General features: G+C 51.5%; 46 protein-coding genes (1 of these 46 running past the window's edge). 21 read left to right on the top strand and 25 right to left on the bottom strand.

Going from position 1 to position 49560, the window contains the following annotated elements; translation table 11 throughout:
• The first annotated feature begins 180 nt into the window (after window positions 1–180).
• The 3 genes from ON072_RS04715 to ON072_RS04705 all read left to right on the top strand — a co-directional run bounded on the left by ON072_RS04715 (window position 181) and on the right by ON072_RS04705 (window position 3399).
• On the top strand, window positions 181–669 hold the full coding sequence (locus ON072_RS04715; protein WP_144224284.1) for a VC2046/SO_2500 family protein: 489 nt from the start codon (window positions 181–183) through the stop codon (window positions 667–669).
• 70 nt (window positions 670–739) lie between these two features.
• Complete coding sequence (locus tag ON072_RS04710) at window positions 740–1030, top strand: DUF406 family protein (protein WP_144224282.1); 291 nt, start codon at window positions 740–742, stop codon at window positions 1028–1030.
• 194 nt (window positions 1031–1224) lie between these two features.
• Window positions 1225–3399 carry a putative bifunctional diguanylate cyclase/phosphodiesterase gene (locus ON072_RS04705; RefSeq protein WP_028781500.1) on the top strand — a complete coding sequence of 725 codons (2175 nt, stop codon included), beginning with the start codon at window positions 1225–1227 and terminating at the stop codon, window positions 3397–3399.
• Between the two features lie 56 nt (window positions 3400–3455).
• On the opposite strand, the gene ON072_RS04700 is transcribed toward ON072_RS04705, so the two are convergent.
• The 3 genes from ON072_RS04700 to ON072_RS04690 form a co-directional block, all read right to left on the bottom strand.
• Window positions 3456–3935 (bottom strand): YchJ family protein, encoded by a 480-nt coding sequence (locus tag ON072_RS04700; RefSeq protein WP_025010240.1) that lies wholly within the window; start codon window positions 3933–3935, stop codon window positions 3456–3458.
• 143 nt (window positions 3936–4078) lie between these two features.
• Window positions 4079–4771 carry a hypothetical protein gene (locus ON072_RS04695; protein ID WP_144224279.1) on the bottom strand — a complete coding sequence of 231 codons (693 nt, stop codon included), beginning with the start codon at window positions 4769–4771 and terminating at the stop codon, window positions 4079–4081.
• 120 nt (window positions 4772–4891) lie between these two features.
• Window positions 4892–5494, bottom strand: coding sequence for a YybH family protein (locus ON072_RS04690; protein WP_025010242.1), 603 nt, complete (start codon window positions 5492–5494; stop codon window positions 4892–4894).
• A gap of 115 nt (window positions 5495–5609) precedes the next feature.
• Between ON072_RS04690 and smrA the strand changes: the two genes are divergently transcribed.
• From smrA to ON072_RS04675, 3 genes are all read left to right on the top strand, one after another.
• Complete coding sequence (smrA, locus tag ON072_RS04685) at window positions 5610–6200, top strand: DNA endonuclease SmrA (protein WP_025010243.1); 591 nt, start codon at window positions 5610–5612, stop codon at window positions 6198–6200.
• A 111-nt stretch (window positions 6201–6311) separates the two neighbouring features.
• Window positions 6312–6959 (top strand): TetR/AcrR family transcriptional regulator, encoded by a 648-nt coding sequence (locus ON072_RS04680; RefSeq protein WP_025010244.1) that lies wholly within the window; start codon window positions 6312–6314, stop codon window positions 6957–6959.
• Between the two features lie 10 nt (window positions 6960–6969).
• On the top strand, window positions 6970–9246 hold the full coding sequence (locus ON072_RS04675; RefSeq protein ID WP_274625980.1) for an acyl-CoA dehydrogenase: 2277 nt from the start codon (window positions 6970–6972) through the stop codon (window positions 9244–9246).
• Between the two features lie 191 nt (window positions 9247–9437).
• On the opposite strand, the gene pyk is transcribed toward ON072_RS04675, so the two are convergent.
• Together pyk and ON072_RS04665 are read right to left on the bottom strand one after the other, a co-directional pair.
• The gene (gene pyk / locus ON072_RS04670; protein ID WP_025889941.1) at window positions 9438–10877 is read right to left on the bottom strand and encodes a pyruvate kinase; all 1440 of its coding nucleotides are present in this window, start codon (window positions 10875–10877) and stop codon (window positions 9438–9440) included.
• Window positions 10878–11064: 187 nt separating this feature from the next.
• On the bottom strand, window positions 11065–11919 hold the full coding sequence (locus ON072_RS04665; protein WP_028781506.1) for a MurR/RpiR family transcriptional regulator: 855 nt from the start codon (window positions 11917–11919) through the stop codon (window positions 11065–11067).
• A 315-nt stretch (window positions 11920–12234) separates the two neighbouring features.
• Between ON072_RS04665 and zwf the strand changes: the two genes are divergently transcribed.
• From zwf to ON072_RS04635, 6 genes are all read left to right on the top strand, one after another.
• Window positions 12235–13707 (top strand): glucose-6-phosphate dehydrogenase, encoded by a 1473-nt coding sequence (gene zwf / locus ON072_RS04660; RefSeq protein WP_025010246.1) that lies wholly within the window; start codon window positions 12235–12237, stop codon window positions 13705–13707.
• A 9-nt stretch (window positions 13708–13716) separates the two neighbouring features.
• Window positions 13717–14421: a 6-phosphogluconolactonase gene (gene pgl, locus ON072_RS04655; protein WP_044734564.1), complete on the top strand. Its 705-nt coding sequence runs from the start codon at window positions 13717–13719 to the stop codon at window positions 14419–14421.
• A 9-nt stretch (window positions 14422–14430) separates the two neighbouring features.
• Window positions 14431–16257 carry a phosphogluconate dehydratase gene (gene edd, locus ON072_RS04650; RefSeq protein WP_144224277.1) on the top strand — a complete coding sequence of 609 codons (1827 nt, stop codon included), beginning with the start codon at window positions 14431–14433 and terminating at the stop codon, window positions 16255–16257.
• Window positions 16258–16276: 19 nt separating this feature from the next.
• Window positions 16277–16918, top strand: coding sequence for a bifunctional 4-hydroxy-2-oxoglutarate aldolase/2-dehydro-3-deoxy-phosphogluconate aldolase (locus tag ON072_RS04645; RefSeq protein WP_096141904.1), 642 nt, complete (start codon window positions 16277–16279; stop codon window positions 16916–16918).
• Window positions 16919–17146: 228 nt separating this feature from the next.
• Complete coding sequence (locus ON072_RS04640) at window positions 17147–17383, top strand: hypothetical protein (protein WP_141250904.1); 237 nt, start codon at window positions 17147–17149, stop codon at window positions 17381–17383.
• Between the two features lie 33 nt (window positions 17384–17416).
• Window positions 17417–17833: a hypothetical protein gene (locus ON072_RS04635; protein WP_223828830.1), complete on the top strand. Its 417-nt coding sequence runs from the start codon at window positions 17417–17419 to the stop codon at window positions 17831–17833.
• A 67-nt stretch (window positions 17834–17900) separates the two neighbouring features.
• Here ON072_RS04635 and ON072_RS04630 read toward each other — a convergent pair whose 3' ends face one another.
• The 16 genes from ON072_RS04630 to ON072_RS04555 all read right to left on the bottom strand — a co-directional run bounded on the left by ON072_RS04630 (window position 17901) and on the right by ON072_RS04555 (window position 32818).
• Window positions 17901–18119: a DUF2897 family protein gene (locus tag ON072_RS04630; protein ID WP_028779995.1), complete on the bottom strand. Its 219-nt coding sequence runs from the start codon at window positions 18117–18119 to the stop codon at window positions 17901–17903.
• Window positions 18120–18140: 21 nt separating this feature from the next.
• Window positions 18141–18878: an 8-amino-3,8-dideoxy-manno-octulosonate cytidylyltransferase KdsB gene (gene kdsB / locus ON072_RS04625; protein ID WP_025010251.1), complete on the bottom strand. Its 738-nt coding sequence runs from the start codon at window positions 18876–18878 to the stop codon at window positions 18141–18143.
• 68 nt (window positions 18879–18946) lie between these two features.
• On the bottom strand, window positions 18947–20017 hold the full coding sequence (kdnB, locus tag ON072_RS04620; protein ID WP_025890026.1) for a 3-deoxy-alpha-D-manno-octulosonate 8-oxidase KdnB: 1071 nt from the start codon (window positions 20015–20017) through the stop codon (window positions 18947–18949).
• Between the two features lie 20 nt (window positions 20018–20037).
• Complete coding sequence (gene kdnA / locus ON072_RS04615) at window positions 20038–21225, bottom strand: 8-amino-3,8-dideoxy-alpha-D-manno-octulosonate transaminase KdnA (protein ID WP_025890027.1); 1188 nt, start codon at window positions 21223–21225, stop codon at window positions 20038–20040.
• A gap of 237 nt (window positions 21226–21462) precedes the next feature.
• The gene (gene can / locus ON072_RS04610) at window positions 21463–22074 is read right to left on the bottom strand and encodes a carbonate dehydratase (RefSeq protein WP_044734561.1); all 612 of its coding nucleotides are present in this window, start codon (window positions 22072–22074) and stop codon (window positions 21463–21465) included.
• A 103-nt stretch (window positions 22075–22177) separates the two neighbouring features.
• On the bottom strand, window positions 22178–23011 hold the full coding sequence (locus ON072_RS04605; RefSeq protein WP_101058724.1) for an alpha/beta fold hydrolase: 834 nt from the start codon (window positions 23009–23011) through the stop codon (window positions 22178–22180).
• Between the two features lie 127 nt (window positions 23012–23138).
• The gene (locus tag ON072_RS04600) at window positions 23139–23864 is read right to left on the bottom strand and encodes a M15 family metallopeptidase (RefSeq protein WP_144131107.1); all 726 of its coding nucleotides are present in this window, start codon (window positions 23862–23864) and stop codon (window positions 23139–23141) included.
• 3 nt (window positions 23865–23867) lie between these two features.
• Window positions 23868–25001 (bottom strand): succinyl-diaminopimelate desuccinylase, encoded by a 1134-nt coding sequence (gene dapE / locus ON072_RS04595; protein ID WP_045282876.1) that lies wholly within the window; start codon window positions 24999–25001, stop codon window positions 23868–23870.
• Window positions 24998–25348, bottom strand: a complete 351-nt coding sequence (locus tag ON072_RS04590; RefSeq protein ID WP_025010255.1) for an ArsC family reductase — start codon at window positions 25346–25348, stop codon at window positions 24998–25000. The genes dapE and ON072_RS04590 overlap by 4 nt, the downstream gene beginning before the upstream one ends.
• Before the next feature lie 445 nt (window positions 25349–25793).
• The gene (locus tag ON072_RS04585; RefSeq protein WP_107004880.1) at window positions 25794–26324 is read right to left on the bottom strand and encodes a hypothetical protein; all 531 of its coding nucleotides are present in this window, start codon (window positions 26322–26324) and stop codon (window positions 25794–25796) included.
• A gap of 151 nt (window positions 26325–26475) precedes the next feature.
• The gene (locus ON072_RS04580) at window positions 26476–27252 is read right to left on the bottom strand and encodes a nucleotidyltransferase domain-containing protein (protein ID WP_045282874.1); all 777 of its coding nucleotides are present in this window, start codon (window positions 27250–27252) and stop codon (window positions 26476–26478) included.
• 467 nt (window positions 27253–27719) lie between these two features.
• Entirely contained in the window at window positions 27720–28229 is a 510-nt protein-coding gene (gene crr, locus ON072_RS04575) for a PTS glucose transporter subunit IIA (protein WP_025010257.1), read from the bottom strand.
• 121 nt (window positions 28230–28350) lie between these two features.
• Complete coding sequence (gene ptsP / locus ON072_RS04570; RefSeq protein ID WP_274625979.1) at window positions 28351–30054, bottom strand: phosphoenolpyruvate--protein phosphotransferase; 1704 nt, start codon at window positions 30052–30054, stop codon at window positions 28351–28353.
• Between the two features lie 11 nt (window positions 30055–30065).
• Complete coding sequence (locus tag ON072_RS04565) at window positions 30066–30323, bottom strand: HPr family phosphocarrier protein (protein WP_028779985.1); 258 nt, start codon at window positions 30321–30323, stop codon at window positions 30066–30068.
• 79 nt (window positions 30324–30402) lie between these two features.
• Window positions 30403–30792, bottom strand: a complete 390-nt coding sequence (locus ON072_RS04560; protein WP_025010258.1) for an ACT domain-containing protein — start codon at window positions 30790–30792, stop codon at window positions 30403–30405.
• 391 nt (window positions 30793–31183) lie between these two features.
• Window positions 31184–32818, bottom strand: a complete 1635-nt coding sequence (locus ON072_RS04555; protein WP_037474479.1) for a methyl-accepting chemotaxis protein — start codon at window positions 32816–32818, stop codon at window positions 31184–31186.
• 316 nt (window positions 32819–33134) lie between these two features.
• On the opposite strand from ON072_RS04555, the gene ON072_RS04550 reads away from it, so the two are divergent.
• The 6 genes from ON072_RS04550 to ON072_RS04525 all read left to right on the top strand — a co-directional run bounded on the left by ON072_RS04550 (window position 33135) and on the right by ON072_RS04525 (window position 44375).
• Complete coding sequence (locus ON072_RS04550) at window positions 33135–33833, top strand: DUF3334 family protein (RefSeq protein WP_101058726.1); 699 nt, start codon at window positions 33135–33137, stop codon at window positions 33831–33833.
• A gap of 589 nt (window positions 33834–34422) precedes the next feature.
• Window positions 34423–35514 carry a PfkB family carbohydrate kinase gene (locus tag ON072_RS04545; protein WP_101058727.1) on the top strand — a complete coding sequence of 364 codons (1092 nt, stop codon included), beginning with the start codon at window positions 34423–34425 and terminating at the stop codon, window positions 35512–35514.
• Entirely contained in the window at window positions 35508–36425 is a 918-nt protein-coding gene (locus ON072_RS04540; RefSeq protein WP_093982889.1) for a pseudouridine-5'-phosphate glycosidase, read from the top strand. The genes ON072_RS04545 and ON072_RS04540 overlap by 7 nt, the downstream gene beginning before the upstream one ends.
• A gap of 728 nt (window positions 36426–37153) precedes the next feature.
• Complete coding sequence (locus ON072_RS04535) at window positions 37154–41815, top strand: ATP-binding protein (protein ID WP_274625978.1); 4662 nt, start codon at window positions 37154–37156, stop codon at window positions 41813–41815.
• A 25-nt stretch (window positions 41816–41840) separates the two neighbouring features.
• Complete coding sequence (locus ON072_RS04530; protein ID WP_051472708.1) at window positions 41841–42998, top strand: response regulator; 1158 nt, start codon at window positions 41841–41843, stop codon at window positions 42996–42998.
• A 162-nt stretch (window positions 42999–43160) separates the two neighbouring features.
• On the top strand, window positions 43161–44375 hold the full coding sequence (locus ON072_RS04525; protein WP_261752550.1) for an RsmB/NOP family class I SAM-dependent RNA methyltransferase: 1215 nt from the start codon (window positions 43161–43163) through the stop codon (window positions 44373–44375).
• A gap of 130 nt (window positions 44376–44505) precedes the next feature.
• On the opposite strand, the gene ON072_RS04520 is transcribed toward ON072_RS04525, so the two are convergent.
• Complete coding sequence (locus ON072_RS04520) at window positions 44506–44925, bottom strand: secondary thiamine-phosphate synthase enzyme YjbQ (protein WP_028779979.1); 420 nt, start codon at window positions 44923–44925, stop codon at window positions 44506–44508.
• Between the two features lie 364 nt (window positions 44926–45289).
• On the opposite strand from ON072_RS04520, the gene ON072_RS04515 reads away from it, so the two are divergent.
• Window positions 45290–45568 (top strand): peptidylprolyl isomerase, encoded by a 279-nt coding sequence (locus ON072_RS04515; RefSeq protein ID WP_025010268.1) that lies wholly within the window; start codon window positions 45290–45292, stop codon window positions 45566–45568.
• On the opposite strand, the gene ON072_RS04510 is transcribed toward ON072_RS04515, so the two are convergent.
• The 3 genes from ON072_RS04510 to ON072_RS04500 are packed head-to-tail and all read right to left on the bottom strand — an operon-like array spanning window position 45556 to window position 46627.
• Window positions 45556–45750: a hypothetical protein gene (locus tag ON072_RS04510; RefSeq protein WP_261752547.1), complete on the bottom strand. Its 195-nt coding sequence runs from the start codon at window positions 45748–45750 to the stop codon at window positions 45556–45558. The two genes, ON072_RS04515 and ON072_RS04510, sit on opposite strands and share 13 nt — an antisense overlap.
• A 17-nt stretch (window positions 45751–45767) precedes the next feature.
• A complete protein-coding gene (locus ON072_RS04505) occupies window positions 45768–46157 on the bottom strand; it encodes a class I SAM-dependent methyltransferase (protein ID WP_261752546.1) in 390 nt (129 codons plus the stop codon).
• The gene (locus ON072_RS04500; protein ID WP_025887287.1) at window positions 46154–46627 is read right to left on the bottom strand and encodes a mechanosensitive ion channel family protein; all 474 of its coding nucleotides are present in this window, start codon (window positions 46625–46627) and stop codon (window positions 46154–46156) included. Before ON072_RS04500 ends, ON072_RS04505 begins: the two co-directional genes overlap by 4 nt.
• 276 nt (window positions 46628–46903) lie before the next feature.
• On the opposite strand from ON072_RS04500, the gene ON072_RS04495 reads away from it, so the two are divergent.
• Both ON072_RS04495 and ON072_RS04490 read left to right on the top strand, forming a co-directional pair.
• On the top strand, window positions 46904–48412 hold the full coding sequence (locus ON072_RS04495) for an EAL domain-containing protein (RefSeq protein ID WP_186295198.1): 1509 nt from the start codon (window positions 46904–46906) through the stop codon (window positions 48410–48412).
• Window positions 48412–49560: the 5' portion of a VRR-NUC domain-containing protein gene (locus ON072_RS04490; RefSeq protein ID WP_261752544.1), read on the top strand. 735 nt of this gene lie beyond the right edge of the window; only the first 1149 of its 1884 coding nucleotides appear in the window; its start codon is at window positions 48412–48414; its stop codon lies off the right edge, out of view. Before ON072_RS04495 ends, ON072_RS04490 begins: the two co-directional genes overlap by 1 nt.

Raw genomic sequence — 49560 nt, 5'->3', positions numbered from 1 at the left:
AGGCGGAGCCGTCAGATTTACAGTCTGATCCCTTTGGCCACTCGGGAACCCCTCCTCAATTGCGGCCGCCATAGTAGTCAGAAACCTTTTTCATGTAAAGCCCGATTTTAAAAAAAGGGCTAAAGTTCGTGGTCATTTGGTCGATTAACTAACAACGAGTTGTTTTGTTGATGTTTTTTTATGCGCACTGATGTTTCCTTAATCAATGAACTGCAATTGGGCGAACGGCTTAATCTGGCTGTTGAGTCCCATCGCCGGGGGGAGTTTGCCCTGCTTTTGGCGTTGCTGTCTCAGGATGTGCGCGATTGGCCCCAGTTTCACCTGCATGACGATGTTGAAAAGGACGCTGTCCTGCGGCAGCAATTTGATCTGCCTGCGCCTCAACCTTTGGTTGGGGACTTGAGTCAAGAACCTTCCCCGGTAGACAACAGTTATCATTTTATCAGTGAGGGTGAGCGCAGCTTTCAGCTGGCCCAGGCCTTGATGCCCGAACCTTTGGTTATCAGAGGAAAGAGAGATAGCGGAATGCAGGAGGCGCTGGATAACTGCGATTGGCACACAAGGCTGCGCATGGAAGGTGTCTTGAACCAACCCAAGGTGGCATTGATGGAGTTTGTTGACCAACTCTCCGAGCAGCGCAGGTTGGCCGGTCTTTATCAAACTGCGTGAGTCTTGCCTCAGTCTGGGTCTTGTCTATGTCGTAGAATGGTGAATGCCTATCAGCATCGGAGACATATAGATGAAGAGTATTGAACAGGCTCAGGCCGCCAATGTGCAGGACACTTGTGCCGAGTGTGGCAGCTATGTGGATATAGGGACAGTGGTCGAAGAAGGAGACACCTTGCTTTCGTTGACTTTTCAAGGTGAGTCGGCAGTGGCCGATGCCGAGGCGCTAAAGCAATTGGCCAAAGGCCGCTTCGCCGATGTCAAGGCTGAGCTCTGCAACGATGAGCAGGCTGTTACCCTGGCGCTGACTTTTTCCTGTAGTGCCGAGAAAATGATTTTTCAGTTGGAAAACGGCTTGGCATAAGTGACTTAAGTAAATGGTCAAAGGTGGCCTGATCCGAAAGCTTGTGAGGCCGGCCATGGCAGGGTAAATGTAAGAAAGTATGAGTTATCTTGCTGGATATTATGTAAAAGTGTAATCTCGCGCAGAGAAGTGATAACAGGCCCGCGCATTCGGCGCGGGTTTCTTTAAGCCCGAAAGGGAACCTGAGGACATGTGTGAAGCGACGTAGGTATCAGCGATTGCTGGAGTTGTTGACCAACTCGGTTGCCAAGCAGCAGGGCGATTTCGCCAAGACAGCTGAACTGGCTACTGAGCTCTTGTGTCAGTACCTTGATGTGCAACACGCCAGTGTCTGGTCCTGGTCCAGGGATCAACATGTGCAGTTTGAAGTTGCCCGCTTTGGCTCAGGGCGACCTATTCAGACGCCCAGACCGCAACACCTCAGTCAAATACCCGCCTATATAGATCAACTCAAACAAAGACGCCACATTGACGCCAATGACGCGCTAGCGGATTGGCGGATGAGCGAGCTTGCCGAGGTCTACTTTAACGCCAACGGTATTGCCAGTGCCCTGGATATCGCTATCAGGATCAATGGCCACATTGAAGGCGTATTGAGCCTGGAGCGAACCATTGCCGGCGAACTCTGGAGCGATTTGGAGATCCATCTGGCATCGCAAGTCGCTGATCAACTGGCGCTGACTCTGGCGACCTATGATGCCTACCGTAAAGATGAACTACTGACGCTGTTTCAGTCGGCCGCGGAGCAGTCGGCCCAGGTCACCATGCTAATCAATCTGCACACAGAAGCGATTGAATACATCAACAGCGCCCATGAACAGATCACCGGTATCCCGAAAGAAAAAATGCTTGGTGCCAGCCTGAAGCAATTGGCCTTTTTTCATCAGCAACCCAAACAGGCTGAAATGACCCTGGCCAAAGTGCTGCGCGGTGAAGTGGCGACCGGTGAAGTGATGCTCAATCGTGAGCAGGGCCAGGAATACTGGCTCAGATATCATGCCAGTCAATTTATCACTCAGCGCGGTAACCATTATGTCTTGGTCTCCAGCGAAGATTGTACCGAGCAGCATAATTATCAGGCCGAACTTGAGCGCTTGGCCTGGCGTTGCAGCCTGACCGGACTATACAACCGCACCCATTTCAATCGTTTACTCGATAGAACCTATAGCGGGCAGTTGCTGTTGATCGATTTGATTGGTTTTAAACGCTTCAATGATACCTATGGGCATGAACAGGGTGATGCCTTGCTGATTGAAGTGGCCCGCCGTTTGAAACATTTTGCCTCTCTTTATCCCGGCTGCAATATTGCCAGGGTAGGCAGTGATGAGTTTGCCCTCCTGCTCGATGATAACAACGAGCTTGATATCGATGTTTGCTGTCATCGCCTCTATCAACAATTGTGCAATCCCATCAATATCGGCCGTGAGCAAGTGGATCCCAAGCCGGCACTGGCGGCGGTGGACATTGCCGAAGTCGCCGAATTGGTAGCGCCGCTGACTTGTGCCGATATTGCGCTGCAATACGCCAAGAAGAAGCAGGGTACGGCAATCCAGTTTTTCAACAGCGCGTTGCTCAAGGCGTTCAAGGATGACGCCCAGATAGAAAGAGATCTGCACGCCGCCATTCGGGGCAGACAGTTTGAACTTTATTATCAGCCGCTTAAAGATTTGCAAAGCTGTAGTTACATAGGTGCCGAAGCACTGATCCGCTGGCACCATCCCAAGCGGGGAGTACTGTATCCCGGCGCCTTTATCGATATTGCCGAACAGTCTGGGCTTATCAATGCCATAGGTACCTGGGTGTTGGAGGCCGCCTGTCGCCAGCTTAATTTGTGGCAGCACCACAATATTAATATCGCCATGCATGTGAACGTGTCGGCGCGGCAGTTTTTCGGCAGCAATCTCTATGAGCAGGTGTGGCAACTGCTCAATCGTTACCGCTTGAAGCCAGGTACGCTTATTCTGGAGATCACCGAAACCGAGTTGATGGAAGATATACGCTATGCCACCAATCTATGCCAGGAGTTGGCAGATTTGGGGGTAGGGCTTGCCATTGATGATTTCGGTACGGGTTACAGTTCAATGCGCTATTTGAAACAGTTTCCCATCAGCAAGCTCAAGATAGACAGGTCTTTTATCTCAGATCTCAATATTAGCCGTGAGAGTCGCGAAATCGTCAGTGCGATTATCGCCATGGCCAAGGCGCTGAATATCTCTCTGACAGCAGAAGGAGTTGAAACCGCCGAGCAGGAACGTTTTCTCACATCCTGCATGTGTCATCAGGCCCAAGGGTTCCTGTACAGCCCGGCACTCAGAGAAGCTGAATTCAGCGCTTTCTTGCAGCAGAGTCAACCGCTGTTGTTGCACTGATTAGCTATCCCAAGCTCACTCTGGCCAACTTGGGGCCGAACTTAAATAACTCCTAGCTAAATCCGTTTCAGACAGCAGTGTTTGAACTTGTGACCGCTGTTGCAAATGCAGGGTTCATTGCGTTTGGGATAGCTGACGGCGAACTGCTTGCCCTCGGTGTAAAACCAGTTGCCGGCCTCAAGTATAAATTTCGATTCTTCAAAAATAGCGTCCAACTGGCCATCGGCCAAATACCAGGCCTTGAAAGTGACTCTGGCCTGGGTTTGCCCCGGAGTCAAAGGTTCCCGCTCGACAATCTGCAGTCCCAGCCACTGGGTCTTTGGCATTTGGGCTAGGATTTGCGTCGTGAGTCCCTGACGATAGTCCTGGTGATGGGTATCGATAAGATAGTCAAACTCCTGTTTGACAAAGGCGGCATAGCGGGAGCGCATCAACTGCTCTGGAGTAGCAGCTGTGTGCTGCTTAGTGTGCAGCGGCTGACAGCATTCGCAGTAGGGGAGCTTGGAGTGGCAAGGGCAAAGGGTATTGGTTGGCATCGGGATTTTCTGTTTCAATCTCTGTTTCAATCGTGAATGGTAAAAAGGCGCCGGCATCCCGGCTTGAGTTTCGCTCATAATAGCGCTTTGACGGCAGCCTTGCATTGAAAAGCGGCTATATTGCTAGGCCTTGGAAGCTTTGGTTAGTGGATGATGAAAATCATTACCAGATTGAGCATCAAAACACTGAACGCAAGCCCTATGGCAAATTGGATAAGGCGTCCTTTGGCAGGTAAAGCTTCTATCAGCTGCAGCGGGTAGTCAAAGAAAATGGCCAGATAAAGCAGGCTTCGTAAGGGATAGGCCGTACCAGAGAGCCGGTACTCCCGGCCGTTTTTCAGCTTAACTGTCACGGCGTGAGCTCGTTTGCGCTCAAGCTGATGATTGTCATGATAGCCCACCCAGTGGAACACCAGACTCGCAATATCCTCTTTGGCGACAGCGGTCGTTGCTCCCGTGAGATATTGAGGCAGGAGAATACGGGTTTGGTTTATCCTTATCTGCCGCTCGTCTTTGGCACTGCTTTTCACGCCTAACTGAGTCAGTATCCGGCCTTTGCGTACCTGGATATATATCAAAAACCAGATGACGCTACAGGCAGGGAGCAACAGCAACTGAACCTTTCCCATAAAAGGTGCCAGCAGAGTGGCCAGCACAATAACGGGAACTAGGCTCAAAAGCAGCGGCAGCTCTTTTCTCCAGGGCAAAGTAAAAAAGCTCAAAGAGATGGGCAAAGTGATTTCGCTCACCAAATCCAGGTTAGCGTATTTGCCGGTAAAGGTGCGATCGAACCATTTGCAATCGTTCAATAAGGCTTTGAGCGTCATCTGACTCATAATTCCTTTTATTTGTCGTGAACTTCAGCAAGAGAAGTGAACAAGGTAATCCGTCATTGTAATTGCAGCAAAAACGATAGCGCTCTTATATCCGTAGGGCACACTCTCAAGTACTGTCAACTACTTGGCATGAACGATTTCAATTTCAACACTGGGTGGGAGATCGCTGGCAGGGGGCACGGGGGCAAACTGCTCGCCATAATACAGGTTAGGTTGGGGTTTGGCGTTGAAATAATGCTCAGGCTCGGCGCGGTTGCTGGTATCAACATCCACTAACCAGTTACCTTTTTTATCTTTATGGCTGACGATAACGATTTTACCGGCAAACTCGCTCATGGGTTCTTCAGTATCTTTTGGCGGGTGAAAACGCACCAGATAATAGCCTATGTCAGTGGCGCTCTTTCCGTGTGCCTGACGCTGAACAACCCTAAAATCCACATCTATCCTGGCTTGTTTATGGCGAATTCGGTCAAAGAACTTTTGATACAGTTTGAGTACGTTTTCACGCCCCTGAACTATGGCAAGGCTTTGCTGTTCAGGAATATAAGTGGCATCCTCGGCGTATATATCCTCCAAGGGAGCTGAGTCGAGTTCATTAAATGCCCGGTTGAACATGACATAGACACGATTAAGGGCTGCTTGGTCTTTATCCTGCAATTCGGCGGCCTTGAGGGGCTGAAGCACAGAAATCAGGCAAAAGAACAATAGGGTCAGGAATTTCATTAAAATCATCTAAGCAGGCTCATCTGACCTCACTATAATAGAAGCCCCTTGGTAACAGAAGATTGATTTCTTTACAAAGTGTGTAAACCTCGTCATAAGTTGGAGGAGTCGCATCATGAAAGCAGATGATCTGACACTTTTTATGCAAGAAATGGCCGATGTGGTGCCGCTCAAGCAACAAACCCAGGCCCAGACCAGAGCGAAACCTCTTTCCAGCGAGTCAAAACAGGCACGCAAAGCCGCCGCCGAGGCCCATGAGTACCTGCAGCGCCTGACCTTGGATTTAGCGCTGATCCCCAGAGTGAAACCCGATGATATGCTCAGCTACAAGCAGCAGGGTATCCAGGAGGCGGTATTCAAGAATTTACGTCTCGGCAAATACAAGATAGCCGCCGAGCTGGATATTCATGCCATGTCGGTGCGCCAAGCCAGAGATTATCTGCTCGGTTTCATTCAAGCTCAGGTGGCTTTGGGCCACCGCTGCGTGCTGGTGATCCATGGCAAAGGGCAGAATCGTAAGCCGTTTCCTGGGCTTATCAAGTCCTGTGTCAACTTCTGGTTGTCGCAGATGGATGAAGTGCAAGCGTTTCACAGCGCTCAGCGCGAACATGGCGGCTATGGGGCCCTCTATGTGATGTTGCCTAAATCAGAAGCCAAACGGCTTGAATCCCGCGAGACCAACCACAAAGGAGCAGGCTTTCGCTGAGCTGTCTTTAACGGCGGTTTACAGGCCTTGCAAGAGGCCGAGATTTAGTTTGACATAAGTGTAACCAATGTTTAATTTAAACGAGTGTTTTAAATTAACTAAGGTCACGGAATGGCAAGTCGATCTGATACCAAGACAAGAATTCTCGATGCCGCGGAGAAGCTGTTTGCCGAGCGGGGGTTTTCAGAAACCTCCCTCAGGCTTATCACCAGCAAAGCAGAAGTGAATCTTGCATCTGTAAACTACCATTTTGGTTCCAAAAAAGAGCTCATCCGCGCGGTTTTGGCACGTTACCTGGACGTGTTTATGCCGTCGGCGTCCAACGCCATCAATGAGCTTATCGGCCGGGATAAACAAGCTTCTTTGGATGCCATTTTTTCCTCCCTGGTGGGACCGCTGCTTGAACTCAACAAAGTCCGCAACGAAGGAACCAGTATCTTCCTGCAACTGCTCGGTCGCGGTTACATCGAAAGCCAGGGGCACTTGCGCTGGTTTATTACCACCCACTATGGTGAGCATCTGGATCAGTTTGTTCAGGCTGTGTCCGGCAGTGCACCTCACATTCCGCCGGCAGAGATGTTCTGGCGCTTGCACTTTACCCTGGGAACCATAGTTTTCACCATGGCCTCGGCCGATGCGCTCAATGAGATAGCCGAAGCCGACTTTGGTGAACATAATGATATAGAGGCGGTCATCCGCAAGGTGATCCCCTACATGGCCGCCGGTGTGGCTGTGCCGCTGGTTTCTCAAGCAGAATAAAGGTCTGGTTATGAGTATTATCCTTCTAATAATTGTTGCCCTGATAGCGCTGTTCTTCGTGCGCAATATACGCCTGCAGTTCGTGACACGGCCGGTATTGGCCTTCTTTCGTAAGGTGTTACCGCCGCTTTCTGATACAGAGCGTGAAGCGATGGAGGCCGGTGATGTCTGGTGGGAAGCCGAGCTGTTTCGTGGTAAACCCAACTGGGAAAGCCTGCACGCCTATGGCAAGCCGGCACTGAGCGCTGAAGAGAAAGACTTTATCGACCATCAGGTGATGACGGCGCTAAAGATGATTGATGACTATGACATAGTCAACAACCGCAAGGACTTACCGCCTGAGCTGTGGGAGTACTTCAAGAAAGAAGGCTTCTTTGCGCTGATCATCCCCAAAAAATACGGTGGCCGTGAGTTTTCTGCCTATGCCAACTCCACCATAGTCAGTAAGTTGGCGAGCCGCAGTGTCAGCGCCGCCGTGACTGTGATGGTACCCAACTCACTCGGCCCGGGTGAGCTGTTGACTCACTATGGTACCAAGGAGCAGAAAGAGCATTGGTTGCCGGCCTTGGCCAAAGGGGAAGAGATCCCTTGTTTCGCCCTGACCGGCCCCGAAGCCGGCTCAGATGCCGGTGCCATTCCCGATGAAGGGCTAGTCTGCCGCGGTGAGTTCCAGGGCGAGGAAACTCTGGGGCTGAAGCTGAGCTGGAACAAGCGTTACATCACGCTGGCACCTGTGGCCACTGTGCTGGGGCTGGCATTTCAGATGCGTGACCCAGACGGGCTGTTGGGGGACAAGGTTAACTTGGGGATCACCTGCGCCCTGATCCCAACCGATCATCCCGGCGTGAAAATTGGTCGCCGTCACAATCCGCTCAATATGGCCTTTATGAATGGTACCACTCAAGGGGAAGAGGTATTTATTCCGCTGGATTGGATCATAGGTGGCCCGCAATACGCCGGCCGCGGCTGGCGTATGCTGGTGGAGTGTCTCTCTGCCGGACGTGGCATTTCACTGCCGGCGCTGGCGACGGCGTCAGGGCATATGGCGACCAAGACGACAACCGCCTACAGCTACGTGCGTAAACAGTTTGGCATGGCCATAGGTCAGTTTGAAGGGGTTCAGGAAGCGCTGGCAAGGATCATCGCCAACACCTATCAGCTGGAAGCGGCCCGTCGTCTGACAACCACAGGCATAGATCTCAAGGTTAAACCGTCTGTGGTGACCGCGATTGCCAAATATCACATGACAGAGCTTGGCCGTCAGGTGATGAACGATGCCATGGATATTCAGTCCGGCAAGGGTATTCAGATGGGGCCAAAAAACTATCTGGCTCATGGCTATATGGCCAACCCTATCTCCATCACAGTGGAAGGGGCCAACATCCTGACCCGTAGTTTGATGATCTTCGGTCAGGGCGCGACCCGCTGTCATCCTTATGTGCTGGCCGAGATGGAAGCTGCCGGCATGGAAGACAACAGTGAAGCGCTGGAGCGTTTCGACTCCTTGCTGATGGGCCACATAGGTTATGCGCTGCGTAATGCCTTCGGCTCATTGGGCAATGCTCTCAGCCGTAGCTATTTTGAGCGTTCACCCGTGAGTGGCGATACTCGCGACTATTACAAGCAGATGGCCCGTCTGTCCAAGGCGCTGGCGCTGGTGACTGACTTGTCGATGCTTATCTTGGGCGGCGATCTCAAGCGCAAGGAGATGATTTCGGCCAGACTCGGTGATGTGCTCAGTCAGCTGTATCTGGGCTCGGCCACATTGAAACTGTTTGAAGACAATGGCCGCCAGTTTGACGATCTGCCGATAGTCAAACATGTGATGGATACCCGATTGCAACTGGCTGCCAAGGCGCTTGAGCAGGCGATAGCCAACTTCCCCAATCGTCCGGTTGCCTGGGTCATGCGTGTGCTGGTATTCCCACTGGGGAACCACTTCAACGGCCCGAAAGACAGTCAGTCCATTGAGCTGGTCAAGAGCATGCTTAAACCGGGTCCGGCCCGTGACAGGCTGACCTTCCTCTGTCCTGAGTTTGACGGCGACACCAGTGGTATTGCCGAGGTGGAAGCGGCATTCAAGGCTCAATATCAGTGCCGTGAACTGCACGGCAAACTGAGAAAGGCACAAAAAGATTGCCGTTTGCCTGCCAAACTGGCGCCTTTATCTCTGTATCAGGCGGCGTTGGACGCTGAGGTTATCAGTAAAGCCGAGTATGAGCAGTTGCTTGAGGCCGATAAGCTGCGGTTGGCGGCAATCAATGTCGATGATTTTGAAACTCTGTAATTGAGATTGATTGGTATGTGAATTTCAGTTTGGTAAGCCTGTCCCAGGCGGGCTTAGCTCTGATGTAAACTTAGCTCTGATGTAAACAAAATCACCAAGCCTGAAACAGAACAAAAGCAGTAGAAATAAAAAAGGTACGCCGAGGCGTACCTTTTCTGTTTTGTTATCAGCTTAGCGCTATTGGCAAGCCATTAGGCTACGATCAACACCTTGCAGGTATTGGTGCCACCTACGGTTTCCATGGCATCACCCTTGGTCATGAGCACCATGTCACCACTCTCCAGATACCCCTTGGCCTTGAGGCTTTCAAGGGCCTTTTTCGCCAGCTCATCGGCGGCATAAACGGTGGAGTCAAACTCGACCGGATAGACACCACGATAGAGCGCCATCTTGGCCAAAGTGGGCTGATGACGGGCGAGGGCGAAGATAGGCAGCGCCGAGCTTATCCGTGACATCAACTTGGGCGTTGCACCGGATTCGGTCAGGGCGATAATCGCCTTCACACCTTGCATATGGTTGGCGGCATACATGGTAGACAGCGCTATGGTTTCTTCTATGGAGCTGAAGCTTTCATCCAGACGGTGCTTGGATACCCGCACACTGGGATGTGCTTCGGCGCCGAGACAAACCCTGGCCATGGCCTGAACCGTTTCTTCCGGATAATCCCCGGCAGCGGTCTCGGCAGAGAGCATCACTGCGTCTGTACCATCGAGTACGGCGTTGGCCACGTCCATGACTTCTGCGCGGGTAGGCATAGGACTGCTGATCATAGACTCCATCATCTGGGTCGCGGTGATCACCACCTTGTTGAGCTGACGCGAGCGGCTGATCAGTTTCTTCTGCACGGCAACCAGAGCCGGATCGCCGATTTCTACCCCCAGGTCACCGCGGGCAACCATGACGGCATCGGAGGCGAGGATCACATCGTCCATCGCTTCATCGGAAGCCACGGCTTCGGCGCGCTCTACCTTGGATACTATCAGGGCATTGCTGCCGGCCTTTTGCGCCAGTTCGCGGGCATAGTTAAGATCGGCGCCGCTGCGTGGGAAGGATACCGCCAGGTAGTCGACCTGAATTTGTGCCGCAGTGACAATGTCCTGCTTGTCTTTATCTGTCAGCGCCGCGGCAGATAGACCACCGCCTTTCTTGTTGATCCCCTTGTTGTTGGACAGGGGACCGGCAACTGTCACGCTGGTATGTACCTTACGGCCTTCTACCTTTTCGACTTTCAGTTGTACCCGGCCATCGTCCAGCATCAGGATATCACCGACAACCACATCGTCCGGCAGTTCCTTGTAATCGATACCCACCTGAGTTTCATCACCTTCGCCTTTACCCAATTCGGCATCCAGAATGAATGGCTGGCCGAGCTTGAGTTGGACTTTCTTATTGTCCTTGAAGGTGGAAACACGGATTTTCGGACCCTGGAGATCGCCGAGGATGGCAACGTGTACACCAAGCTCTTTCGCAATACTGCGGGCCTGGCTGGCGCGTTTGAGGTGATCTTCGGGGGAACCGTGGGAGAAGTTGAGGCGAACAACGTTGGCACCTGCTGCTATGATACGACGCAGGTTATCATCACGATCTGTGGCTGGGCCCAGCGTGGTAACGATCTTGGTTCTGCGGAACATAATATACTCCGTTTAAGTTTTAAAAAAATCTTACGCTATATTAACAGACATCGGCTCAATATGTAGGAAACTTACAGACAAAATGATCTAACTCAAAGTTTTATTTTTGTGAGTTACGGCTAATTTTAGGCGGGGCATGGGCAGTTGCCAATTTTGGTAACTGCCCTGGAGCTTACGGGAAAGGGGATTACAGCGGCTCGCTCTTATCGATGCGGGATTCTTTCAATACCTCTTTGACCCGCTTGAGACTTTCCCTGAAGCGTGGACCCCGGCGTAGCGTAAATCCGGTCGCCAGCACATCAATAATCACCAACTGAGCCAAACGTGACGCCATAGGCAGGTACATATCAGTGTCCTCCGGCACCTCCATGGTAACCGGCAGGGTACATTCCTGCGACAGCGGCGAGTGGCGCGCTGTTATACCAATCACGGCAGCGCCGTTTTCTCTGGCCAATCTTGCTATATCGATCAAAGACTTGGTGCGGCCTGTGTGGGAAATCAGCACCACTACATCGCCTTCATCACTATTGATACAGCTCATGCGTTGCATCAACACATCATCGAAACATAAAACCGGTACATTAAAGCGGAAGAACTTGTTCTGGGCATCGTGTGCTACTGAGGCTGAGGCGCCAAGACCGAAGAAAGAGATCTTTTTCGCTTGAGTCAGTATGTCTACCGCCTTGTTGATGGCCGTGGTATCTATGCTCTGGCGTGCTGTATCCAGAGAAGCCATGGAAGATTCGAAGATCTTGGTGGTGTAAGACTCGGGTGTATCATCTTCCTCAACGTGACGACTGACGTAAGGGGTACCATTCGCGAGACTTTGGGCCAGATGTAATTTAAAATCCGGGAAACCTTTGGTATCCAAACGACGACAGAAGCGGTTGACTGTAGGCTCGCTGACATCCGCCATCTTGGCCAGAGTTGCTATGCTTGAGTGAATAGCTGTCTGGGGAGATGCCAGGATAACTTCGGCTACTTTGCGTTCTGACTTGCTGAAATGGGGGAGGTTTTTTTGAACCTTTTCTAGGGTATTCATACGCGTACGTCCGCTGGGTTGAAATTATGTAATTTTATTATTTCTTTGAGGCATGAGCACTACAAAGTAGGGTGCAAACCAATCTTGACGTAAGTCCTGTATATACCGGAATGAAAACAGGCTAACTTCCGAGATAAGAAGGTTTTAAGCAAGAAAAGCATACCAGATTATTGCCAAACCTGCCTAGACTGGCCTCATGGCTTTATTTGCAAATTATAGATGCATTTAATAAATACTGTTGTTATATTACAACAAAAGTGTGGAATTCTTCATCGCATAGCGGAACCACCACCGACAAAAGGAGAGCATTAAGCAATGGGCAAAACAACATCAGAGGCCAAAGCTTGTGATTTTGTACTCTTTGGTACCAAGGGCGACTTGGCAAGGCGCAAATTGTTGCCTTCGCTCTACCAGCTGGATAAGGCCGGCCTGCTCAATCGGGACACTAAGGTCATAGGTGTTGCCAAAGACGAATTCTCTGCCGAAGATTTTCGCGAACTGGTTAAAACAGCCCTGAGCACCTTTGTTAAAGAACCCCTGTGCGACACCACGCTTTCCCGCTTCCTCGAACGTTGCCATTATGTCGGCACCAATTTTACCGAATCTGAAGGATACAAAGCCTTCCACCAATTGCTCGAGCCTGCAAAGCGGGTGATGGTCAACTATTTTGCTACGCCTCCAGCCATCTTCGGTGATATCTGCCGTTGCCTGCATGAACAACAACTGATCCATCCCGATACCCGGGTGGTGCTGGAAAAGCCCATAGGCTCAGATCTGCAGTCATCCAGAGTGATTAACGATCAGGTTTCTGCCTACTTCAGTGAGAGTCAGGTCTATCGTATCGACCATTATCTGGGTAAAGAAACAGTACAGAACCTGATTGCTTTGCGTTTTGCCAATTCACTGTTTGCCTCCAAGTGGGATAACCGCACCATAGATCATGTACAGATCACAGTGGCCGAAGAGGTGGGCATTGAAGGGCGCTGGGGCTATTTCGACAAAGCCGGCCAGATGCGAGACATGATCCAGAACCACCTGTTGCAGGTGCTGACCTTGATTGCCATGGACCCACCTGTGAACCTGGATGCCGATAGCATTCGTGATGAGAAGGTGAAGGTGCTCAAGTCGCTGCGTCCCATCAATCAGGACAATGTATTTGAAAACACTGTGCGCGGCCAGTATTCGGCCGGGTTCCTCAAAGGATCGCCGGTTCCCGGTTATCTGGAGGAAGAGGGCGCCAACGTGGATTCCAACACAGAGACCTTTGTCGCCTTGCGTGTCGATATCGACAACTGGCGCTGGGCCGGGGTGCCTTTCTATCTGCGCAGCGGTAAACGTATGCCGTTCAAGAGTTCTGAAATTGTCATCTATTTCAAGAATCCACCCCATAACCTGTATCGTTCAAGCCATCGTAATCTGCCGCCCAATAAGCTGACCATTCGTCTGCAACCACATGAAGGGGTAGAGATCCAGATGATGAACAAGGTGCCCGGGCTTGAGCAAAAACAGCGATTGCAAACCACCAAGCTGGATTTGAGCTTCTCAGACACCTTCAAGAACGAACGTATCGCCGATGCTTATGAACGTTTGTTGCTCGAAGCCATGCTGGGTAATCAGGCATTGTTTGTGCGCCGCGACGAAGTGGAGCAGGCCTGGACCTGGGTAGATGGCATTATTCAATCCTGGGAGATGAGCAACGAAAAGCCCAAGCCTTATCCTGCCGGTACCTGGGGGCCTGTGGCCTCAGTGGCCTTGATCACCAAAGACGGCCGCTCCTGGGATGAATAAGGAGATAGCATGATTAAAGAAACCGTATTCAAATCGTTCGATAACCCAACTGCGCTGGAAGCCCAGTTGGCCGAGCGTATTGCCGGCGCGCTGCAAAACGCGATAGATAGCCGCGGCAAGGCCAGCCTGGTGGTTTCCGGTGGTTCGACGCCGCTGAAACTGTTTGCCGAGCTCAGCCACAAGATGATCGACTGGAGTGATGTTTACATTACGCTCGCCGACGAGCGCTGGGTGGATGCCGAAGACAAGGACTCCAACGAGCGCCTGGTGCGCGAGCATCTACTGCAAAATCGCGCCGCCAGCGCCAAGTTTCGTGGCCTGAAGAATATGTTTGCCAGCCCGGAAGCGGGTTTGAGTATGGCCACAGAGCAGTTGGCCAACTTCCCGCGGCCTTTCGATGTGGTAGTGCTGGGAATGGGCAATGATGGTCATACCTGCTCCTGGTTTCCCTGCGCCCCCGAAGCGCAACTGACCGAGGCGCTGGAAACCGATGCACTGCTGTGCGCCGTGCATCCGGGCAATGCGCCTCACGCCAGGATCAGCCTGAGCCGTAAAGCCGTGCTCGGCAGCCGCCAGATCTATCTGCATCTGGTCGGCGAAACCAAACTTTCCGTATATCACCAAGCTCTCGAGAGTGACGATCCCAGGGAAATGCCGATCCGCGCCGTGTTGGCGCAGCGCAAGACCCCGGTCGATGTGTTCTGGAGCGCTTAAGGAGGCAAGATGCACCCAAGAGTTCAAGCCGTAACAGACAGGATTATTGCCCGCAGCCAAGAGCACAGGGGTAAGTACCTGGCGGCATTGGCCGAAGCCAGAGCCAAGGGCGTGCACCGCAGCAGCTTGAGCTGCGGCAATCTGGCCCATGGGTTTGCCGCTTGTCAGCCGGCCGATAAAGACAGCCTGCGCCAGCTGACCAAGGCCAACATAGGCATAGTAACAGCATTCAATGACATGCTTTCGGCGCACCAACCCTATGAACACTATCCTGAATTGCTGAAACAGGCCTGCAATGAAGTGGGCAGTGTTGCTCAGGTGGCAGGCGGTGTACCGGCCATGTGTGACGGTGTTACCCAGGGCCAACCCGGAATGGAGCTCAGCCTGCTGAGCCGTGAAGTGATTGCCATGGCTACCGCTGTTGGCCTGTCCCACAATATGTTTGATGGTGCCTTGCTGCTGGGTATTTGTGACAAGATAGTCCCTGGGCTACTGATAGGCGCCCTGAGCTTTGGTCATCTGCCCATGCTGTTTGTGCCGGCGGGACCGATGAAGTCCGGGATCCCCAACAAGGAAAAAGCCCGTATTCGCCAACAGTTTGCTGAAGGCAAGGTCGATAGAGCCGCCTTGCTCGAAGCCGAGTCCAAGTCCTATCACAGCGCAGGAACCTGTACCTTCTACGGTACGGCCAACAGCAACCAGTTGATGCTGGAAGTCATGGGGCTGCAGTTACCCGGCTCCTCATTTGTTAATCCGGACGACCCTTTGCGTGAGGCGCTCAATAAAGCGGCCGCCAAACAGGTGTGCCGTCTGACCGAACTTGGCAGCCAATATAGCCCCATAGGCGAGCTGGTTTGTGAAAAGTCGATAGTCAACGGCATAGTGGCTCTGCTGGCCACCGGCGGTTCGACCAATCTCACCATGCACATAGTGGCGGCGGCCCGTGCGGCCGGCATCATAGTCAACTGGGACGATTTCTCCGAACTGTCGGATGTAGTGCCGCTGCTGGCCAGGGTTTATCCCAACGGCCATGCCGACATCAACCATTTTCATGCTGCCGGTGGGATGGCTTATCTGGTGCGGCAGTTGCTGGATGCCGGTTTACTGCATCAAGACGTCAACACAGTGGCCGGCTTTGGTCTTGAGCGTTACACCAAGGAGCCCAAGTTGCTCAATGGCGAGCTCAGCTGGGTGGATGGCCCGACCGAAAGTCTGGACAGCGAAGTGCTGACTTCAGTGGTCGAGCCGTTTCAGAGCAACGGCGGTCTTAAGCTGCTCAAGGGCAATCTGGGCCGGGCGGTTATCAAGGTTTCTGCGGTGCAGGAGCAACACAGAGTGGTGGAAGCACCTGCTGTGGTTATCGACGATCAGAACCAACTCAATGAGCTCTTTACCAGTGGTCAACTGGATAAGGACTGCGTGGTGGTGGTCAAGGGGCAAGGCCCCAAGGCCAACGGCATGCCTGAGCTGCATAAGCTGACGCCTATTCTCGGGACTTTGCAGGACAGGGGCTTTAAAGTTGCCCTGGTGACCGATGGCCGTATGTCAGGAGCCTCAGGCAAGGTGCCGGCGGCCATTCACCTGACGCCGGAAGCGCTCGATGGCGGTATGATAGCCAAGGTGCACAGCGGTGATTTGGTGCGGGTCGATGCCGAAAAGGGCGAACTCAGTCTGCTGGTCGATGAGCAGCAACTGGCCGCAAGAAGTGCCGATAAAGTGGAATTGAGAAGTGTGCGTTACGGCATGGGCCGTGAGCTGTTCAGTGCGCTGCGCGCCAATCTCAGCAGCCCTGAAACCGGTGCTCGCAGTACCAGTGCCATAGATGACTATTACTAATCATTAAGGAATAAAGTACATGCTTGAGAATAACTGGTCCTTGCAACCTCAGGACATATTTAAACTGAGCCCGATCATTCCGGTAATGGTTATCAACAAGATTGAACATGCGGTGCCCCTGGCCAAGGCCCTGGTTGCCGGCGGCATTCGGGTACTGGAAGTGACGCTGCGTACCGATTGTGCCCTCGAGGCCATAGGGCGGATAGCTGCCGAGGTACCGGAAGCCTTGGTCGGTGCCGGCACCATACTGAATGAAGCGCAATTGGCGCAGGCGGCAGAGGCCGGCGCTCAGTTTGCCATCACCCCGGGGGCAACTGTAGAACTGCTCAAGGCGGGTAAAGCCGGTAAGATCCCGCTTATTCCGGGGGTGGCCAGTATCTCCGAAGTCATGGTGGGGTTGGGTCTGGGCTATACCCACTTCAAGTTCTTCCCGGCAGAGGCTTCTGGCGGGGTCAATGCGCTCAAGGCTTTCAGTGGTCCACTGGCCGATGTCCGTTTCTGCCCAACCGGCGGGATCACCCCGAGCAGCTATAAAGACTACCTGGCGCTGGGGAATGTCGATTGTATCGGTGGCAGCTGGATTGCCCCGGTGGAAGCGATGGAGCAGGGCGACTGGGCCAGGATCACCAGGCTATGCCAGGAAGCCATCGCGGCGTTGTAAGCATCTGGCAGTGAATGAATAAGGCTACCCGAGGTAGCCTTTTCTTTGCTCCGGTGTTTTTATTGGCAACAAAATCAACAATTTTAGTCCTTTAGGCTGGCTTGCACTGTTATTGGCTTTAGGGTAGCTTGATTTGAAAAGGGTAGGCTATTGGTTTTTATTGGTCAGTTCTGTTGCTGCTGCAACGACTGCCGATAAATAAGCCGTATGACTCAGGGAGGAGCCTTTGTGAGACTTGAGCGCATCATCAAGCATTACAACGCCTGTCATTGTCAGGCATGTTCGTTTCAGCCCCAAACCGACCATATCACTGAAGCCAAGATCATTTCTCATTTTGCCGGCAACTGGTTAGCAGTACCAGTTGGACTCTGCATCATGGTTTTACTTGGATTTCAGCCGTTACCCATTAAAATGTCTTGCCCTGCCTGTGGAAACACCTTTTTCGCCAGCGGCTTTCGTCACTAATCGTTTCAGGATCTGATTAAAAGGAGTTTTGTCATGTACGACTCAGCGGTAATTCCTTCATCTATTTACTCATCTAAAGCCAGCAAACTGAGCGGGCTATGTTCCGGTCTCAGATATATGCTGGTTTTGGCTTTTGCCTGGCTCCTTGGTGGTTGCGGCCAGCCCTTGCCGCTGGACAAGGCCGAGTATGCCGGAGAGTGGCAGAGTGCTGACATGTATCTGCTTATTCAGCACGATGGCTCTGTGGAGTATCAGCGTTATGATGGCAACAGCCGCACCTCGATCAGTGGTGGTATCCAGAAATTTGATGGTAACGACTTTGAAGTGGGGATCGGTTTTATCTCCAGTCGTTTTGAAGTGTCAGAGCCGCCACACAGGGTCGGAAGCGACTGGCAGATGGTGGTTGATGGTGTCCGGTTGACCAGGGTTTCCGATGTGCAGTTTTATTGAGCCTAAGCCCTGTTCAAGTCTAGCTTCAAGTAGAGATGGAAAAGGCGCCAATGGCGCCTTTTTTGTGTCAGTCTTTGTTTTTGTCCTGATGTTTTCCATCAGTCTGGGAGCTCGGGGTTTTATCCGTGTTGTCAGCGGTTTCACCCTTACGTTTTATCTGCTTGTCTTTACTGTGCTGGCCAAATTGCGGCATTTTGAACTTGGCACTGTACTTGAGCACCGCCAGGTTGCTGGCGATAACGCCTATCACCAAAATGATGATCAACCAGACTTCCAAAGATGACATTTCCATCTCTTGCTACCTGCTTCAGTCTACGGCCAGACGCTGTTCACAGCGGCGGATATCTTCAGGTGTATCTACCTCTGGCGAGTCAAATGCGCTGATGGCGACCTTGATCTTGTGACCATATTCCAGGGCTCGCAGTTGCTCCAGTTTTTCCAGATCTTCCAGTCTGCCCAAAGGCAATTTGGCAAAGGTCTCGACAAAACGACGGGTGTAGGCATAAACCCCAAGATGCTTATAGACAGGGTAGTCGCTGACATCACGGCCGAATGGTATCCGAGCGCGGGAGAAATAAAGCGCATAGAATTCGTTGTCGAACACCATCTTCACATGCTTGGGATCGTCCAGCTCTTCCTCTTCGGTGATCTGATAGCCGAGGGTGGCCATTTCAAACTCACCGGGATGACGCTGGAACAGACTGATGATCTGCTCTATGGAGATGGGATCGATCAGGGGTTGATCCCCTTGCAGGTTGATCACCAGATCGTCATCCGCCAACCCCAATTGGGTAATGGCATCGTTAATCCTGTCGGTGCCGGAGGCCGCTTCGGCGCCGGTCATCACAACATTCCCGCCAAAGGCCTCTACGGCGTCCTTGATGCGTACATCATCGGTTGCCACATAGATGTTATCCAACCCTTTGGCCAGTCCGGCGCGCTCATAAACGTGCTGGATCATAGGTTTACCGTTAATCGGTGCCAGAGGTTTGCCGGGAAAGCGGCTGGAACCATAGCGTGCAGGGATCAACAGGGTGACTTTCATTCAATTTTCCTAGTATTCAAGAAGAAAGGGCTCATAAAGAGCCCTAATCATAGCAGTCATTTACCGGCTTAGATACGACGGAACAGCTTGGTCAGCATCTCATCGGTGACTTTTTCCTGCCAGCTGTCACCATAGACGTTGGCCCACAAAGGACCCATGCTCTTGGTGACTTTAACCATGGCGGCAATGGTTTCGTCCGGCAGATCTTTACAGATGTTTTTAGGCAACTGGATGTTGTGCTTCTTCATCATGGCGCGAAACTCTTCAACCCCTTCAGGGTAGAATTCTTCCAGTACGTCGAAGGCGATACAGTTACCAATACCGTGGTGATAACCCAGGATATAAGACAGACCGTAAGAAACCGCATGACAGGCACCTACCTGGCTATAGGCGATACTCATACCGCCCATGAAAGAGGCCATCATCAGCTTGTCGTCTTTCTCAGGGTGATCGCCCAGGAAGACTTCACGGCACATATCCATGGACTTCTCGGCGTAGGCGCGTGAGAACTCGTTCAGGAAGGTACCTTGCAGAGACTCAACACAGTGGATATAGCAGTCCATACCTGTGTAGAACCATTGGTCTGTGGGTACGCCGGCAATCAGCTCGGAGTCCATGATGATCTGATCGAATACTGTGTAGTCAGAGTTCAGACCCAGTTTACGCTCAGGGCCGCACAGCACCGCAGTACGTGAAGCTTCGGCACCTGTACCGGAAATGGTAGGGATACCGATATGGTGAATCGCAGGGTTCTTGATCAGATCCCAGCCTTGATACTTGGCAGAACCGCCTGGGTTGGTCAGCATCAAAGATACGGCTTTGGCCAGATCCATGGTGGCGCCGCCGCCAAGACCGACTACGCTCACAGGCAGTTTGCTGTTGAATGCCTGAACCTGTTCAGTAAGGCTGTCAACCTGCTCTGTGGTTGGCTCATCATCGACATTGACCCACAGCAAGAAATCTTGCTCTTTCAAAGGCAAACGGCCTTCCAGTGGTTTGCCCTTGTGAACGTCATCCACTACGAAAACCACGAAATCGTTGGCTTCTTTGCGCTCGGCGGCCAGCACTTCATCCAGTTGGACAAAAGAACCGCGACCAAAGATCATTTTGGGGACGACTTTAAAATTCTTGAAACTCATAGCAACCAGCTCCCTTTAGGTTATTGGGCAAATGCTTTCTTGATGTTGGCAATGCGCTCGGCAATCTGTTCTTCAGTCCAGGACAGCTTGATTAGCATGGAAATGGTCCGGCTCATGATAGCGTCAGATTTGGGCACAGAAACCTTAGTATAATCCGGACGATCTTCGATTAATGTGATCGGCAGGGCAGCAGGGCTCTTGAGCTGCTGAATGTGATGCCAGTTCTTCAGGTAGTGCCAGTTGTTGACATACCAGTAGAAGCAACCGTCTACACCGTTGGCGGAGAGCGCCTTGCTGACTTCCTGAGTGCGCTGCTCGGTTGGCAGCATAAAGCTGAGGAAACCGGCGCTGTCGCCTTCAGGATCCGGAATTTCGCGGAAAGTAACTTCTTCAATATCGGCCATGGCGTCTTTGATAAGCTTTTTGTTGCGACGCTGGATCTCCACTATGGTGTCCAGTTTGCGCAGCTGAGCCAGACCCAGGGCGGCGTTCATCTCGCTGATACGGAAGTTGAGACCCATGATAGGGTGAGACTCGGCGCCGCGGTCATTACCTATATGATCATGGCCGTGGTCAGAGAACATGTGGGCGTGGTTGTAGATGGTTTCATCATTGGTGATCACAGCGCCACCTTCACCACAGGTGATGGTTTTAACCGAGTCGAAAGAGAAACAACCTACAGCACCTATGGTACCCAGTGCCTGACCTTTGTAGCTGCCGCCGATAGCCTGACAGGCATCTTCCAGCAGTACCAGATTGTGTTTTTCACAGATGGCTTTGATTTCGTCCATCTTGGCCATGGAACCGCACATGTGTACCAGGTTTACTGCCTTGGTGCGAGGGGTTATAGCGGCTTCAATTCCTTCTGGTGACAGACACAGAGTCTCATCGATTTCGGCAAATACCGGAATGGCGCCGGCCATGAATACTGCCTCAACAGAAGCGACAAAGGTGAAAGGAGGAACAATCACTTCATCCCCGGCGCCGATACCGGCGGCGGCCAGCGCGGTTTGCAGGGCGGCAGTACCGCTGGAGAGCAGGTGAGCATGCTTGACATTCATCTTGTCACATAAGAGCTGCTCCATATCGCGGGTTTTCCAGCGATCATTACGCATGGCATCAAAGTTGTAACGGAAGGTGAATCCGTTCTCCATGACGTCTGCTACTTCCTGTTTTTCTTCAGGACCAAACAATTCAAAACCGGGCATGGAAGGTGTCTCCTTAGATAGTGTTGTGCTCTGGGAGGGTCACGCCAGAAAAGGCCTTATGCCATAAGGCTGTCACGCGAAATGCGCCGGGTGACCGGATGACTGAGCACCCGTGTTAACTGCAGAATTATAACGGGGTGGCCAACATACTGCGATGCTTTCTTTCGGAAAAAATCCAACTGCGTAAAATTTCACCGATAAAGCAAGGGGCGCTGCTGCGCCCCTTGTCTGTTTGGATCATTCCACCCTTTGATGTCCGCCATCCACTGTGACGTCAAGATCGGTCAAAAGCCCATTGTCTATTCCATATATCCAGCCGTGTATCGACAGATTTTGTCCCTTGGCCCAGGCTTCCTGGACTATGTTGCTGCTGGTGACATTGGCGACCTGCTCAATCACATTGAGCTCACAGAGGCGGTCAAACTTCTGCTTGTCATTGAGGTGTTCAAGCTCCTGATGGTGCAGGCGGTAGATATCCCTGAGATGCCCCAGCCAGTTGTCGATAAGCCCGAGTCTGTCGGTACCCATGGCGGCCCTGACGCCGCCGCAGCCGTAGTGGCCCACCACCATGATATGTTTCACCTTGAGGACATCGACCGCATATTGCAGAACAGACAAACAGTTGAGATCTGTGTGGATCACCATGTTGGCGATATTGCGATGTACAAATACTTCTCCTGGCATCAGATCTATGATCTGGTTGGAGGGTACCCGGCTGTCGGAACAACCTATCCAGAGATATTCGGGGTTTTGCTGTTTGGCCAGTTGCTCGAAAAACTGTGGGTTTTCTGTGCTTATTCTGGCTGCCCAGCGGCGGTTGTTTTCAAAAAGCGGTTTCAGTATTTTCATTCAGGCTCACAAAATAGCTTATGGGAACACCACAGTGTCCGGTTTATTTCCGGCAGTGTATCAGAAAATAAAGCCGCGCTGGTCTATCCATCGCGGCCGGATTTCAGTGATGCTTTTCAAGAAACGTCAGCAGGGCTTGGTTGATAAAATCGCCCTGTTCCAACACAGAAATATGGCCAGCCGCCGGTATCTGCACCATCTCGGCGCCGTCTATGGCATCGACCATCAGAAAGGATTCCAGTACAGTGCGCGCCGTGTCTTCTACTCCTGACATGATTAAACAGGGCAGGGTCAAGTTATCGGCATCTTCCATGGCGTCACGGCGATTGAAAATCAGTTTGCCCATGGCGACGGTATCAGGGATACGCTCTGGTGAAATACTTTGCAGGGCGCTGGCGAAATCACTCAGCAGTTGCGGCCGTAGACTTGCTGTGGTTACGGCAAAAAACATAGGTGCTATCTGCTCGGCCATGGGCGCAGGAATTTGCCCCAATTGGCTGATGCCATCCAACATGGCCATATATTTGTTGCGGGTAACTTCGGGCTCAAAGCCGAGGAAGCTGCCCATCATCACCAACGCCTTGACTCTTGAAGGCGCCTTCAGAACCAGCTCGGCCCCCCACATGGCGCCGACCGACAAGCCGATGACAGTGAATTCATCGACGCTGAGTTTATCCATCAAGGTCAACATATCGGTGGCGATATCCGCCAGGCTCTCGGTATGCGCGGGAATCGCGCCTGACTGTCCATGGCCCCAGAGATCCGGCACTATGCAGCGGTAGTGTTTCGCCAGTACAGGCAGTTGCTGTTGCCACATGGTGGCGTCCCAAAGGTAGCTGTGGCCGAGCAGTAGCACAGGGCCCTGGCCTATATCCAAATAGCTGAGGATTTCGCCTCTGAGCTCGATTTGCTGCCGATATTGATTGAAGTCAGTCATTGTTGAAAGGTATCCCGGATTTATTGTTTGGGACACAGGATACCCCAAGTTTGCCGGCTTAGGATCTGAGCGCGAAATCGCATGATGTTTATTTAAACTCGCTTTTTCAAACGTACTTCAAAGGTACTTATTTGAATCCAACCGGATAGGGGGCAACGTGCCTGACATAAGTCTCGACCAGTTCCGGCAAACGTCGAAGCAAACCTTGCTTGAGTGTGACGTCACTGTGGTCGAGTATTTGCCGCAGACGCTCGCTATCAAACTGCTCGAGAAACCCTTTGGCCTTTGGCAGGAAACTCAAATGCCAACGCTCCGGGCTAACGCCACTGAGTCCCGCCTGAAAAGGGCGGTAGAAGCCAAAATCCAGGGCGCGCTCGTCCAGCCACAGGTCCAATTCATAGCAAGGGCCCTGGGGTTCATACTCGGCGTTAATTAACTTGAGTTCATGCTTGCTGATTTGGGCGCTGTCGAATAGATCCACGTCCGTCCCCCAGTGGTGGCGAGAGGCGCCAGGCAGCGCCGACCAAAGCAAAATAAGCGCCACTAACTCATCATCACTGAGCGCGCCGATGTCACCCACAGGGAGTGAGTCTTTATCCAGTAGAGTGCGCTTCCCTGAGGCTTTGGCATTCCAAATCGCGAGTTGACGCTCAAAGCTGCGATAACCCGAGCAGATGGCCAGGGCGATGCCATCTTGCTCGGCGGCGGCCTGCATCTCAAGAAAGGCCTTGGCCGTCTCGGCTTCCAGCCAAACTTCCGCGCCTGAACCGCTTTCACTGCCGCTTAGACTAACCAGTGTCCTTTGCGGCTCTGCTTCAGTCTCAAGGCCGTAGAGAAAATCGCCCCTTGCCATCACTTACTCCAACAACAGTTTTTCCAGGATACGCTGATAACACTGGGCCAACAGCTCGAGATCCGCGACTTTAACGCACTCATTAACCTTATGAATGGTGGCATTCACCGGACCCAGCTCTATTACCTGAGCACCGGTAGGGGCAATAAAGCGCCCATCTGAAGTGCCGCCCGAGGTTTGCGGGTCGGTATCTGAGCCTGTTACCTCTTTAATCGCTTGGCGGGTCGCTTCAAGCAGCGGGCCATCGCCGGTCAAAAATGGCAGGCCATTAAAGATCCAGCCAAGCTCATAATTCAGTCCATGGGCATCGAGGATATTCTCGACCCGCTTAATCAGCTCTTCGGCGGTGACTTCGGTGGAGTAACGGAAGTTGAACATTACCTTAAGCTCACCCGGGATCACGTTGGACGCCCCGGTGCCACCGTTGATATTGGCTATCTGAAAACTGGTCGGCGGGAAAAACTCATTGCCTTTGTCCCACTGCATGGCGGCAAGTTCGGCCAACGCCGGCGCAGCCTTGTGCACTGGGTTATCCGCCAGGTGAGGGTAGGCCACATGTCCTTGAATACCCTTGACGACGAGATTGCCGGTGAGGCTGCCGCGGCGGCCATTTTTGACCACATCGCCCAGTTTGAGGGTACTGGATGGCTCACCGACCAAGGCCCAGGTGATCTTTTCATTGCGCGCTTCCAGGGTGTCTATCACCCGGGTGGTGCCGTTGATAAAGGGGCCTTCTTCATCGCTGGTGATCAGAAAAGCGATAGAGCCTTGATGGTGCGGATGGGCGGTCACAAAACGCTCGGTGGCCACCACCATGGCCGCCAGCGAGCCTTTCATATCTGCGGCGCCGCGGCCGTGAAGATAGTCGTCGATAACCACTGGCTCGAAGGGCGGAGTATGCCAATTGGCCAAGTCCCCCGGCGGTACCACATCTGTATGGCCGGCAAAACAAAATACCGGTCCTTCAGTACCGCGGCGAGACCAGAGATTGGTGGTATCTTCAAACACCATGGACTCGTTGGCAAAGCCCAGTTTGGCGAGTCGCTCGGCCATCAATGCCTGACAGCCTTCATCCAGAGGGGTAACAGATGCCCTGGAGATCAACTCCTTGGCAAGCTCAAGCACTTGCTGACTCATAGGCCGAACCACGCTTGGTAGTCGGCTTCTTTAAAACCGGTCATCACATCTTGGCCCCGGGTCAATACAGGGCGTTTGATAAGGGTTGGATTGGCCAGCATCAGGGATATCGCCTTGGCACTATCAATATCCTGCTTATCGGCGTCATCCAGCGCACGGAAACTGGTGGAGCGTTTGTTCAGCACCGCCTCCCAGCCGATGCGCTCGACCCAGGCCTTGAGTGTGTCTTGTGAAAGTTCCTGCTCACGAAAATCTACAAAAGTCACTTGCTGGCCCTTGGCCTCCAACCATTTTCGTGCTTTTTTTACCGTGTCGCAGTTCTTAATCCCATAGAGTCTATCTGTCATGACGAGTCCGTTTCTCTGTATTGCTTATAGTTCGTGATTGTCAGCGAGTATAACAAAGGCAAAACCGATGAAAAGGGCTATCTTGATGGGGCAATTCATACGTCTCGCCGGCGCTTTGTGTGACCAAGGCATAGTGACCACCGGGGTCAGTGGAAGAGGTTTGGCTTTCCACAAAAGAGAAAAACCAACCTGATGTCTGTATGTCAACTGGATGACTTTGACCTTTCCCCCCGAATTCAGATCCCAAACCTGAGTCTGTCACCAATAAGCTGACTAGGCTGTCGTGGAAGCACCACTTGAAGCGGGCAGTTTAGGGTGAGAACCCTTCAGATAATAGAAACGTATCTATACAACTTATTCTTTTAAATTCTGCTTTAAATTAAATCAGTTTTTGGTCAATGGTAAACCAGATGAGTTATATCGCCAGTTGTAAACTTGCTACGAATCACGACATTTCCCATTCTATAGACCAATCGGAAGCTTTCTTATGTTTAACGTATTGCACTTCCTTAACGCTATTAAGCTTTTCCATTATTGATTTGTGAAAGAAAACAACAATAGCGCCCAAAGAAGGTTTAAAGACTAACCTTTTCTCTAACGGTATATTGGATAACTTGCTAAAATCGAAGCCTATACGTTCTTCTTCTATATTTATGATGTTGTAACAGTGAAGGTATATATAGTCTTTGTTGATAATTTTAGCCGGAACGAGAGAGGTCTGATATAGTTCCAACCCAGATAGAGTGGAAAGAAAGTCCAAGTCAAATAATATCTCTGTATTGACAGATACATCAAATGGAGCCGCAATGCTTTCAAAACTCTTTAAACTAACGCATTCAAAGTTCACTGGGGTAGATGTTGATATTTCCTTGTCCATCAACAAGCTAAACTCTCGATCATCTTCCATATTGACAACGAAGTTCACCTTTGAATAGTTATTTGATAAAACATAGTATTCTTCACTGATTGCTGTCATGTTCAAGTCCTAAACTGTCAATTTTACAGATAGTTGGCGGTCAAGTTTTGTACTGGGTATTGTGCTGAATTTGCAGGTGAGCCCGCAAATTTACGGTATATGGGATTCTAACCTGGGGGAGACAGGCTGCAATTCACTCGATAGCTAAAAGTCAACTCAGTACTTTATGGAATAATGCATTCAGTTCACCCATGGCCTGTTCACCTTTTTCTGTATTATTTGAGAAAGACTCCAATCGTTTCAGCTCAAATTCAATAAATTCATTTATCTCTGGTATAGGTGGTGCGAACTCCTTCTCTAAACTTCTCTTCTTTCTTTCAAGTAAGTGTAATATCTGGCTATTTAACTCAGTTCTGTCACTGACTATTTGTCGAAGTTTTTCAAATTCAATAGGCGCTGGCTTTTGGTACCTTTCCAACCACATAATCGAAAGCAATGGCCTCAATACATAGAAGTACTTTTTAATTGGCACCATTTCATCACGGAGATAACCTCGGTAATTCGCCTTAGCCATGCTCCGGTAATGGTATATCCCCTTATCAATAGAATAGATCTTTGAAAGCAGTGCTCGAGCTTCTTGAGCAAATACACCTCGTTCGATATATACGATGGGGGATTGCAGCCACTCCACAAATGCTGGATTAGATTTAGAAAAAAGTTTTAATGCCTTTCTTAGATCCCAGCCATTGATATCAATTTCATCGACAATGGGATATTCAATAACATCTCTCTTATCTTCCAAGTCAACAGCTAGGTACCAATCTTTAGGATGGACGTATATGAAACGCACATCATAATCACTGTTGGGGGACTCGAATCCCCAAGCTCGACTACCAGATTCAATGGCGTAAAGTACCCGAACCCCATGTTCTTTTTCAGCCCTTTTTATCCTGGAAAGGATTTCTTCTCTAACAGTTTTGTCAATCATGGTATTTTCTATGTCAATGCTCATATAGTCTGGAGAAAAGTGCTATGTCTAAATCGGCAACGAAGAGGTATAAAAAGCGCGTCCAGCCCCTTGTATGAAAACACGTTTTGTCACAGGAAAGGCTACGTACCAACATGGCTAACGTTCGGATGCAAAACTTCTTAAGCAATTTAAAACAGCATCAGCTCAAGCGTCCACCTTTGAATTTGTTATGTCTAACATACTGAGTTTTATAGACAATAAATAGCATTTTCGGGTTAATCAATCACTAAAAGGTGAGATAAGCGGAAAGATGATGCAATATTGAGCCTTCAGGATTGGTTCGAATAAGTCTCATGGGTGCTCTACCATGGCTTGCAGACTTGGTTATCAGTACTGGAAGGGGCAGATGCGCTTTTGTGGCCTTGGAGAAGCTCAAATGCACTCGGACAAATAATGCACTTGAGCGTTATCCGTTTGCCAGCCATCTAAACCTGAACCGTAAATATCACATCTTTGCCGGCGCTGACGCTACCCTGGCGTTTTTCCAGATACTTAACGTCTTCCATATTAGCCAGCACCACAGGGGTGAGCAGGCTGTTGACCTGATCTTTGAGAAAATCGAGGTCAAACTCCAGTATAGGTTCGCCGGCTTTAACGTCCTGGCCTTCCTGGGCCAGGCGTTTGAAGCCTTTTCCTCTAAGTTCTATGGTACCAACGCCAAAGTGAACAAACAGTTCCAACCCTTGGGGCGACTCTATGCTGAAGGCGTGGTTGGTCTCAAAAATTTTGCCTATAGTGCCGTCAATCGGCGCCAGCATAAATTGGCCTTTGGGCTCTATGGCAATGCCATCGCCGACAATCTTTTCGGCGAAGACCACATCCGGGACTTTTTCAATGGCAACAATATCGCCACTGATAGGGGCATAAACTTTTATGCCGCCTTCTATGTTGGGCTGCCCCGATACCATGCGGCGGATCCGGCTTAAAAATCCCATGGGTTGTTTTGTCCTTTTTGTTTTTGGTTTCCGGATGACTTCTGGTTTCCGGTTAAACAGTCCCTCGACAACGTTCAGGTTGGGGAAGGGGATTTTTGCTTAGCATACTGAATTAACAGCCTTAATGACAGAGGGAGATCAAGGATGTCAATTCAGACAATCGAGTGCAGGCGAGTGCTTTTTTGGCCTGCTCTGCAAATTGACTGAAGTTACCCTCGCACAGCGCCGCTTTGACTTCCAGCAAAGAGCCGGGGTTGACCGACAACTCGTCCAGCCCCATGCCCATCAGTATTGGCGCAATACGCGGATCGCCTGCCAGCTCTCCGCACACAGAGACCCTGATGTCGGCCGCTTTGGCGTCTGCTATTGTCATGGCAATCAGCCTGAGGATCGCCGGTGAAAATGAGGGATAATCCCGGGTTAATTCAGGGTTGGTCCTGTCCGCCGCCATGGCATATTGCGTCAAGTCATTGGTACCTATGCTGATAAAGTCCAGCTTTGGCAGCAGCGTTGGCAGGTTCATAACTGCGGCCGGGGTTTCCACCACTATGCCAAGGCTGATTTCTCCATAGCCTTTCTCGGCCTCGCTGAGCTGCTGTTTGCAGTGCTCCAGCATATCCAGTACGGCGTCTAACTCTTCAACCTGATTAACCATGGGCAGCATCAACCGAACCGGACCATGATTGGCGGCGCGCAATACGGCCCGTAGTTGTGTCTGCAGAATTTCAGGATGTTTAAGGGTGTAGCGCACGCCGCGCATGCCAAGCGCAGGATTGTCTTCTATTGCCTGATCCAGGCAAGGCAGTTCCTTGTCTGCACCTATATCCAGAGTGCGTATGGTGAAGGGCTGGCCGTTGAGCAGCTGCAGGGCATCGCAATAAAGGTTGTACTGAGCCTTTTCATCTGGAATGCAACTGACATCCATCAGCATGAATTCGGTACGAAACAGACCTATTCCTTCCGCGCCGACCTGGGGCAGACGGGAGATCTCATTGAGGTTACCCACGTTGGCCATTAGGCTTATGCGTTTGCCGTCCTGGGTCTGGGTCTGCCTGTCCCGGTATTGCTCCAGTGCGCTGCGTCTTGCCTGCTCGCGCTCAAATCTCTGCTTAAGCTCTGTTACTTCGGTTTGCTCCGGGCGAACAAATAAGGCACCTTGGTTGGCATCCAGAATGAGCGGATCGCCGGCATTGATATTGCCTGTTTGATAGTTGCAGGAAAGCAGGGCGGGGATGCCGGCGGCACGGGCCAGGATAGCCGTGTGGCTGGTGAGGCCACCGGTCTTCAGTATGATGCCTTTGATATGTTCAAGGGGCAGCAGGGCAAATTCCGCCGGTGTCAGATCCTGGGCCAACAAGATGGAGTCATGTTTGAGTTTATCCAGGCCATCGGCATCGGCGCCGTTGATACTGCTGATAAGTCGTCTGCCGAGGCAGCGTACGTCCTGGGCCCGGTTTGCAAGGTAAGGGTCTTCCAACGCTTCAAGTTCACTGGCCTGGTGGGCAAAGACCCGCTCTACCGCCGCTGTGGCTGAAAACTGCAGCCCACTGATGGACTCGCGAATTTGTTGAATAAGTTCGGCATCTTCCAGTAGCAGCAGATCGGCTTCCACCAATTGGAAGTTGTCTGAATCTTCGGTCAGTTTATCCAGGCTGGTCTGTAACTGCTGGCACAAGCGCTGCAGTGCCTGGGTGAGCTTATTCAGCTCTTGAGGGATTTTGGCAAGTGGCAGCAGGCGGTAATCCATGCTGTTGTCAAAGGGGTTGTAGACTACCGCTTCTCCGAAGGCGATACCCGATGAGACTGCAATTCCGGCGAGGCGCATCTGTGTTCCTCTCAACTTAAGGTGATCAACAGTTCCGACACCCGTTCAACGGCTTCGCGAGCTTGTTCACCTTCGGCAAATACTCTGACAGACACGCCTTGATAGAGCCCCAGTGTCTGCAACTTGAACAGACTCTTGGCACTGGCTTGTTTGCCCTGGCACTCAACCATCACATCACAATCGTACTGTTTCGCCTCTTTTACCAGCAGTGCGGCAGGGCGGGTATGGATCCCGTGTTTGGCGGTAATAGTGACGGTTTTTTCGTACATAGACTTCTTTGACTCATGTAATTAACTGAATAATATCCGGTAACGGCTGACGTTTTGCAATACTCCGGCGAACAAGCCGTCAATTGCCATATTCAATAACCTGATATTGCTGCTTTCTGAGGGCGCGAATGGCGGTATCCAACTTATCTTTCTTCAGCAGTATATAGTCGGTATCGAAGGTTGAAACAGTAAAAATACTCACATGGGCATCGGCGAGAGTCGCCGAGACTCTGGCCATGATACCCGTCATGGAAAAGCCGAGTGGCCCTAAAAGCTCAAGACAACGCCAGTCTTCTTCCTGCTCCAGGCTATCGAGCTCCAGTTTACAATCGACGACAACCGAGAGTTCCTCGCGGGTTTTGGCGATAAAAAACAGCGGCTGGCTGAGTACCTCGGCCGGAACCTGAGTATCTGAGCTGAAACTGTGGATAGTGAATAGCTGCGGATAGACCGCCAATGTCATGCGCAAAGCCAATACCTCTTTTCTCGCCCGGGCGACCTAATGGCCGCCGCTGCGGTATCACCTGCCGGGTACGGCAAACTCCGGGAAGGTGCGAACAAGTCCCATGTGTGCTCTGCGTCGGCTTACAGGCCTGGATGCAAGGCGTGGTTCGCCGCAAATGGCTTAGTCCTTTGCAAGAAGCAGAACACAGCAGGCAGGTCTGTAAGCCACGCCCTTCGGGGTTTTCACAGCAACCGGATCTCTGCGTTATCCGACTTCGACAGGCCCCGGCATGCCTTCAGTCAGATGCCTTGAACGCCAATTGCTGTGCAAACCAGAGTGCCACGAGGACTCATTTGCACCTTCCTTAGCTTATCACAATAAGAAAGGGGCAGAATACGTTCTGCCCCTCGAGATGTTAGATCTTGAATTGTCCCAGAGTGCGGCGCATGTTCTGGCTGATCTGCTCAAGCGACATCGCCGCGCTTTGGTTGCTGGCATTGGCTTGCACTGAAACTTGAGTCAGCTCAGAAATGGTGCTGACATTGCGATTGATCTCTTCGGTCACCAAAGATTGCTCTTCGGTAGCGCTGGCAAGTTGGGTATTCATATCGCTTATCTGCGCGACCAGGGAAAGGATTTGATCCATGGCAGAGCCTGCCGCTTCGGCCTGTTTTTGCAGCTCGGAGGATTGGCTCTGTGTTTGGCTGTTACTCTCCATAACGGCGCTGACACCGGATTGAATTTCACTGATCAGCTTGTGTATTTCGTTGGTGGAGTCCTGAGTGCGGTTGGCAAGGGCGCGCACTTCATCGGCCACTACCGCAAAGCCGCGGCCGTGAGTACCTGCGCGGGCGGCTTCGATGGCGGCGTTGAGTGCCAAAAGGTTGGTTTGTTCGGCAATGGTGCGGATAACGTCGAGAATGCCGCCAATTCTGCCTGAAGCCTGACCCAGGGTTTCGGTAAGATTTTCTGCAGCCTGCAGTTCGCGCACCAGCTCCTGGCAGTTTGCCAGTGTTGCATCCATGGTCTCTTTACCGCTGAGGGCTTGTTGTTTGACGCTGGAAGCGGCATCGGCAGCCTGCTGGGTATTGTTGGCCATCTCCTGTGTGGTTGCCAGCATCTGATTCACGGCGGTAGCCACGCTGGCGGTTTCTCTGTGGATGTTATCGGCGCTGTGGTTGGACTCTTTGACTGCAACTGTCAGGTGCTCGGCGTCCTCGCCCAGCGATGCACCAAGTGGCTGCAGTTCGCTGACGGTTCTACCTATCTTCTCTACAAAACTGTTAAAGGCACGGGCGAGTGCAGCCACTTCATCACGGCCTTGACCCTCGAGCCTTTTACTGAGGTCGCCTTCACCTTGGGCAATATCCTCCATTGCGGCGATGGCGGTCTTGAGCGGTGCGGTAATGGATTGATTGAGCACCAGGAAGAAGATGAAAATCGGCGCTGAAATCAACATCATAATGATCAAATAATCGATTGAGACTGACTTCATGGTGGCGTTGACATCGCTGATATATGTGCCGGTCAGCAGGGTCCAGCCCCAATCTTTGTCATATCTGGATTCGGTGAGCTTTTCTTCGCTATTGCCACTGGCCGGGTTGCGGATCTCATAGCTGAGTTTGCCTGTGCCATTGGCCTTGGCTTGTTGTTGTAGCTGGGCCAGCGGATTGCTGCCGTCTTTGATGCGATAACCGGCAATGGCTTGACCCACCAGCGAAGGCTCGGCGCCGTGAGCGATGATCTTGCCCTGATCCGACAACAGAATAAAGTAGCCTTCACGGCCATAACGCATCTGACCGATCAAGGCGGCCGACTCCTGTTGCGCCTCTTCGAGAGTCAGTTTACCCGCCTGTGCCTGAGTGCGATGTGCGGCAACTACAGACAGGGCCGTGTTCAACTGGGCATCATTTTGCAGCCATTTCTGGGTTATCAGATTGTCATACTGTTCTTTGATGGAAAAACTGGCGAAACACAGGGTGCCTATCGCGGCCAGAACCAACATAAGGATAAGGCGCTGAAGAATGGTGAGCTTCCTGAGTAATGCCATTTTGTACTCCTTTGTTATTTCTTATTAGGTAGTTGGCAGCGACTATAACGCGATGGAAAAACCAAGTGAAACCTTTTTACCTTGTGTGTATTGCTTTGTTGATCGCGCTCATTGTTCGCGTTAAATCTTGCCAACAGAGGGGAAAACAGGCCTCATGCCTTCGAGGCTGCATTCTGGATATCGGCTCTAATATCAAAAGCTTAAGATGTGTTGGATCACACATGTCATAAGTAAAGGGCTAATTTGTTGTTTTCACTTTGATTTTTAAACAAAATCGGCTCAGAATTAACCTTATGTCTATTATTGGTCTCTCTTCATGAATACACCTCAAGTCATTAGCTCGGACGATATTTTGCTGAAACTCTGTCACTCTGTGACCCATGTCTTGTCGGCTACCACCGCCAGCACTCTGTCCCACGCAGGTATAGTGCAAAAGATAACCCGTACCCGACTCAAGCCGGACGTTGGGTGTTTCTCTATTTTTGATGGTGGCTTCTCAGGCCTGGTGGTGATCAACTTTTCAGCGGCCGCCGCGTTGGAAATCTATCGCCGCTACATGCTGCATATGGGCATGCCGGAGGAGGAGTTGGCTTTCTCTCATACCTCAGACGAGGTGGGCAATGTGATGGGCGAATTGATGAATCAGATGCTGGGGGACTTTATCGGTAAGGTGTCCAAGGAGCTGCAAACGTCCATCAGTCAGAGCCAGCCAAAGATGTTGACCATCAACAAGGAGCTGACTATCTCTATCGATGCCAACCTGGATGATCCTATAGCCCGCCGGGTGTCGTTCAAGACAGAAAACAACCATATCTTCTATCTTGAGTTTGCCATGGACAAGACAGAGTTTATCCGCCTGGCCGAGTTTGAAACCGATGAAGAGTTTGATCCGGATTTGTTGTTGGCCCGCCACGGCAATCAACAGGCGCAGGGCAAAGCGCCGGAATCGCCCTGGGTTAAGGCCGCCAATGTCGATGATGACACTGACGATCTGTTCAAAGAGCTGGGCATCTGACCATTTTCAGGCGTGATGTTATCAATCCTTTTGTCAGCGGGCGGCGTTAGCTTGTCCGCGGCCCTGCTTTTGAACAGTGCAATAACGACTGCTCTCCACACACTGTAAGGCGCTCAGTCAAGGGCGCTTTCATTCTCGCTTTCCAGGTCAGTATTTCTCTATTAACTTTGTCCCTATAGCTACTCAATCTTTTGAGTTACTTATCATTTAAGCCATCAGGCGAATAGCGGAGCAGCCTGTCTTTGTGGGTGACGTTGCAATCACTAGCACAGACGTGGCACAAGCAGGGCTGCTATTCAGCAACACTGAGCCCTGCCGTTTACGACAATACAACAGATGTTGCACTTAAACTTGCCGCGGTTAACTTCAACCACTTTTATTGTTTTTATGACAGGACATGCCCTGATTGATTTAGTGTATCTATATGAATTGATGGATTTTTTATAAAAACTTCGACTTGTTAAAAATTGCTGAGTAGATCACGAAGTTGTAATTAGGGGTTAAATTCCGCTTGCCAGCCTCGGACATAGTGTTTATTGTGCAAACAAAAGTTTGTCACAAGAACAAATGTTTGCACAGGAAAGCGCCAATGACAGAACGTGAACTCGAAATTCTGGCCCTTATTAAAGCTGACCCTTTGATACCGCAGCAAAAACTTGCTGATCAGCTGGGCATAACCCGCTCTGCAGTCGCAGGTCATATCATGAACTTGACTCACAAAGGCGTGATCCGTGGCAAGGGGTATATCTTGGCGGAGAATCCCTTTGCGGTCGTGATAGGCGGCGCCAATATGGATATTCTTGGCCGGCCGGCTTCCAAGCTCAGGGTAGGGGATTCCAATCCCGGCAGCGTCAGTTGCTCACCCGGCGGTGTTGGGCGCAACATCGCTGAAAACCTGGCTCGTCTGGGTTCAGATACCCGACTGGTGACGGCGGTAGGCAAAGACGCCTATGGTGAAATGATCACCGCCCAGTGTCGTCAGGCCGGAGTCGATATGGGCAACAGTTTGCAGTTTGAAGACGCGGTGACCTCCACCTATCTTTCGGTACTGGATGGCGATGCTGATATGCATGTAGCCATCAACGACATGGCCATTTTGGAAAGATTGGGCCCTGAAGTGCTCAAGGGGCTGGAAGATATGCTGCGCCGCGCCGAACTTCTGGTGTTGGATACCAACCTTTCCGAAGCCGCCTTATCCTATCTGCTGAGCAACTTCCCTCAAGTCCCGGTATTTATTGACACGGTTTCCTGTGTCAAGGCGATGAAAATCAAGCCTTACCTCAACGCCATCCACACCCTCAAACCCAACCTCAAAGAAGCCGAGCACCTCTCCGGCATCGAAATGCGCAGCAAAGAAGACTTAAGCGCTATCGCTAACTGGTTCCATGACCAGGGCGTCAAGCGGATCTTCCTCAGTATGGGCAGTGAAGGTGTATTTGTCAGCGATAGCGGTGAGTCACAGATGGTGAGCGCCAAGCAGGTGGAAATGGTCAACGCCAATGGCGCCGGAGATGCCTTCCTGGCCGGATTGGCTCACGGTTGGCTCAAGCAGTGGCCATTGCTGGAAACCACAGAATTTGCGATGGCCGCGGCCCGGTTGGCGCTGTCTCATATCGCAACTATCAACCCCAATATGTCTGAAATCTCTGTAAACCGTATTATCAAGGAGTCGTTATGCTGAAGCAGTATCTGGATATTCATCCTGAAGTTCAAGCAGCCCTGGAACAAGGCAAGCCGGTGGTCGCGCTGGAATCGACCATTATTTCCCATGGTATGCCGTATCCGCAGAACGTTGAGACAGCGCTCAAGGTGGAGCAGATCATCCGTGATAACGGCGCTGTACCCGCAACTATCGCCATTCTCAAGGGCCGCCTCAAAGTGGGTATGAGCCAGGAAGAGATCAATTACCTGGGCAAGGCCGGTGAAGCCGTTATCAAAACCAGTCGCCGTGACATTCCCTTTATTGTTGCCAAAGGTGCAGACGGTGCCACCACAGTTGCTTCTACCATGATCCTGGCCGCAATGGCCGGTATTAAGGTGTTTGCTACCGGTGGTATCGGCGGTGTGCACCGCGGCGCTCAGCAAACTTTCGATATCTCTGCTGATTTGCAGGAGCTGGCCAACACAGATGTGGCCGTGGTTTGCGCCGGTGCCAAGTCTATTCTGGATCTGGGCCTGACCCGTGAATATCTGGAAACGCAAGGCGTGCCTGTCGTTGGTTTCCGAACTGATAAACTGCCGGCTTTCTATACCCGCGAGAGTGACTTCGGTGTCGACTATCGCTTGGAGCAGCCGGTAGAAGTGGCTGCCGCCATGAAAGCCAAGTGGGACATGGGGCTCAAGGGCGGTATGGTGATCGCCAACCCAATTCCTCACGAGCATGCGTTGGATAAAGCACTGATCGATGGCGCCATCGCCCGCGCAGTGGCTGAAATGGATGAGAAAGGCATAGGCGGCAAGGCTTCAACGCCGTTCCTGTTGGCCAAAGTTGCCGAAATTACCGAAGGTCACAGCCTGACCGCCAACATAGAGCTGGTATACAACAATGCCAAGCTGGCGGCTGAGATTGCCCGCGAGTACGTGGCCCGCTAATCAGCTGTCTTTGAACCATTAAGCTATCTCAAGAAACCCGGCGATTGTCGGGTTTCTTTTTGGAACTCAGGCACGGGAGCTATGGTATAGCGTGACGTCCAGGCTGAGTATCTTCCCTTGTCTTCGGGTTACGTTCAAATTCAGTCATCAAACAGCGCTAAACTGATGTGAATCAATTTCAATAAAAAATCAGTTATCTGTGTGATATTTGCGGTTTTAACATTTAAAAACATGTGGATAGTGAGCATTTTTAGATCAAATAATTTGATCCCATTGTTTGAAATGCTAGGTAACGAAAGCCTCAGGCTGACTCAGGTATGCTGGTTCCAAACCATTTCAGTTGTGCTTCTTTCCTTGGCTATCCCCTTCTACTCTGCAATTGTCCCGGCCCTTAGACTATCCATATAATTCAAAGCCAGCTCAATCGCCATCTCCTCATAGGGCAAGAGTTTCCCGCTTTTTTTCAATCCATTGTCTATGCTTATCCTAAATAGCTTGCAGTTGTCGCACGCCATAGTCTTTAAGGTCATTTTACCTTCAAGACTTTGCAATAGCGGCAATAGTGAGGGCTATTCAAAGCAAAAGGGGATGTTCTGCTTCTGGCTCAATGCCCAAGGGATGGCTATGGCTGACTTCAAGGATGATCCGCTCAGTAGTTTCTGCCGGGTTTTGTATTTGTACCAGGCTTATTGGTTATTACCTATTTCCAGGAACAGCGGGAGATGGGCGTGAGTCTGTTCAAACGGCAACTGCTGGCCGCGCTGCTGGCTTGTTTGGCTATGGCCGTAATTTTAATCCTCTACCAAAATGGGCAGCAGGAACGCCATCATTCCAATCAGTTTCAACAGCTCAAGCAGCAAACCTCTGCCACTGAATTGGAACTTGAATTATTGTTGGGGCGCGCCGCCTTAACTGCCCAAAGCCAGGCTGTGCAGTTATCGAGTTACTTAAACCATCCAGAAGCTGAAGAGAAAAAGCTGCCCCAATATCTCGACGAACAACTGCTGCTAACACCGGCCTTTACCCGTTTGGTGCTCCTGTCGGAACAAGGGCAAATATTTGCCCGTACCAGCATAGATAACCAGGGATACGCATTGTCATCCCAAGCGCTTTCAACTCCCATTTTGGCTTCCGCCAATAGGCAAACCGGCCAGGAACATGAAAATGCCCCTCCAGTCCTGAGGCAACTTCAGCGCGAACTGCAGCCACAGGCCGAACCTGTGTTGTCGTTACTGCCTCAGGTGGCACTGCTGGCTCAGGACACGGTATTGGGCAGACAAGTATCCTTCCTTGCCCGGATTTCAGGCGATGGCTTGCGACTCAAAGAGCAGGAAGGCAATGCTCCAGCAGCCAAGGAAGCCGGTAACTATTACTGGCTGGCGACGCTGGATTACAAAGTTTTCGAGTCCCTGCTGGATACTACAGCCATGCGTTTACAAACAGCCGGTTTTACCCGGGTTGAAGTGATGCTTACGGACGCTCAAGGGAAGAGGCTTGCTCAGGTGGGCGAGGAAGCAGGCAACCAACCGGCCAGAGGGTATGAAACGCTAAAAACCTTGCAGTTAAGCCGTGCGGTCAATGCTACGGGTCTTCATGGTCAGGACTGGCAACTGAGTATTGTTGCCACGCCGCCTCCTAGTGCCAATCCAGTGCTTTTGCCCGCCGCGCTGCTGACAACACTATTATTGCTCGCCCTTGTCTGGCTTTATATCGACCTTGTGAGACCGCTGGAAAAGCTGGCAAGAACACTGACTGCCCTTGGGCGCGAACAGGGAATGGAAAGCTTCAATCTTGTCGCTGTTTCATTGTCAGGCATGCGCCGCGAAATTAGCGAACTTCGTGAATATCTGGGTAATCGTTTGCAGCATTGGATGGTGATTGAGCGGCAAAATCAACAGTTGCAATTATGGCAATCCAGTCTTGAACAATTGCCAAGAACGCTTGTTATTACGGAACTGGACGATGCGGGTACCATTATTTATGCCAGTAAAAACCTGGCAGAAATCTGTGATTTTGACTCTGCGGAAACCAGGCTCACGATGGCTGCTGTTCTCGACAGGGCCGACAGCCCCGGCGGTTTTATGTCGCTGCCAAAATGGAGTCGGGGCGCGACTGTGGTACGAATGCCGGGGAGCCATGGCCGTTTTACCAGGGTTTGCAGTTATCCCATTAAGAATGACGCTGGGGAAGTGCGATTTCGCCTATTGGAACTTGAAGCGATAACAGTTACGGGTGCCTTGGCGCCAAGGGTGTCATTGGACTCGGACAGTGGTTGCTTCGTCGACAATATCCCAGGCATCAATGGCGTGGATACCGGCAATAATATAGAGCCTTACTCAGGGCTTTTCCTGTTACTCAAAGACGACCATCATATTCTTGAGGTGAGCCAGGCGCTTGCCGGGCTACTGGGCTATAGCCCTGAGGAATTGCTGCAACTGGGCTTTGGCTCTATCTCTCCGTTTTGGACTCCAGGACAACATTTGCCACAGCTTTTGATCCTCAAGCATCAAGATGGCCGCTTACTGGAGTTTCATCTGCAATGGCGTGCCAGCCATGGCCTGACGCCAAAGCTCTACTGGCTCTGGCCCAGTCCGTTAATCCAGCGGCCAGAGCATCGCACCTTGCAGGCACAGGAGCTGGGTTATAGGGCGGCCTTTTTGCAGGCTTCAGTGGGTTTTGCCCGCATAGGTATGAGTGGCGAGTGGCTTGAGGTCAACGACAAGTTCTGTGACATCTCAGGCTGTGACCGTGAGCAGATAGCGCGTATGGATCCCGAAGTGTCGCTCAATCTCAAGCAGTTTGATGGATGGCTGCGCTTCAGTGAAAAAATGCTCAACAATGAACTTAAGTTTCACGGCGATGAAAAACGCTATTTGCGCCTTGATGACAGTGTCCTTTGGTTGAATGTTTCCGTGTGCCTCATCCGCGACAGCCACGAGCAGCCCAGATATTTTTTAATGGCGTTTGAGGATATCAGTCAGCGCAAGCAGTTTGAAATCGGTTTGATGGAGGCCAAGCAACAAAGGGAGGAGTTGCTTAAGGGGCGGGATCTGGCTTCCGAGGCAGGTGGAATAGGTAACTGGTCCTGGGACATAGAGTCCGGAGAGCTTATCTGGGATAACAGGATGCGCAGCATCTATGGCCTGAATTCAGAGAAACTGACCTTCAGAGATTGGCGTGCCCGGGTACATCCCGAAGATATCGCCGACGCCGAGGCGAATGTCAACGCCTGCATCAATCACAAGGTGCCGTTTCGGGCCGAGTTTCGGGTTATCAATCAGCGCACCGGGGCGACCCATTGGGTTAAGGCTGCCGGTGACACCATACGTCGCAACGGTGTGGCGGTGAAACTCTTCGGTATTAATCAGGACATTAGCGATGAAAAAGCGCTGCAGCAGTCACTGGCGAGAGAGAGCGCCGAAGCTAATCAGGCGAGCCAGGCCAAGTCCCGCTTTCTGGCGGTGATGAGCCATGAGATCCGCACTCCCATGAATGGTGTCGTGGGCATGATAGATTTGCTGCGCGATACCGGTCTCAGTGCCGAGCAGCAGCGGATGATAGGCACCATCCGGGATTCGGCTTTCTCGCTGCTGGAGATCATCAACGACATTCTCGACTTTTCCAAGATAGAAGCCGGCAAGATGGAACTGGAGATAGAATCTGTCTCCTTGCTGTCTATTCTGGAGAAGACCATAGAAGTGCTCTGGTTCAATGCCGCCAGCAAGAACGTGTTTCTCAATATTCTGCCGGATCTGAATCTTCCGGCGCTTATCCGCCTGGATCCTGTGCGGCTCCGCCAGATAGTGCTCAATTTGGTGGGCAACGCCATCAAGTTTACCCACAGCAATCGCCAGCAGGGACTGGTTATGATGCGAACTGAGTGTCGTCAAAGCCATGACAACCACAGTGAGATGATCCTCGAGGTGATAGACAATGGGGTTGGAATGACCAAGGCCCAGCTCAGACAATTATTTGAGCCCTTTACCCAAGCAGATTCTTCAACCACCCGTAAATATGGCGGAACGGGACTTGGGCTCAGTATCACCAAGTCTTTTGTCGATTTGATGGGCGGCAAAATAGAGGTGGAAAGCCAACCGGATGTCGGCAGTACCTTCAGGCTCCGTCTTCCCTGTGAAGCGGCCGATGAATACCGGGAAACCGAGCTGCAGCGCTACAGCGAGCTTAATATCAAACTGCTTATCTGTATCGACAACAAACAACATCTGGTGGCCGTGTTGCACCTTGTTGAACAACTCGAACTGGAGTATCAGTGCCTCGATTCCGGGCAACTGGAAGGCAGCCTATTTGAACAAGCCTGCTTGGCAGAATCCGAGCTGCTTATCAGCGACAGTTACCAAGCTTACAAACAGTATCGCAATCGGGGGGAAAAGGGGCTGCCATGTGCCTTGTTATTACTCGATGAAGACTCGATTACCTCTAAGGTTGAAGCGGATATGCGGGTCTGTATGCTTTCTTGTCATCCGCTCAAACCCACGGCTGTGCTTGCGGCTCTGGCGATGCTGAGCGGGCAGAATCCAGCGTTATGGCAAATGTTTGCTCCCGGTGAAACCACGCGGATTGGCCGTAGCGTCTCAGAGACAGATATTGCGACCGACGCCGGTTTTACCATCTTGGTGGCCGAAGATCATCAGACCAACAGAGAAGTGATCTCATTACAGTTGAAGAAGCTGGGCTGCCGTTTTGAATTGGCGGAAGATGGCCTCGAAGCACTGAAGATGTGGCAGAGTGGCGGCTTTAGTGTGCTGCTTACCGATTGCCATATGCCTGGAATGGACGGCTTTGAACTGACAGCCGAAATTCGCCGCCTTGAACAAGAGCAGGACTTGCCTCATACCCTGATCATCGCCGTCACTGCAGATGCCATGTCCGGCGAACTGCAAAATTGCCTGTCGGCTGGCATGGATGATTATCTGGCCAAGCCGGTGGAATTCAAGTCCCTCAAAAGCAAACTACTGGCCTGGCATGGCCAAAATCAGTTCCGCCAGAATGAAATGATCGGCGATTCTCCCTCGGCTCATACCGAGGCGCCTTTGGATCTCAACAAGTTAGCTGAGATCTTGGGGACAGAGGATGACGAGATAATCCAATCCATAGTGCAGTACTTTCTTACTTCACTTGAGCGGGAACTGCCGCCGCTGTTTGAGGCGCTGGAGAGCCTGGAAGCCCAGGAGCTGAGACGCCGGGCTCACGCGCTCAAGGGCGCCGCCAACTCATCCGGCGCAGTGCGTCTTGGCAAACTGTTTGCCGAGTTGGAGCAACAGGCCGCCGAAGGGCAATTGACATCTTCAACACAATATCGCCAGCAGATTGAGCACGAGGCGGCGTTGGTCAAGCGGGCCATGCCGCAATCACAAGCTACCCAGGCCTGAATGCCTGTATGTCGGGAGAACAAGGATGAGAGACAGCGTAACTAGCCTGATACTGTTTTTTGATGATCAGGATCTGGTCGAGCCCGTGGAAGCCATAGTCAATGTCTACTTCGAGCGGGTTCTCAGAGTGGATATCCGGGTGGAGAACAAGGAACTGGCGAGCCTTTCAAAAGAGAAACATACCCGAATGCTATTGGTCTATTGTTTTCAGGATGTGGCCCATGCCGAGAGTCTGAAGCGCTTTCTTCAGGGCAATGAACACTTCAATGCCCTGAGAACAGTGCCACAGGCGAGTATGTTGTTGTGTGAAAAAAGTTGTCGGGCTCAGGCGTTTGAACTGTGTCGCCGCGAAGCTTTTGACAGTTACGACACCATTCGGCCCATCTATGACAATAATAAAATCATCCTCACCTTATACAAGTTGCTTGAGATCATAGCGCTTAAATCCGAGCTCAAGCGTTTCGATCAACAGGATCTGGATATGCAGTATGAGCTGCAAAACACTGCCGATTGCCTGGAAGGACTCAACGAGTCAGTCAAAGTGGCCAGCAAGCAACAGTCGTCGCTGATCACCAGCATAATGCAAGATGTTGACGGAATACTCAGTTCCATCTCTGAAAGTGCTTTCATGCAGGCTTTCAGGCGGGTATTTCACTCGCTGCCGGATGAAGAGATCAACAAGTTTATTGAGGAGCTGAAACGTTACTCCATCAACCCGCAACTCAATCGCCTCAAGGAAAAGAGCGAGTCATTGTTCAACGAGCTCTCAAACCAGATGCTGCAGCAAAAGGCGGCATTGGAGAAAAAAGACAGCGGCAAGAAGGCTACCATAGTGGTGGCCGACGATCAGGATGTGGTGTTGAAAATCATAGTTACTATCCTGGAACAGCATGGTTATCGGGCTGAGAGGGCCACCAATGGGGTAGAAGTGCTGTTAAAGGCCAAGATCCTCAAGCCGGATCTCATCTTATTGGACATAGACATGCCGATACTTGACGGCATTGAAACCCTCAAAGTCTGCAAGAAAACCCCCATGCTGCAGGAAATCCCGCTGATCATGCTCACCAGCTATGCCGATGTGGATCATTTCCAAAACTCCCTATTGTTGGGCGCAGAGGATTACATTATCAAACCCACCAATGCCGACACCTTGCTGAAGAAAATTCGCAGCGTGCTTAATTGAGCTGGCTTTTTTACCTCGCCCTAGGGGAGCGCTACAGACGGTGCGCAAATACAGCAAACTTTCAGTTAAAAACCGATTAATCCCGCCAAAGCCACTCAAGCCCCTTGCAGAGCTGGGGGCGAACTCCTATGATCCAGCGGTTTTCCATCCCGAGGCCCAAATATGCTTAACTCCCCGCTTAGCGAACACGCCAGTGAGCTGGTCATTGCGATTCTCAATCAGGTACTGACCCAAGGTGCGCCGCTGGATCGCGCCTACTCAAAGCAGTTTGCACCTGAGCGCCTCAAGCCTTGGGAGCAAGCCAGAATTGCTCTGGTCACCGGTGATATTTTGCGCCGTTTAAGTTATTACAGCTTTCTGGCCGATGTTGCAGCGGATCAAATTGAGCGTGAAGGCACCAGGCTCATCAACGCCTGGCATATGGCCAATGGCCTTGAGCTGCCGAAAATGCGCTACGCGCTGCAGATGGACAGTGAGCTGCTTGAGCAGCGGATGGCTGAGGCCCAGGCTATGCCTGCGCTGCTCGATGGTTGCCCACAGTGGCTCGAAGCGCTAGGGAGTGAACAACTGGGCGATAACTGGCCGGCCGAGCGCCATGCCTTGACTCAGGCCCCCAAACGTTATCTACGCACCAATTTGCTTAAGTGCAGCCGGGAAGAACTCAAGGCTCGTCTTGCCAAGGAAGGGGTCGAGACTTGTGAAGTCCCCGAGGTTGCCAGCGCTCTTGAAGTGATTTCAGATTCAGCGCTGTTTCGCACCGAATGCTTCAAGTCGGGCTGGTTCGAGCAGCAGGATGCCGGCTCGCAACATGTCGCCGAAGCTCTTGGGGTTAAACCAGGGATGCGGGTCATTGATGCCTGCGCCGGTGCCGGCGGCAAGACGCTGCACCTGGCCGCCAAAATGCAGGGCAAGGGACGACTGCTGGCGATGGATGTTGAGCAGTGGAAGCTGGATAACCTCAAACAGCGGGCTCGCCGCGCCGGCGCCCACAATGTGGAAACCCGGCTTATTGCATCCAGCAAGACCATCAAACGTTTGAAACTCAGTGCCGACAGGGTACTTTTGGATGTGCCTTGCTCAGGGCTTGGGGTGCTGAAACGCAACCCGGACACCAAATGGCGTGATACCCCTGAGCGCTTGCCGGTGCTGATGGAACTGCAGGAGCATATTCTCGGCAGTTACAGCCGCATGGTGAAGGTGGGCGGGATCCTGGTTTACGCCACTTGCTCGATCATGCCGCAGGAAAACGAGCAGCAGGTAGCGCGTTTTCTGAAGCAGCAAAGCCATTTCCGCTTACTCGATGAGGAAACCATCAGCCCGGCCAAAACCGGTTTCGATGGCTTCTATCTGGCAAGGCTTGAGCGGATAGCCGAGTAACAATCAGGCCTGTTTGAGCCATATTGACTTAAACAGGCGGTTTCACACCCGCTTCAAAAAGCATCTCAACAAAAGCATCTCAACAAAAACAGTGCCGCTCACTCTTACCGGTTTGCCAAGTATTGCCGCTTTATTCCCCCTGCAGGGTCAACAGCAGGCGGCGCCGACCGCCATTGTCTCTGTGCTCGCCAAGATAGATCCCTTGCCATGTGCCCAGTGCCAGCTGTCCGGCGCTGACAGGCAGCAGCAAACTGGTGCCCAGCAGGCTGGATTTAATATGGGCCGGCATATCATCGGCGCCCTCATAGGTGTGGCGAAAGTAAGGGGTATCTTCGGCCACTGCGCGATTGAACCAGGCCTCAAAATCCTGCCGCACTGTGGGATCGGCGTTTTCGTTGAGCGTCAGCGAGGCAGAGGTGTGCAGTAGTTGCAGGTGCAACAGGCCGCAACTGACGTAAGGCATATCATCAAGAGCCTTGGCAATATCATCGCTTATTAAATGAAAACCGCGCCGCTTGGCGTTTAAGGTCAGTTGTTGCTGATGCCACATAGATATTCCTTAATGTGGGTGAGACTGGCCGCCATCTGAAAGCTTGCCATTAAATCACCGCGAATTTAAAAGCCGGGCCTCTGATTTTTAGGTGAGCGCCCGGCGAAACATTCTATCGTCTTTATGGGGGCTCCCCAAGATGCAAGGCGGTACTTACCCAGCGGACAGCCCATCATTAGCTGAAGAGATAGTGGGCGATTCAATTATCAAGTTTGATGATAAAGCCTGCATCGCCGCCATGACCATCTCATTAGTGAGAGTGATGAATGAGGGGAATTAGAGAGAGTGATTGCAGATAAAACACAGATTGTTTGCTAAAATACCGGCCGCGAATTTACCCCTATAGACCCAGGAGAAACACCCCATGGCCAGAGCTTGCGCCAGACACATTTTGGTTAAAACCCGTGAAGAGGCGGAAAAACTCAAGGCCCGTATCGCCAAAGGGGAAGATTTTGGCAAGCTGGCGAAACAATACTCTCAGTGTCCTTCAAAAAAACGCGGCGGCGATCTCGGGGAGTTTGGCCCTGGGCAGATGGTCAAGGCGTTCGATCAAGTGGTGTTCAAAAAGCCGGTGCTCGAAGTGCATGGCCCGGTCAAAACCCAGTTTGGTTTTCATCTGATCCAGACTATTTATCGTAATTGAGCTAAAGCCTGCTGCGGTTTGCTGGCAAAGGCTCGATAGCATTGAGCCGGATCGCCGGCCAAAGTTCTACAGGCCGTGACTTCATCCTCCAGGTCGACAAAGTCTTCCAGCCGCTCCTGCAACTGCATGGGCGTGTGGTAACACATAGGAGTACCCAGCCCTGAGGTGAAACGTTTCGTCATGGGGGCGCAAAACTCACTCAGGTGGAACAAGCCTCCAGGCTTAAGCACGCGTTTAAGCTCCAATATGGCGGCTTTTGCGCCATTTCAGATGGCATGCAGGTTAAAACGGCGCAGCTCAGCACCACATCGAATGTTTCATCGGCAAAAGGCAATGGAAGTTGTGGCAGCTGAATTAAATCGATGTCCGGGTACAGACTGAGGCCGCGCTTTATCATGGCGGCTGAGGGATCGACCCCCAGCACCTCAGGATAGCCTAACTGTTTCAGCTGCTTGGTTATCCGGCCATAACCGCATCCAAAGTCCAGTATTCTGGCATCGGGTTTCACCAACTGGCAGAAGCGCTGCACATCGATTTCCAGATTGAAATTGACCTGGTTGGCAACCTTATCCCAAAGCTGCACCGTCATTGCTTATCCTCATCAATAATGGAAACTTTATTGTTGAGGAACAAAGAGTTGGGAACCAGATGCGTCACGCCTTCATCCTTTACCGTGATATAACGCAGGTTGAGATCCACCACTGTCCCCTTGGAGCCGGTAATATCGATTTTATTGCCCAGCTTTATTGGTTTATAGAGCACTATCATAATGCCGGCAATCAGGTTGGATATGGCGTCTTTGAGGGCAAAACCCAGAGCAAAGCCGGTGAGCCCGAGTCCGGCAACCAAGGCGCCAACATCAAAGCCCAACTTGGATAAAGCCAAGACGGCACCAATAAATATCAGTACCACGCGCTGGGAGTTGGAGATCAAGCGAAACGATTCGCTGGCCGCCGAGTCAAAGCGGGCGGCCACTTGTTTCAGGAAACGGTCGATAATCAGGCTGACTACCACAAATGCGGCAAACACCAGGATTGCCTGAATGACATTTTCATTCATTTTCTGCTCCGAATAATAAAGTCTTAGTCGCTGAAATGTTCGGCTTGGCGCACAAAGGCATGCCAAACTCAAAGGCGCCCAAGTTAACCAAAGGTTGAGATAGAGACAAGAGTCAATCAATAAATTTCAGTGGCTTACCTAAATTGCCCAAGGCCGTTTTTGCCTACTCAGGCTGCAAAAGGTTTTGCCGTAGAATAGGGTATTTGCTGCCTGTGTCATTGTATCTGGCGCTCTGGCTGGGTATAAGGGAAGTGACATTCTACAAGGACGATAATCATGAAGGCTGTATCCGAGAACAAACGGGTTTTGCTGCTGTTGCTGTTACCTATAGTTCTCTTGCTGTTGTCATCGGAGTTATTGCTAAGGCCAGTGACCTCAATGATAGTCAAAAATCAGTTCAAACTCATGGAAGAGTATCTTAGCCAGAGACAGCGTTCCATCAATGACATTATTCTCCATCAAGTACCTGAGTTTCATTTTGATTGTGGCCCGCAAGACGCAAAATTATTGCGGGCACCTGAAAACTATAATCGCTATTTTCGGGTGATGGGGATAAAAACCAAAACCGGCATGGGCTGCAGTTCGCTTGGCTCGGATTTACTATTGCCGGATCTTCCCAGTGACACCCCCATAGGGCAGGGCTTTGGCCTAACCACTACAGGTGCCATGCATGACACCGAGCAGGAACTCTTGGTTTATTTCAGAAGTAATGGCAATACCGCTTACTGGATTTTGGACAGCAGTTGGATCCGTGAAATTATCAATCTTCCCTGCCGCGATTGTTTTTACATAGAGTTTCTGCATCATGCTCCAGGCTCCGAAGGGCTGGTATTTGAGCGCGGCAATCCCTCGGTACCCAAAGAATCCCATGTGCATTTTCTCAGTGTGATGGACACGCAGCATCAGGTGGAGCAAAAACTCTGGTTTGGAAAGAAACTCGATGATTACGCCAGAGAAAAGATCTTGGTTTACGGTTTACCCTTGAGCATTTTGCTCGGAGTGCTGCTGGCCGGGGCTTATTGGCTTTATCTGAGTTACCACAGTTCCCTCAAGAGTATGATTCAAAGAGGAATTGCCCGGCAGGAGTTTATCCCTTTCTATCAACCCATAGTCGATATTAATCAGGGCAAAATTGTCGGTTATGAAGTCCTGGTGCGCTGGAAGAAGGGCAAGGAGTTTATCCCCCCGACCGCCTTTGTAGAGCATGCCGAAGCCTGTGGCCTGATCATTCCCATTACCGAATCTTTGCTGCAGCAGGTACTGCAACAACTGCCGGAGCTTGAGAGCGGCACTTGGGTAAGTATCAACCTGGTGGCAGAACATCTGGAGCAGGCTCATGTCAGTCGTGTGCTGCAACAGCATAATTGGCCGGAGCCGGACAGACTTAAATTTGAGATCACCGAACGCTTGCCCATTGCCGACATTGACGCCGCCAAGCAGGAAATCGCCAGGCTGACAGAGAGGGGATACAGCTTTAAAATTGATGACTTCGGCACCGGATATGGCGGCTTTAAGTATATTCAAGCCTTGGGGATCGACAGCATCAAGATAGATAAGATGTTTACCGATACTATAGGCACCAATGATCTCAAGCGTGGTGTGCTGGATGCCATTATCGCCTTTGGTATGGAGTCAGAGCTTGAGATGATAGTCGAAGGCGTGGAGACGGCGGAGCAGGTGGAGTACCTCAAAAAGCGCGGTATATTCCTGCTGCAGGGATACTATTTCGCCCGCCCCATGCCGGTTGAAGAACTGAAAACCGTGAAATCAGACGAAGTTCCCTAATGGCAGAAACCTTAGCGGCAGAAACCTTAGCGGCAAAAACCTTAGTGAAGCCGGCCACTCTTGAACTTGCAAGCGATTATTACCTGAGCAATTTTGAACTCTTGCTGGAGGGTAGCCGCCGCTATCTGGATATTTTGCCAAGCGAGCTTGCCAGGTTACGCGCGGCGTACCTTGCCTGCACCAAGCCTTCGCGGATGTTGCTGGTGCGTCTCTTGTCCCGCAAGGGCGAGTGGTTTCGCACCGATAAGCTTAACTACCCGGAAATAGGGGCCCTTGAACCTGCGATAAAGGGGCTTGAGCACGCGGAGCTCATCAGCACTTCATCATTGCCAAACACTGAAACCTGGCTCAAAGGCGTCACCCTCACAGAGCTGCGCCGGGCGCTTCTCAAACTGCAACAGAGTCGAGCCTCGGAGGGCGAGAATAGTCTTGGGGGCCTGGTCGATATTGCGCTGCATCTAGGTAAAAGCGTAAATGGTGCCTCAAAGGAGACACTGAAACGTACCATGCTGGTGCTCGGGCCCCAAGATTCACAGTTATTGATTGGCGAACTGAACTCTGAGCTGGGCATAGAATGGATTGAGCTTAAATGCCAGCGGCTTCTCGATGGCCTATTGCTGCTCTATTTTGGCAACCGTTATCAGGATCTGAGCCAGTTTGTGCTCAGCGATCTGGGCTTACAGCGCTTTGAAGTCACTGTGCTTGACAAGGCCCACCGAGCCTATGACAGCTCAGAGCAGCTTAACGCCGCGTTGGCATTTGGCCATATGAGTCAGCAGATAGAAGAGGCGATACTAGCCAAACAGCCGCTTGATATTACATTGCTGCTTGAACAGCTTAATGCCATTGCAGCAATGCCCGAGGCTAACCCCTTACTCGAGCGGCGCCGGCAAAAACTACTGACTCTGATAGGCCGCGAAGCCGAAAGGCAAGGGCAAACTACTCTTGCCATCAGTGTCTATTCGCAGTGTGAACATTGGCAGGCAAGGGAACGCCTGTGCCGCTGCCTGGAAAAACAGGCTCAGTGGCGGGCTCTGACTCATGCGCTGCTGCACCTTTGCGACCTTGCCGGTAATGAGAGTCAGTGGCAAATCATAGAACGTATTGGCAAACGCCTGCTTAAAAAATTGCCAAATGGCAAAGACAGC

The sequence above is a fragment of the Shewanella sp. K8 genome (assembly GCF_028823715.1).
Classification (GTDB): Bacteria; Pseudomonadota; Gammaproteobacteria; order Enterobacterales; family Shewanellaceae; genus Shewanella; species Shewanella algae.
The sequence above is the reverse complement of the archived record's forward strand: the minus strand, read 5'-3'. Positions and strand labels throughout refer to the sequence as shown.

Excerpts from the sequence above, each read along its gene's own strand:
- ON072_RS04715 (WP_144224284.1), top strand. The coding sequence starts at position 181 with ATGCGCACTGATGTTTCCTTAATCAATGAACTGCAATTGGGCGAACGG.
- ON072_RS04710 (WP_144224282.1), top strand. The coding sequence starts at position 740 with ATGAAGAGTATTGAACAGGCTCAGGCCGCCAATGTGCAGGACACTTGT.
- ON072_RS04700 (WP_025010240.1), bottom strand. The coding sequence starts at position 3,935 with ATGCCAACCAATACCCTTTGCCCTTGCCACTCCAAGCTCCCCTACTGC.
- ON072_RS04695 (WP_144224279.1), bottom strand. The coding sequence starts at position 4,771 with ATGAGTCAGATGACGCTCAAAGCCTTATTGAACGATTGCAAATGGTTC.
- ON072_RS04690 (WP_025010242.1), bottom strand. The coding sequence starts at position 5,494 with ATGAAATTCCTGACCCTATTGTTCTTTTGCCTGATTTCTGTGCTTCAG.
- smrA (WP_025010243.1), top strand. The coding sequence starts at position 5,610 with ATGAAAGCAGATGATCTGACACTTTTTATGCAAGAAATGGCCGATGTG.
- ON072_RS04680 (WP_025010244.1), top strand. The coding sequence starts at position 6,312 with ATGGCAAGTCGATCTGATACCAAGACAAGAATTCTCGATGCCGCGGAG.
- ON072_RS04675 (WP_274625980.1), top strand. The coding sequence starts at position 6,970 with ATGAGTATTATCCTTCTAATAATTGTTGCCCTGATAGCGCTGTTCTTC.
- pyk (WP_025889941.1), bottom strand. The coding sequence starts at position 10,877 with ATGTTCCGCAGAACCAAGATCGTTACCACGCTGGGCCCAGCCACAGAT.
- ON072_RS04665 (WP_028781506.1), bottom strand. The coding sequence starts at position 11,919 with ATGAATACCCTAGAAAAGGTTCAAAAAAACCTCCCCCATTTCAGCAAG.
- zwf (WP_025010246.1), top strand. The coding sequence starts at position 12,235 with ATGGGCAAAACAACATCAGAGGCCAAAGCTTGTGATTTTGTACTCTTT.
- pgl (WP_044734564.1), top strand. The coding sequence starts at position 13,717 with ATGATTAAAGAAACCGTATTCAAATCGTTCGATAACCCAACTGCGCTG.
- edd (WP_144224277.1), top strand. The coding sequence starts at position 14,431 with ATGCACCCAAGAGTTCAAGCCGTAACAGACAGGATTATTGCCCGCAGC.
- ON072_RS04645 (WP_096141904.1), top strand. The coding sequence starts at position 16,277 with ATGCTTGAGAATAACTGGTCCTTGCAACCTCAGGACATATTTAAACTG.
- ON072_RS04635 (WP_223828830.1), top strand. The coding sequence starts at position 17,417 with ATGTACGACTCAGCGGTAATTCCTTCATCTATTTACTCATCTAAAGCC.
- ON072_RS04630 (WP_028779995.1), bottom strand. The coding sequence starts at position 18,119 with ATGTCATCTTTGGAAGTCTGGTTGATCATCATTTTGGTGATAGGCGTT.
- kdsB (WP_025010251.1), bottom strand. The coding sequence starts at position 18,878 with ATGAAAGTCACCCTGTTGATCCCTGCACGCTATGGTTCCAGCCGCTTT.
- kdnB (WP_025890026.1), bottom strand. The coding sequence starts at position 20,017 with ATGAGTTTCAAGAATTTTAAAGTCGTCCCCAAAATGATCTTTGGTCGC.
- kdnA (WP_025890027.1), bottom strand. The coding sequence starts at position 21,225 with ATGCCCGGTTTTGAATTGTTTGGTCCTGAAGAAAAACAGGAAGTAGCA.
- can (WP_044734561.1), bottom strand. The coding sequence starts at position 22,074 with ATGAAAATACTGAAACCGCTTTTTGAAAACAACCGCCGCTGGGCAGCC.
- ON072_RS04605 (WP_101058724.1), bottom strand. The coding sequence starts at position 23,011 with ATGACTGACTTCAATCAATATCGGCAGCAAATCGAGCTCAGAGGCGAA.
- ON072_RS04600 (WP_144131107.1), bottom strand. The coding sequence starts at position 23,864 with ATGGCAAGGGGCGATTTTCTCTACGGCCTTGAGACTGAAGCAGAGCCG.
- dapE (WP_045282876.1), bottom strand. The coding sequence starts at position 25,001 with ATGAGTCAGCAAGTGCTTGAGCTTGCCAAGGAGTTGATCTCCAGGGCA.
- ON072_RS04590 (WP_025010255.1), bottom strand. The coding sequence starts at position 25,348 with ATGACAGATAGACTCTATGGGATTAAGAACTGCGACACGGTAAAAAAA.
- ON072_RS04585 (WP_107004880.1), bottom strand. The coding sequence starts at position 26,324 with ATGACAGCAATCAGTGAAGAATACTATGTTTTATCAAATAACTATTCA.
- ON072_RS04580 (WP_045282874.1), bottom strand. The coding sequence starts at position 27,252 with ATGATTGACAAAACTGTTAGAGAAGAAATCCTTTCCAGGATAAAAAGG.
- crr (WP_025010257.1), bottom strand. The coding sequence starts at position 28,229 with ATGGGATTTTTAAGCCGGATCCGCCGCATGGTATCGGGGCAGCCCAAC.
- ptsP (WP_274625979.1), bottom strand. The coding sequence starts at position 30,054 with ATGCGCCTCGCCGGAATTGCAGTCTCATCGGGTATCGCCTTCGGAGAA.
- ON072_RS04565 (WP_028779985.1), bottom strand. The coding sequence starts at position 30,323 with ATGTACGAAAAAACCGTCACTATTACCGCCAAACACGGGATCCATACC.
- ON072_RS04555 (WP_037474479.1), bottom strand. The coding sequence starts at position 32,818 with ATGGCATTACTCAGGAAGCTCACCATTCTTCAGCGCCTTATCCTTATG.
- ON072_RS04550 (WP_101058726.1), top strand. The coding sequence starts at position 33,135 with ATGAATACACCTCAAGTCATTAGCTCGGACGATATTTTGCTGAAACTC.
- ON072_RS04545 (WP_101058727.1), top strand. The coding sequence starts at position 34,423 with ATGACAGAACGTGAACTCGAAATTCTGGCCCTTATTAAAGCTGACCCT.
- ON072_RS04540 (WP_093982889.1), top strand. The coding sequence starts at position 35,508 with ATGCTGAAGCAGTATCTGGATATTCATCCTGAAGTTCAAGCAGCCCTG.
- ON072_RS04530 (WP_051472708.1), top strand. The coding sequence starts at position 41,841 with ATGAGAGACAGCGTAACTAGCCTGATACTGTTTTTTGATGATCAGGAT.
- ON072_RS04525 (WP_261752550.1), top strand. The coding sequence starts at position 43,161 with ATGCTTAACTCCCCGCTTAGCGAACACGCCAGTGAGCTGGTCATTGCG.
- ON072_RS04520 (WP_028779979.1), bottom strand. The coding sequence starts at position 44,925 with ATGTGGCATCAGCAACAACTGACCTTAAACGCCAAGCGGCGCGGTTTT.
- ON072_RS04515 (WP_025010268.1), top strand. The coding sequence starts at position 45,290 with ATGGCCAGAGCTTGCGCCAGACACATTTTGGTTAAAACCCGTGAAGAG.
- ON072_RS04510 (WP_261752547.1), bottom strand. The coding sequence starts at position 45,750 with ATGACGAAACGTTTCACCTCAGGGCTGGGTACTCCTATGTGTTACCAC.
- ON072_RS04505 (WP_261752546.1), bottom strand. The coding sequence starts at position 46,157 with ATGACGGTGCAGCTTTGGGATAAGGTTGCCAACCAGGTCAATTTCAAT.
- ON072_RS04500 (WP_025887287.1), bottom strand. The coding sequence starts at position 46,627 with ATGAATGAAAATGTCATTCAGGCAATCCTGGTGTTTGCCGCATTTGTG.
- ON072_RS04495 (WP_186295198.1), top strand. The coding sequence starts at position 46,904 with ATGAAGGCTGTATCCGAGAACAAACGGGTTTTGCTGCTGTTGCTGTTA.